Annotated in this window: 52 protein-coding genes (1 of these 52 only partly in view); 28 read left to right on the forward strand and 24 right to left on the reverse strand. The window is 56.8% G+C overall.

Annotated elements, in window-relative coordinates; all coding sequences use genetic code 11:
- Window positions 1-407: 407 nt before the first annotated feature.
- From AC2TEM_RS19805 to AC2TEM_RS19815, 3 genes are read right to left on the reverse strand one after another with little or no spacing between them, the layout of a single operon-like run.
- A complete protein-coding gene (locus AC2TEM_RS19805) occupies window positions 408-1955 on the reverse strand; it encodes a S8 family serine peptidase (RefSeq protein WP_170425980.1) in 1548 nt (515 codons plus the stop codon).
- Window positions 1956-1976: 21 nt separating this feature from the next.
- Window positions 1977-3128: a phosphatase PAP2 family protein gene (locus AC2TEM_RS19810; protein WP_170395034.1), complete on the reverse strand. Its 1152-nt coding sequence runs from the start codon at window positions 3126-3128 to the stop codon at window positions 1977-1979.
- A 26-nt stretch (window positions 3129-3154) separates the two neighbouring features.
- Window positions 3155-5341 carry an adenylate/guanylate cyclase domain-containing protein gene (locus AC2TEM_RS19815; protein ID WP_170425982.1) on the reverse strand — a complete coding sequence of 729 codons (2187 nt, stop codon included), beginning with the start codon at window positions 5339-5341 and terminating at the stop codon, window positions 3155-3157.
- A gap of 1328 nt (window positions 5342-6669) precedes the next feature.
- Here AC2TEM_RS19815 and AC2TEM_RS19820 point away from each other — a divergent pair.
- A complete protein-coding gene (locus AC2TEM_RS19820; RefSeq protein WP_480856376.1) occupies window positions 6670-7017 on the forward strand; it encodes a hypothetical protein in 348 nt (115 codons plus the stop codon).
- A 527-nt stretch (window positions 7018-7544) separates the two neighbouring features.
- Here AC2TEM_RS19820 and iolG read toward each other — a convergent pair.
- Genes iolG through iolD form a run of 6 tightly spaced genes read right to left on the reverse strand, consistent with a single transcriptional unit; the run spans window position 7545 to window position 13914 of the window.
- A complete protein-coding gene (gene iolG / locus AC2TEM_RS19825; protein ID WP_170425984.1) occupies window positions 7545-8534 on the reverse strand; it encodes an inositol 2-dehydrogenase in 990 nt (329 codons plus the stop codon).
- 1 nt (window position 8535) lies between these two features.
- Entirely contained in the window at window positions 8536-9366 is an 831-nt protein-coding gene (locus AC2TEM_RS19830; protein WP_170425986.1) for a class II fructose-bisphosphate aldolase, read from the reverse strand.
- A complete protein-coding gene (locus AC2TEM_RS19835) occupies window positions 9363-10220 on the reverse strand; it encodes a 5-deoxy-glucuronate isomerase (protein ID WP_170395026.1) in 858 nt (285 codons plus the stop codon). The genes AC2TEM_RS19830 and AC2TEM_RS19835 overlap by 4 nt, the downstream gene beginning before the upstream one ends.
- 12 nt (window positions 10221-10232) lie before the next feature.
- Complete coding sequence (gene iolC / locus AC2TEM_RS19840) at window positions 10233-11210, reverse strand: 5-dehydro-2-deoxygluconokinase (RefSeq protein ID WP_170425988.1); 978 nt, start codon at window positions 11208-11210, stop codon at window positions 10233-10235.
- Window positions 11207-12046 carry a phytanoyl-CoA dioxygenase family protein gene (locus AC2TEM_RS19845; RefSeq protein ID WP_170395022.1) on the reverse strand — a complete coding sequence of 280 codons (840 nt, stop codon included), beginning with the start codon at window positions 12044-12046 and terminating at the stop codon, window positions 11207-11209. Before AC2TEM_RS19845 ends, iolC begins: the two co-directional genes overlap by 4 nt.
- The gene (gene iolD / locus AC2TEM_RS19850; protein ID WP_170425990.1) at window positions 12046-13914 is read right to left on the reverse strand and encodes a 3D-(3,5/4)-trihydroxycyclohexane-1,2-dione acylhydrolase (decyclizing); all 1869 of its coding nucleotides are present in this window, start codon (window positions 13912-13914) and stop codon (window positions 12046-12048) included. Before iolD ends, AC2TEM_RS19845 begins: the two co-directional genes overlap by 1 nt.
- Window positions 13915-14043: 129 nt before the next feature.
- Here iolD and AC2TEM_RS19855 point away from each other — a divergent pair, with 129 nt between their 5' ends.
- The 3 genes from AC2TEM_RS19855 to AC2TEM_RS19865 are packed head-to-tail and all read left to right on the forward strand — an operon-like array spanning window position 14044 to window position 17207.
- Window positions 14044-15147, forward strand: a complete 1104-nt coding sequence (locus tag AC2TEM_RS19855; protein ID WP_170395018.1) for a Gfo/Idh/MocA family protein — start codon at window positions 14044-14046, stop codon at window positions 15145-15147.
- Between the two features lie 19 nt (window positions 15148-15166).
- Window positions 15167-16060, forward strand: coding sequence for a sugar phosphate isomerase/epimerase family protein (locus AC2TEM_RS19860; RefSeq protein ID WP_170425992.1), 894 nt, complete (start codon window positions 15167-15169; stop codon window positions 16058-16060).
- A 13-nt stretch (window positions 16061-16073) separates the two neighbouring features.
- Window positions 16074-17207 carry a Gfo/Idh/MocA family protein gene (locus tag AC2TEM_RS19865; RefSeq protein WP_170425994.1) on the forward strand — a complete coding sequence of 378 codons (1134 nt, stop codon included), beginning with the start codon at window positions 16074-16076 and terminating at the stop codon, window positions 17205-17207.
- Here AC2TEM_RS19865 and AC2TEM_RS19870 read toward each other — a convergent pair.
- Complete coding sequence (locus AC2TEM_RS19870; protein WP_170425996.1) at window positions 17204-18208, reverse strand: LacI family DNA-binding transcriptional regulator; 1005 nt, start codon at window positions 18206-18208, stop codon at window positions 17204-17206. The two genes, AC2TEM_RS19865 and AC2TEM_RS19870, sit on opposite strands and share 4 nt — an antisense overlap.
- Window positions 18209-18395: 187 nt before the next feature.
- Between AC2TEM_RS19870 and AC2TEM_RS19875 the strand changes: the two genes are divergently transcribed.
- From AC2TEM_RS19875 to AC2TEM_RS19885, 3 genes are all read left to right on the forward strand, one after another.
- Window positions 18396-19346, forward strand: a complete 951-nt coding sequence (locus tag AC2TEM_RS19875) for a sugar ABC transporter substrate-binding protein (protein ID WP_170395010.1) — start codon at window positions 18396-18398, stop codon at window positions 19344-19346.
- Between the two features lie 87 nt (window positions 19347-19433).
- Window positions 19434-20558 (forward strand): ABC transporter permease, encoded by a 1125-nt coding sequence (locus AC2TEM_RS19880; protein ID WP_170408588.1) that lies wholly within the window; start codon window positions 19434-19436, stop codon window positions 20556-20558.
- Between the two features lies 1 nt (window position 20559).
- Window positions 20560-21348, forward strand: coding sequence for an ATP-binding cassette domain-containing protein (locus AC2TEM_RS19885; protein ID WP_170395006.1), 789 nt, complete (start codon window positions 20560-20562; stop codon window positions 21346-21348).
- A gap of 36 nt (window positions 21349-21384) precedes the next feature.
- Here the strand turns inward: AC2TEM_RS19885 and AC2TEM_RS19890 are convergent, their stop codons facing one another.
- From AC2TEM_RS19890 to AC2TEM_RS19910, 5 genes are read right to left on the reverse strand one after another with little or no spacing between them, the layout of a single operon-like run.
- Window positions 21385-21927 carry a DUF3833 domain-containing protein gene (locus AC2TEM_RS19890; protein WP_170425998.1) on the reverse strand — a complete coding sequence of 181 codons (543 nt, stop codon included), beginning with the start codon at window positions 21925-21927 and terminating at the stop codon, window positions 21385-21387.
- Window positions 21924-22541, reverse strand: a complete 618-nt coding sequence (locus tag AC2TEM_RS19895) for a DUF3833 domain-containing protein (RefSeq protein WP_170426000.1) — start codon at window positions 22539-22541, stop codon at window positions 21924-21926. Before AC2TEM_RS19895 ends, AC2TEM_RS19890 begins: the two co-directional genes overlap by 4 nt.
- A complete protein-coding gene (locus tag AC2TEM_RS19900; protein ID WP_170426002.1) occupies window positions 22538-23761 on the reverse strand; it encodes an MFS transporter in 1224 nt (407 codons plus the stop codon). Before AC2TEM_RS19900 ends, AC2TEM_RS19895 begins: the two co-directional genes overlap by 4 nt.
- On the reverse strand, window positions 23761-24300 hold the full coding sequence (locus tag AC2TEM_RS19905) for a hypothetical protein (RefSeq protein ID WP_170426004.1): 540 nt from the start codon (window positions 24298-24300) through the stop codon (window positions 23761-23763). The genes AC2TEM_RS19900 and AC2TEM_RS19905 overlap by 1 nt, the downstream gene beginning before the upstream one ends.
- Window positions 24257-25585, reverse strand: a complete 1329-nt coding sequence (locus AC2TEM_RS19910) for an FAD-dependent oxidoreductase (protein ID WP_170426006.1) — start codon at window positions 25583-25585, stop codon at window positions 24257-24259. The genes AC2TEM_RS19905 and AC2TEM_RS19910 overlap by 44 nt, the downstream gene beginning before the upstream one ends.
- A 186-nt stretch (window positions 25586-25771) precedes the next feature.
- Here AC2TEM_RS19910 and AC2TEM_RS19915 point away from each other — a divergent pair, with 186 nt between their 5' ends.
- Window positions 25772-26497 (forward strand): SDR family NAD(P)-dependent oxidoreductase, encoded by a 726-nt coding sequence (locus AC2TEM_RS19915; protein ID WP_170426008.1) that lies wholly within the window; start codon window positions 25772-25774, stop codon window positions 26495-26497.
- 2 nt (window positions 26498-26499) lie between these two features.
- Here AC2TEM_RS19915 and AC2TEM_RS19920 read toward each other — a convergent pair whose 3' ends face one another.
- The gene (locus tag AC2TEM_RS19920) at window positions 26500-26787 is read right to left on the reverse strand and encodes an I78 family peptidase inhibitor (protein WP_170394986.1); all 288 of its coding nucleotides are present in this window, start codon (window positions 26785-26787) and stop codon (window positions 26500-26502) included.
- A 129-nt stretch (window positions 26788-26916) separates the two neighbouring features.
- Between AC2TEM_RS19920 and AC2TEM_RS19925 the strand changes: the two genes are divergently transcribed.
- The gene (locus AC2TEM_RS19925) at window positions 26917-28029 is read left to right on the forward strand and encodes an S-(hydroxymethyl)glutathione dehydrogenase/class III alcohol dehydrogenase (protein ID WP_170394983.1); all 1113 of its coding nucleotides are present in this window, start codon (window positions 26917-26919) and stop codon (window positions 28027-28029) included.
- Between the two features lie 54 nt (window positions 28030-28083).
- Here AC2TEM_RS19925 and AC2TEM_RS19930 read toward each other — a convergent pair whose 3' ends face one another.
- Window positions 28084-29022 (reverse strand): DMT family transporter, encoded by a 939-nt coding sequence (locus AC2TEM_RS19930; protein ID WP_170426010.1) that lies wholly within the window; start codon window positions 29020-29022, stop codon window positions 28084-28086.
- A 196-nt stretch (window positions 29023-29218) separates the two neighbouring features.
- On the opposite strand from AC2TEM_RS19930, the gene AC2TEM_RS19935 reads away from it, so the two are divergent.
- Window positions 29219-29686, forward strand: a complete 468-nt coding sequence (locus AC2TEM_RS19935; protein ID WP_480856377.1) for a DUF1203 domain-containing protein — start codon at window positions 29219-29221, stop codon at window positions 29684-29686.
- Here the strand turns inward: AC2TEM_RS19935 and AC2TEM_RS19940 are convergent.
- Entirely contained in the window at window positions 29683-30675 is a 993-nt protein-coding gene (locus AC2TEM_RS19940) for an ABC transporter ATP-binding protein (protein ID WP_170426214.1), read from the reverse strand. The two genes, AC2TEM_RS19935 and AC2TEM_RS19940, sit on opposite strands and share 4 nt — an antisense overlap.
- 87 nt (window positions 30676-30762) lie before the next feature.
- On the opposite strand from AC2TEM_RS19940, the gene AC2TEM_RS19945 reads away from it, so the two are divergent.
- From AC2TEM_RS19945 to polA, 3 genes are all read left to right on the forward strand, one after another.
- Window positions 30763-30948 carry a zinc-finger domain-containing protein gene (locus AC2TEM_RS19945; protein ID WP_170426216.1) on the forward strand — a complete coding sequence of 62 codons (186 nt, stop codon included), beginning with the start codon at window positions 30763-30765 and terminating at the stop codon, window positions 30946-30948.
- Window positions 30949-30992: 44 nt separating this feature from the next.
- Window positions 30993-31655 (forward strand): YrbL family protein, encoded by a 663-nt coding sequence (locus tag AC2TEM_RS19950; RefSeq protein WP_170426014.1) that lies wholly within the window; start codon window positions 30993-30995, stop codon window positions 31653-31655.
- Window positions 31656-31759: 104 nt separating this feature from the next.
- Window positions 31760-34561 (forward strand): DNA polymerase I, encoded by a 2802-nt coding sequence (polA, locus tag AC2TEM_RS19955; RefSeq protein WP_170426016.1) that lies wholly within the window; start codon window positions 31760-31762, stop codon window positions 34559-34561.
- A 45-nt stretch (window positions 34562-34606) separates the two neighbouring features.
- Here polA and AC2TEM_RS19960 read toward each other — a convergent pair whose 3' ends face one another.
- Window positions 34607-34837: a DUF2798 domain-containing protein gene (locus AC2TEM_RS19960; RefSeq protein ID WP_170426018.1), complete on the reverse strand. Its 231-nt coding sequence runs from the start codon at window positions 34835-34837 to the stop codon at window positions 34607-34609.
- A gap of 73 nt (window positions 34838-34910) precedes the next feature.
- Window positions 34911-35666, reverse strand: a complete 756-nt coding sequence (locus AC2TEM_RS19965) for a hydroxypyruvate isomerase family protein (RefSeq protein ID WP_480856378.1) — start codon at window positions 35664-35666, stop codon at window positions 34911-34913.
- A gap of 179 nt (window positions 35667-35845) precedes the next feature.
- Between AC2TEM_RS19965 and AC2TEM_RS19970 the strand changes: the two genes are divergently transcribed.
- Window positions 35846-36853, forward strand: coding sequence for a DMT family transporter (locus tag AC2TEM_RS19970; RefSeq protein ID WP_480856379.1), 1008 nt, complete (start codon window positions 35846-35848; stop codon window positions 36851-36853).
- On the opposite strand, the gene AC2TEM_RS19975 is transcribed toward AC2TEM_RS19970, so the two are convergent.
- Window positions 36778-37356 carry a DUF1285 domain-containing protein gene (locus AC2TEM_RS19975; RefSeq protein ID WP_480814852.1) on the reverse strand — a complete coding sequence of 193 codons (579 nt, stop codon included), beginning with the start codon at window positions 37354-37356 and terminating at the stop codon, window positions 36778-36780. The two genes, AC2TEM_RS19970 and AC2TEM_RS19975, sit on opposite strands and share 76 nt — an antisense overlap.
- A gap of 64 nt (window positions 37357-37420) precedes the next feature.
- On the opposite strand from AC2TEM_RS19975, the gene AC2TEM_RS19980 reads away from it, so the two are divergent.
- The 6 genes from AC2TEM_RS19980 (at window position 37421) to AC2TEM_RS20005 (ending at window position 46850) form a co-directional block, all read left to right on the forward strand.
- Complete coding sequence (locus AC2TEM_RS19980) at window positions 37421-38428, forward strand: AAA family ATPase (protein WP_170394959.1); 1008 nt, start codon at window positions 37421-37423, stop codon at window positions 38426-38428.
- The gene (locus AC2TEM_RS19985; protein ID WP_170408573.1) at window positions 38425-39300 is read left to right on the forward strand and encodes a DUF58 domain-containing protein; all 876 of its coding nucleotides are present in this window, start codon (window positions 38425-38427) and stop codon (window positions 39298-39300) included. The genes AC2TEM_RS19980 and AC2TEM_RS19985 overlap by 4 nt, the downstream gene beginning before the upstream one ends.
- Window positions 39297-42059 carry a DUF4159 domain-containing protein gene (locus tag AC2TEM_RS19990; RefSeq protein ID WP_170426024.1) on the forward strand — a complete coding sequence of 921 codons (2763 nt, stop codon included), beginning with the start codon at window positions 39297-39299 and terminating at the stop codon, window positions 42057-42059. The genes AC2TEM_RS19985 and AC2TEM_RS19990 overlap by 4 nt, the downstream gene beginning before the upstream one ends.
- Complete coding sequence (locus tag AC2TEM_RS19995) at window positions 42056-44098, forward strand: hypothetical protein (protein ID WP_480856380.1); 2043 nt, start codon at window positions 42056-42058, stop codon at window positions 44096-44098. Before AC2TEM_RS19990 ends, AC2TEM_RS19995 begins: the two co-directional genes overlap by 4 nt.
- A 67-nt stretch (window positions 44099-44165) precedes the next feature.
- Window positions 44166-46379, forward strand: coding sequence for a response regulator (locus tag AC2TEM_RS20000; protein ID WP_480856381.1), 2214 nt, complete (start codon window positions 44166-44168; stop codon window positions 46377-46379).
- A 9-nt stretch (window positions 46380-46388) separates the two neighbouring features.
- Complete coding sequence (locus tag AC2TEM_RS20005) at window positions 46389-46850, forward strand: VOC family protein (RefSeq protein ID WP_170426031.1); 462 nt, start codon at window positions 46389-46391, stop codon at window positions 46848-46850.
- Here the strand turns inward: AC2TEM_RS20005 and yaaA are convergent.
- The 3 genes from yaaA to AC2TEM_RS20020 form a co-directional block, all read right to left on the reverse strand.
- Complete coding sequence (yaaA, locus tag AC2TEM_RS20010; protein WP_480856382.1) at window positions 46841-47611, reverse strand: peroxide stress protein YaaA; 771 nt, start codon at window positions 47609-47611, stop codon at window positions 46841-46843. The two genes, AC2TEM_RS20005 and yaaA, sit on opposite strands and share 10 nt — an antisense overlap.
- Window positions 47612-47644: 33 nt before the next feature.
- Window positions 47645-49684, reverse strand: a complete 2040-nt coding sequence (gene recQ / locus AC2TEM_RS20015; protein WP_480856383.1) for a DNA helicase RecQ — start codon at window positions 49682-49684, stop codon at window positions 47645-47647.
- Between the two features lie 78 nt (window positions 49685-49762).
- Window positions 49763-50050, reverse strand: coding sequence for a YggT family protein (locus AC2TEM_RS20020; protein ID WP_170394943.1), 288 nt, complete (start codon window positions 50048-50050; stop codon window positions 49763-49765).
- Between the two features lie 133 nt (window positions 50051-50183).
- Here AC2TEM_RS20020 and AC2TEM_RS20025 point away from each other — a divergent pair, with 133 nt between their 5' ends.
- The 8 genes from AC2TEM_RS20025 to AC2TEM_RS20060 form a co-directional block, all read left to right on the forward strand.
- Window positions 50184-51551, forward strand: a complete 1368-nt coding sequence (locus AC2TEM_RS20025) for an MFS transporter (protein ID WP_170426037.1) — start codon at window positions 50184-50186, stop codon at window positions 51549-51551.
- Window positions 51548-52411 (forward strand): penicillin-insensitive murein endopeptidase, encoded by an 864-nt coding sequence (mepA, locus tag AC2TEM_RS20030; protein WP_170426039.1) that lies wholly within the window; start codon window positions 51548-51550, stop codon window positions 52409-52411. The genes AC2TEM_RS20025 and mepA overlap by 4 nt, the downstream gene beginning before the upstream one ends.
- Entirely contained in the window at window positions 52384-53268 is an 885-nt protein-coding gene (locus AC2TEM_RS20035; RefSeq protein WP_170426041.1) for an esterase-like activity of phytase family protein, read from the forward strand. The genes mepA and AC2TEM_RS20035 overlap by 28 nt, the downstream gene beginning before the upstream one ends.
- 91 nt (window positions 53269-53359) lie before the next feature.
- On the forward strand, window positions 53360-54007 hold the full coding sequence (locus tag AC2TEM_RS20040; RefSeq protein WP_170394930.1) for a queuosine precursor transporter: 648 nt from the start codon (window positions 53360-53362) through the stop codon (window positions 54005-54007).
- 263 nt (window positions 54008-54270) lie between these two features.
- On the forward strand, window positions 54271-54690 hold the full coding sequence (arfB, locus tag AC2TEM_RS20045; protein WP_170426043.1) for an alternative ribosome rescue aminoacyl-tRNA hydrolase ArfB: 420 nt from the start codon (window positions 54271-54273) through the stop codon (window positions 54688-54690).
- Between the two features lie 60 nt (window positions 54691-54750).
- Window positions 54751-55497 (forward strand): SDR family oxidoreductase, encoded by a 747-nt coding sequence (locus AC2TEM_RS20050; RefSeq protein WP_170608920.1) that lies wholly within the window; start codon window positions 54751-54753, stop codon window positions 55495-55497.
- An 82-nt stretch (window positions 55498-55579) separates the two neighbouring features.
- Window positions 55580-56593 (forward strand): P1 family peptidase, encoded by a 1014-nt coding sequence (locus tag AC2TEM_RS20055; protein WP_170426047.1) that lies wholly within the window; start codon window positions 55580-55582, stop codon window positions 56591-56593.
- A gap of 112 nt (window positions 56594-56705) precedes the next feature.
- Window positions 56706-57099, forward strand: the 5' portion of a protein-coding gene (locus AC2TEM_RS20060; RefSeq protein ID WP_170394920.1) for a c-type cytochrome. Its footprint extends 20 nt past the window's final position; 394 of the gene's 414 nt are visible here — the first part of the coding sequence; the start codon lies at window positions 56706-56708; the stop codon falls past the right edge of the window.

Below are 57099 nucleotides of genomic sequence, written 5' to 3' on the forward strand. Positions count from 1 at the left end.
TCCTGCTCCCGCAACCAACTTTAGAAAATCCCAGAGCAGCCCGTGCAGACTACAATTGATCACCCCGATCAATTGCTTAACGATCAGACACTTTATCGCGCCACGCCCTTAAATCGACGCGTGATGAAGAATGGGAGAATAGGGATGACCCTGAATCTATCGCTCTACGTGCTTCTGATCTCAACCCATTAATGGCGCGATATTGGTATTCTGCACCAAGCGTTCCGATCGCTTAATGCCAATGCCGCGTTCAAACGCAGTCTGTTGGCGTGAAAGCCCAATGATCAGCTTGATCCGTATCGCAGCAGAGACGAATCAATCCGTGCGCTTCATTCCCATATTCAATCTCCTTTGCGGCAAAATGCCTTGAAAGGAGCGGCATCAACCCATCACACGTCCTAGTTTGTTCAAACCTGTAAAAGCAGTTTTGCGACGTCCAATAGTCCTGCCTGCCCAAAAAGCTCATCAGTGCTCGGTGTAGTATATGAGTTCATGGCATCTGGCTGCAAAGATGTCCCTGCATCTAACCAATACCAGTGGTCTAGATTTAGTTTATTGGTATCAGCCGAAAAACCTTCGAAAATGTTCTTGACGTCAACACCTGACACCTTTGAAGTCGACTTGCGCTGCATCATCGCGATTGCACCGGCGACCAAGGCAGCAGCACCCGATGTGCCCCCAAATTCAGCATATAATCCCGAAGGATCGTCGCGCGCACTTTCTCGTTTCTTCACGGGGCCAGCGAATGTTCCTTCCACGTAGCCCCGCGGTCCTGGAACATCCAAGGAAAGCAACCGTTGTGAGGCAAATAAAATTTCAGGGATATCATCATAAGGTGGTTCGCGCTTTTTGTGCACGTTCTCTACCCAGAAGTCGCCTGCTGAAGCAGCGCGACGGTCCAATCGGATTTGGTATCGGTTATATACTTCTCCGTCATCTGAAGGTGCGACTACGGTCAGATCACCCGAGTAGTTGGAATAACCCGATCGGTAGCCGTTGTAATTGACGGCGCCTACTGAAATGACACCGTTTGCGGAATTGGATGACAAACTGGCCGGGTAAATCAGTTCACTCCTGCCCTCATTACCTGCGGCGCATACAACAGGCGTCTGCTTGCTTACCCATTCTATGACTTTCTCAAGTAGAGCCCAGGATTTTTGGATATCCAAAATATCTTCATGAACTTCTCCCGCCTTGCTTTTGTGAAGGCGGGTCTCTTCATCATCGTCAAAAGAGGTTGGATAGCCGGGCCAATACGAAGGGTCAGCGGCATCGCGCGGAAATAGAATGACATCCACACCTTTCGCTTCTGCATAAAGAAAGGCCGCTATCAGTTCTTCAGGGCTAGGAGATATTGAAGTTGTGATAGGAACTATTTTGCTTAGCGGGTCTACGCCAAAGTAAGGGGCAACATTACCCGCATTGCCGAACTGATCCAATTCATAACTGGTACCGCTCGTCAGGCCGGCACATCCAGTCCCGTGAGCGGCATACCGATCATCATAGGCATCGACGTAACGCTTGACGCCAAAACCGTTACTAATTCTGTTAATTATCTCGGTTTCTTCGGGGTCGAGACCAGGTATGACCAAAGCGCTGATTCCGGTCAAATGTTGTTCTGGTAGCTCGCGGTGTCTGTTTGCTGCAGGATATGCCGATAACTCCTCGTACTTTGCTCCATACGGGTGGCTCGCTAGATCAATTGCGTCATTCCAAATAACTTGATCTGGAGGGGGAAGGGGGGCCTCTGGCGCTTCTAAGTTTGGATGATGCCGGGCCACCCCCATATCAATGAGGCCAATTTTTACATCCCGTCCTGCAAAATCCCATTCGACACCAGTTATCGTCGGGCAAACCTCACCAGATGAGGTGCCAGTTGGTACGGAAATCGCATTGATCGCCACCAGATGCCAAAGATAGTAGTAACGTTTATATAACTCATCGCCAACAGGCATTGGCTCACCTCCCCTTTGTAGCTATCCCAGCCATTCGTCTTGGGCTTCATCCATCAATTCATCGAGAGCTTCTGTTAGATAAACCACTGTTTTCTTTGCGAGACTTCGTCCTGCAGCTGTATCACTTGGGTAGTGTAGACCTGCCCATTCTCGGTTCTCGGCAATACGCTGGGCGCGATGGAAAAGCGCTATCGTTCCCGGATGCTCGGGAACCAGCCGAGAGAACAGCTCTGCAATCGCGAATGATTGATAAGAATGGTTGGATGGATATGCAGCGTGATAGGGTACGGGGATGTAAGGACGGATAAGCGGCTGCACGATGTTTGGTCGAGGTCGGCTGAACCTATTCTTGTAAGTAAGGCCGATCTCGTTGGTGATTTCCAGCAGGATGACCATCAAGGCCTTCGTCGCATCAAATCCGCCCTGCTCGTCAATCCCTAAAGGGGTCAGGTAATCGTCAATTCCGAACTGCGCTTGTGCAACAATTTCGTCGCGACGGCGCACTTGATCTGGCTGTTTCAGTTGCTCCTGAAGCTCCAGCAGATGAGTGGTTTCGTTCAGGCTTTCATCGGGTCCTGGAGGTGGTAGAAGATCAATATTCTCCCAGATTTTCCCGAGAATACTTGTATCAATAGGAATGCCAATTTTACAGAGATCACGCATTTCGCGCCACCCAAATGAGGCATCGCTCCCACCGAAATCGAACTCAGTGCGGTTTCTGTTTCTATTTCGATTCCTATTTCTGTTTCTATTTCGATTCCTGTTTCTATTGCGGTTTCTATTTCTGTTGCGGTTCAGGGCAAAGGATGAAGACTGACCCATCGCGATTACAGCGGCTCCGAGTGCAGACCGGCTTCCAATTTCTGTGGCAACCGAATTAGCTACTTGTTCGTTCCGCTGAAGACGATCTACCAGAGTCATCTCATCAAAAAACAAATTCAATTTTTCAAGTGTTGGATCATCAATTATGTCGTCCTTGATCTCACGAATCGCATTGATGTACGCCCAGAATGTTTGCTGCTGTTCGTCATAGATTAGCGATACAAGTTCATCCCTATTTCGCTCAGGATTGTCCTCTGCGCCCAAGTTCGCCAGCTTTAAAACTTTACACGAAATCAATTCCCCACGCCGAACGAGCATACCGAAGTTGTTGAGAAAACTAACGTAATTCAATGAATCCCCCTCCCTTGATCGAAATACTAAATTTGTTTTGGCAGCCCGATACGGCTCAGACCATCCTCCATAAGTTTTGCGCTAAAGCGGGTTGGAACCGGAAACCAGTCTTCTCGAATACTTGTGAGAGACATGTCTGGCTCCAATTCGACAAGTCGATGTAACGCTTTCTCACCTTTGGTGTGATCGCCCAAGTGACCGTAAGATGCCGCCAGATAGCGCATAACTGCTTTAAACTGTGGTTGTACCGCCATTACGTTTTCGCCAAATTTGACGGCTTGTTCGAAGTCGCCATTTACCAACGAGGCTACGCAGCTTGCGCCGTCGAATAGATGACGATAAGGGCTGTGCCGTCCGATAACCCTAGCTTTGTTCGCGGCCTCCACTGCAAGCCTCGGACGATCGGTATAGCAATAGAGCATCGCAGCAGAATCCCAACACATTGCACGATATGGGCTCAGCTCCAGGGCTCTGTCAGAAAGGTCCTGAGCAATCGAAAACTCGCGGAACACGTAGGAATAGACGTGAGCGACAAGCCCTAAAACGGTCCCGTTATCTGCGTCAGCTTCGACTGCTCGCCTCGCAAGCTCTCGTGCTCTTTCTTCAAGCTCAATGTCCCACGTTCCGTAACGTTCGCCGATTTGGAACGTCGTAAAATATGCTAGCCAGGCCAAGTAAACAGGCTTGGGGTCGATTTCGTAGGCTGCCAATATGTCTGCCTGCAAATGGTCCAAACCGGGTCCGGACATTGTTAGCAAGTGATGGACTGCGGAGATCGCCGTCTTTGCAGCATGATGGGCAGCGGGGTCGCGCATATGACGCCCGTTCACCAATGCCGTGAGGAGCGCATCGGTAGCGTAGCTTACAAAAGCTGCAACGCTGGAGGTTGAGAGCCCAAGAAAGTCGCCCTGATCAGCCACCACATTCTGATTCCAAATAACTTTCCGGTCCTCGGGGCGCATTGCAGTGACAGAAACTTGAAGCATGCTTTCGCAGGCTGACGCTCTGCACTGAAGAAACAAGTCGGGACCAACACCGTGACTGGGGCTAGAGTTGTATGGCCCGGGCACGTTCGGGGTGCGATAGTCCTGAACAATCAGGGCCTCGGTTTCCGAAAGAGATTTTGATAGCTGCTCTGCGACGATATTTGCTACGAAAGAGGCTTTTTCCGATCCCGCTCCCACATCTGAGGCTAGAAGGCCAATTACGAAATTTGTTCTCGTAGTTTCTACCCATGATGCATTAGGCGTTGGCTGAGTTGTGAGATCGGTTTTACTTACTAGACTAGCACCATCTTGGTTGATGCATCGAACCGCAGACCGTTGATGCTGGAGCCAATCCATGAAAGCAGCACTGCGGCATTTGAAACCCTCCAACAGCCTATTGTTTGATGGTTCTGCTGTTGGCTCTGTTACGTCTATTTCCAACTCTTGTTGATTGAGGTAAATGAGATCTTTGTCGCGAACTAGACTGATTAGGGTTGCCAAACCAGTGTGTTCATTGGTGGCGTCGACGAGCCGCTCCAATAAAGCAGACCTTTCAGAAGTAGACTGGTCCTCCCAAATAATTTCGCCAGCCCGATGCGCTGAAAAAACACCTTGAGAGCAAGCTAAGAGCGAGAGAAGCATTGTCTGCTCGTTGCTTAGGTCCAGCAAAGTGTTTTGGGAGCCCCAATACTTCGGATACCCAATCAATTCGAGACGGGCCTTTGTCAGCGACCCTTGGTCCGAAACTCTGATCACCTTGAATAACTCGAGAGAGTTTCCCAGATTTTTTAGTGTTGGGTAGCCGATGGAGACAAACCGAAAGTCGTTTCCACCCCGAAGCGAATTTCGGACCGCACTGGAGACCAGGACGTCACCGGCCGATCCAGCACTTTCGATACGGGCCGCAGTGTTCACGGTGTTCCCTATGATTTGGCGGTCTATTTCAAATGTATCACCAACATGTACACCGATCCTGAACCCGCGATCATAGTTTCCGACTTGTTCAGAAAGAGTTTCCTGTACCCTCAACGAGGCTTCTACCGCGACTGAAACACTTCTGAATGTCGCGCAAAAACCATCACCAGCAATACCCGTGACTTCACCTCCAAGAGCGACCACTACTTCACTGGCTAAATTCAGATCCGCGCGAATAGTGGATAGGGTTCGCATTTCAGTTTCGCGAACCGCTAACGAGTACCCACATGCATCAATGAACACGATGGCCATTAGGCGGGCTTCGGGAGTTTTAGTCTTGGAAAACTTTGTCTGGTCTACCCCATATCTTGACCTCAAAGTAAATAGATTAAACGTTTCTAATGCCTAAAATTCGACACCCTGATCGATTGTAATAAATAGAAATAACCCCACAGTTAGGGTCAGTAGTACACTAATCTCAGTAACTCGTCGACATTAAACGCGCTCGACATTTGCAATTGCGAACGCAGGTATTTGTTAAGTGCCAGATATAAATAAATAAATTTAGTGGTGGGTGATATGAACTGATACTTTCCGGTCATTGGTAGATGTTAAAGAGGGAAAGCTTCCGCATTACTTCATAAGTGCTTGATTCCGGTGAATAAGAATGAAACGCACCGTCGCAGCGCGAGATAAGGATGCACATTAAGAGGTCAAAGAGTGAATGCCACTTGAATATCGACAAAAGGCGTTTCTTGACATCTTGTCATTGGCTTCAATTTTTGCATCAACACGTACCAAGACTTCAAGCGCTGCTAATTCATCTTTCTCTATGACAACACAACGGTAAAACCCAAGGGTCGTGTTACAATTGAATTAGATCTTTGGATTTCTACCAATTGAAGCATTCTACTATATTTCGTCAAAATGGATTCTTATCAGTTGAAGTATATTGAACTAACCTAGAACTCCCCCGTTTTTTGTTTAGAACAAATTTTGCTCCCAAGGTTTGATGACTTGACCCGTTCTCTGGAACGAAGGATGCGCGATGGGCACAGATGGGGAAGCAAGATGCATTCCAGTTTTAAGTGTCAGTTCAGTAGCTCGGGAAGTGCCCATCCAGTGTTGGCTGTGCTATTCGGTTGAAACTTGATGAGGCTATCCCTCATCCAATGAGAGGTATCGTAGTTTCTGCTGAGAAGGACACCAAGCAGCGATAGTCCGCTTATCGAGCCTTCTTCATAGGTGGAGAGAGTGACGTCATAGTGTTATCTTTTGCATTCAAACTTTCATCACTGAGCACCTTCGAAGTGTAGGGTTCTCTGTGACCCCGAGAATCTTTCCGAAACATCTTGTTTCCAATTCGCGAACTAAGAGTTTCGAATTTAGCCGTGGACACATTTTTGCCATAATGCCATCCTGGCACAGTGGGCGGCATGTCTTTATTTTTAGCACTTTCTAGTTTTTCCAACTGGATTTGAGGGGGTTACCTAGTTCGATATGCCGCCCCACGAGCAGTCTTCTGATCGTCCAATGAATGAAGCGCATTTTCGGTGGCGTTGATACAATGCGCGTTCAAACCTTTTGTATCGCGCATCTCGGTGTAGTTATGGCGTACCTCGACAGCGCCATTAGATTCTATGGGCGCAGTTTCAGGTATCTTTCCATTGATCGTTGCGCGCCGAATGATGTGCAATCGGCGATGCAGAGGTGCAACAGGTCAAGATAGAAATGCCATCAGAACGACCCCAACTAACGTCCTGAGAGCGGTATCTGAGCAAGTAAGCGCTGCCTGGATAGCAAGTTTCCGCAACGTAAACATAAGCTCACTTTTCGCCTTTCAAGACTTGCTCTATGCCGGGGGCAGCATTCCGGTGGGGGCCGATATGAAACTCAGTGCGTTGGAAATCCTTTGCGTCATTTTGGCAAGTATTGTGGCAGTGGCTGGTTTTGCCGGAGCTGTGAATGCGCTTGTTTCAGCGATCTAATGTAGCACCGCAAAGTTGTAGGGCCTTTAGGCGCATGTTGTCGCGCTCGTGACAACTGTTCTCTCGCGGTGTCGGTGGCTTTGTAGTAAGACATTGAAACTAAAAAATTAAAGAAACACCATGTACTTCTTTTTCGTTCATCGTTGACGCCGTCGTCACCCAAAGTGAACAGGTCTAGGGCCCGAAAACAAGCCCGCTTCGTCCAAATCTCGCGGTGGCGGTATTAGATTGAAAGCGTCGCCTCACATTCCACCTAGCAGAGGGGTTGGCGAGGGGGTCGAGCCAACCCCTCTGAAGGGGATACACGGAACAGTGAAAGTGGTCCGTTGAGCTCAGGTTATGCGATGCGTGTAGGCCCGTATATTGGGGGTTCCCCGTAGTTGGGAAAATTAATCTTTCAGACACATTCCGGACATCTCGCCCAGATACCAAAACGATACGGCGCGCCTAGAAGATGTCTGATGATTTCTTGAGGGGGTACGAGTTTGGCGCGTCGTACCTTGAACCTCGATGATTTCCCAAAAACCTCAAGCGAGGCTGATAACGATGCCCTGCTTCAAGGACGCATCCGCCGCATCGGCCAGCAACTGAGCCCGCAGCCCATCGATGATACCTGGTGCAAGTTGTCCTGATCCGGACACAGCGGCGATGAAATGGGCCATCTCGGCTTGATAGGCGCCTTCGTAGCGTTCAAGAAAGAAATGCTGGGCGGGGGCTTTGCGGAAACCCGACGGAGTCGCGACCTCAACCACATTCTCCAACATGTTTTCGGCCCGCAACATGCCCTTCTCGCCATGCACCTCGATGCGCTGATCATAGCCATAGCTGGCGCGGCGCGAGTTGGAGATCTGGCAAATCTTGCCACTGGCCGTCGTCAGGGTTACGGCAGCGGTGTCGACGTCTCCGGCTTTGCCGATCTCGGGATCGACGAGCGATGATCCAACAGCGTAAACGCTGATAGGTTCTTCGCCCAGCAAGAAACGTGCCATATCCAAGTCATGGATCATCATATCGCGGAACAACCCACCCGAGCTTTCGATATAGCTGATCGGTGGCGGCGAGGGGTCGCGGGACAGAATGGTGACAATTTCGACCGCGCCGATCTCACCTTCGGCGATGCGGGATTGAATATTGGCAAAGTTCGGATCAAAGCGGCGGTTGAAGGCCGTCATGAAGGGCACGCCGGTGGCTTCGACCACTTTGATGCAATCGCGGATGCGGTCAGCGGACATGTCCACTGGCTTTTCGCAGAAGATCGCTTTGCCGGCATTCGCCGCTTTATGGATCAGATCGTAATGGGTGTCGGTCGGAGTACCGATGACGACAGCATCGACATCTTTGCTTTCGATCAGTTCGTCCGCCGACAGGATCTGTGCGCCAGTTTTGTCGGCCAGCATCTGAGCCGGTTCTGTGAATGCGTCCGCCACTGCGCTCACCCGTGCGCCATCAATCTGCCCGATCGAGCGCGCATGAACCTGACCGATCCGCCCGCACCCCAATAGCCCGATATTCAGCATGTCATGCCCCTTTGAACGCTTTCAGTACTCGGCACGTCGCCTCGACCACCGGTTCATGTGTATCTTTCAGTATTTGAACGCGGTCGAACCTGTCCGGATCGGCATTCACGGCCGTTCGCAGGGCATTCCCAAAGGCCATTCGTAGCTCGGTCCCGATGTTAAATTTGCAGATTTTCGATCCGCGCGCCAGCGCAGCACGTTGCGCAACCGGCACGCCCGAGCCGCCATGGATTACCAGAGGTATATCGGTCACGGCTTCGATGGCGCGGATACGGGCCTCGTCCAGACCGCCCTCTTTGTTCTGCTGCAAATGGACGTTGCCAACCGAGATCGCCATTGCATCCACGCCGGTCTCTCGGGCGAATTGCGCGGCTTCCTCCGGGTCGGTTCCGTCCGAACCTTCACCACCCGAATAGCCGACAAAACCGATTTCCCCCTCGCAGGAGACACCAGCGGCATGGGCCATCTCGGCAATTGCAGCGGTCTCTGCGATATTCTGTTCCAAAGGCTTGCGTGAGCCGTCGAACATGACAGAGGTGAAGCCGCTGTCGATGGCGATGCGGCACTCGTCCCACGTATAGCCATGGTCCAGATGGGCCACGACAGGCACACTGGCCCCTTCGGCCAGATGGCGGAACATCTTGCCCAGAACCGGCAGCGGCGTGTGTTCGCGGCATGATGGGCCGGCTTGCAGGATGATCGGTACGCCTTCGGCTTCTGCTGCGGCCACGTAGGCACGCATGTCCTCCCAGCCCAGCGTCACCAGCCCGGCCACGGCATAGCCGTCGCGAAGCGCGGGTTGCAGCACGTCCGATAATGTCACAAGGCTCATTTGAACTTGGCCACCATGTCCATAATGCCCGGGATCGTATGCAGCTGGGCTGCATGGGTCGGTTGGAAATACTGCTTCAGCGAGCGCTGACTGAGCCCGCCGAGGATGGTGAAATAGTACATTTCATACCCTGGCAAAACTGCGCAGGGGTGATAGCCCTTGTCCAGCAGGATCGTCGAGCCATCCATGATGTGATAGGCATCACCCGGCTTGTTGTCTTCGCGCTGCAGCATCTGGACGCCAGAACCATAGTTGGGCCGGAAGCGGAAATTATAGGTTTCGTCATGGCGGGTTTCGATCATTTCGCCATCGTCGCTTTTGCGGTCGGTGTCATGTTTGTGGCTGGGAAAGCCGGACCAGCCGCCCTGACCCACGGTATAAAGTTCAGACACCAGCAAGCGGCCGACCTTGTCGTGATGGTTCGCGCCCAGAATGTGTTTGATTTTTCGATGGGTTTTGGTGTCGTCCGATCCATACTGCACCAGATCCAGTTCGGGTACGCGGACATCAAAGGGTTCAAGCACACGGTCGAATTTTGCGCCCGCGATGAAGGTTTCGGTTTCATCCGTCATGCAGGTTATTCGAACCTTGGCGCCGACGGGAACGTATACGCCCTCGGGCTCGCCATCCCAGACGTCGATGGTGCGGTTGCCAAGGTTGGTATAGATCGCGCCGTCCACATCGACATCCACGGTACCGGTGGCGGGCACGATGCAGGTCTCATAGCCCGGTACGGCATATTCGAACACCTCGCCCTTTTTCAGTTTGACGATGTTGAAATAGTTTAGCGGCACCAGATCATGGTCGGCATCGACGATAGGTTTGTTCTGGTTGTCATGGGGCGCGATATGCATCTGCGGCTCCTTTCAGGTATCGGTTGGGCCCGGGTGTTGGGCCAGAAATTCGTCAAGTTCGGGCGTCGTCGGCATGGCCCCGGCGCAGCCGGGTTTCGACACGACGATCGACGCGCAGGCCGAACCGCGCAGCACCGCATCGCGCAGGTCATGCCCCGCAGCGATCGAGGCCAGCAGTCCGGCCAGGAAGCTGTCGCCTGCGCCGTTGGGCTTCACGGCGGTAACCGGGTAGATGCCGGTGCGGACCTCTTGCCCGTCTGCCAGCGTAATGGCCCCCTCATGGCCCATCTTGTAGATCACCATCTTGCCGTTGGCCGCCAATTCGCGGGCCTTGTCTAAACCTTTTTCGATGCCGCCCGCCATAAAGCCGAACTCTTCATCATTGCCTACGATCAGATCGCTTTCATTCCCTGCGCGGGTCAGAACCTCTGAGGCGACTTCGGGTGATGGCCAACTATAGGGGCGGTAATCGATGTCGAAAATCACCGGCAGGCCTGAGGCGCGCGCATTTTCAAACGCGCGGAAGGTGGCCGAGCGTGAGGGTTCCGCAGCAAACACCGTGCCCGCCGTGATCAGGGCTGAGAAGGCGCTGTAGTCGACCTCATCCATATCCGCCTCGGTTACCTGGAAATCAGCGGCGCCGTTGCGGTAGATGACATTCTGAAAGTCTTCAATGCAACTTTCGTAGACAGCCAAGGACGTACGCGCCTCGCCACCCACAGCTCGGACATATCTCGTTTCAACGCCATAGTCCCGCAGCCGGTTCACACAGAACCGCCCCACGGCATCATCCGAGACCGAGGTGACCAGCGCCGCTTGCGATCCCAGCTTCACCAGTCCGGCGCAGATATTGGCGCTTGATCCGCCCAGATCGGCGCGAAACACCTGTGCGTCTTCGCTTTTGGTTCCGACCGGATCCGCAAACATGTCCATTCCGGCCCTGCCGAACACGGCAAAGCGGTTACCTTTTATACCCTCGATCAGAGTCACGTGCGCCCCTCGGTATTGCCTGCCCGCGCGGCATCCAGCACCTCGGGGTAGGGATAATTCAGGCCCAGCAACTGCCGCAGATCGGGACTTGCCTGATCAAGGAAATCCTGCGGTAGCGCAGCGGGCATATCTTCCATCGGTTTAACCCATTTGGGCAGATACTGGATCAGGATCGCGCTGCGGTCGTGATCCGCTTTGTTCGGCATCGCGCAATGCCACGTTACGCCATAGAACAGAGCAACATCGCCAGGCTCACCGGTCATCTGCTCGCATTTGTCATAGAACTTGTCTTCGGGCGTGGGATAACGAAGCTCTTTCTGCGATCCGGGTACATAGCCGGTCGCGCCGCTTTCCTTGGTGAACGGGTCCAGCAAAACCGAGACCTGTGCATTCATTGGAAATGATCCATTCAGACCGACGGGATGCGTTTCGGGGCTGTGAAAGTCCCAATAGGGATAGTCGACATGCGGCTCCTGCCCCGGCCCGCCCGGCAGGATGCGATTGGCAGCGATCGAGCCCATGATGAACTCGGTCCCCAGAAACTTGCGGAGGATCTTCATCAGAACCGGATGTGCAGCCATACGTGAAAACACGTCGCCCTTGGCCAACAGGTTCCAGACCCGCCGCTGCAGGTTCAGTTTGCCATCTTCTTCCGCAGCGCCTTGGAAATGGGTCACTTTCTCGGCCGCCGTTTCGGATTCGGCCATGACGATGGCACGTGCCTCGGCGATCTCTTCAGGGGTGAAAAGGCCCGAGATTGCGACGACTCCGTCACCGTTCAGCAATTCATCCACAATGACGTCTGGGTCAGCCGTTTCTGCCTTGAACCGTTTCATCAGATGCCCTTGCGTTGTTTTTCGCGGGTCGATTCCCATTCGACATGGGCATCACGAACCCTCTCGTCAGCCGAAGTGTGGGGTGTTCCAACCTCCCACCATGCATGGCCTTCAGTGGTCCAGCCTTCATAGGCGTCCACGTCCATCACAATCACATAAGTCTTGTCGCTGGCCTTGGCGCGCTTGAACGCTTCGGCCAGTTCTACCGGGTTCGCGACCTTTTCGCTGGTGGCCCCCATCGAGGCTGCGTGGGCCGCGAAATCAACACCAAAGGCTTCGGGGATGGTGGGGCAGTCTTCCAGCAGGTTGTTGAAGCTTTCGTTGCCTGTGTTGTTCTGCAGCTTGTTGATTACTGCAAAACCGCCATTGTCCAGCACCAGAACAATCATCTTCTTACGGCTCAGAACCGAGGAATAGATGTCCGAGTTCAGCATCAGATATGAGCCATCACCGCAGAAGGTAATCGTGTCCTTATCCGGCTCACGCTCAGATTGGGCAATGCGCGCGCCCCAAGCGCCCGCGATCTCATAGCCCATGCAGGAGAATCCGAACTCGACATCAACGGTGCCAATATCCAGCGTGCGCCAATTGGCAGTGACCTCGGCGGGCAAACCTCCGGCAGCGGCGACCACACGGTCACGCGGGTCGCAAAGCTCGTTCACAACGCCGATGGCTTGCGCGTAGGAGCTTGGGCGGTTCCCGTACGCGACGTTCTCGGCCACATAGGCATCCCATTTACGCCGTTCGTCCTGCGCCAGAGATACCCAATCGGGCGGGGCGGTATAGTCAACAGCCTCTGTTAGAGCCTGAATTGAAAGCTTGGCATCCCCAACAACTGGCAAGGACATGTGCTTACCCGCATCATGCCGCGCAGCATTGATCGAGATGAACTGAGCGTCCTTGGCAAAGGCAGTCCACGAGCCGGTCGTGAAATCCTGCAAGCGCGTCCCGACGGCGACAATCACATCGGCTTGCTCTGCAATTGCGTTGGCACTGTCCGATCCAGTGACGCCGATCGGGCCAATGTTCAGCGGATGGGTCGCCAGCATATTGGCGCGGCCCGCGATGGTTTCGACGACCGGAATCTGAAACTTTTCGGCGAATTCGGTCAAATCGGTCACGGCTTTGGAATACTGCACGCCCCCACCCGCGATGATCATCGGGCGTTTCGCGCCGGCCAACGCGGTAGCGGCATCGGCGATTTCATGAGCATCGGGAGATTGGCGGCGAATGCGATGAACTTTTTTCTCAAAGAACTTCACCGGGTAGTCATAGGTCCAACCCTGCACATCCTGTGGCAACCCAAGGAACGCCGGCCCGCAATCGCCCGGGTCCAGCATTGTCGCTATAGCGGCGGGCAGAGATTGAATGACCTGTGCCGGATGCGTGATGCGATCCCAATAGCGGCTGACCGGTTTGAAGGCGTCATTCACACCAAACGTCGGGTCATAGTAGTTTTCCATCTGCTGCAGAACTGGATCCGGCAAGCGGGTGATGAACGTGTCCCCGCACAACATCAGCATTGGCAGCCGGTTCGCATGGGCCAGTCCAGCAGCAGTCAACAGATTCGCAGTACCGGGCCCTGCGCTAGCGGTGCAGAACATGAATCGCTGACGCAGCCATTGCTTGGCATAGCCCGCGGCGGCGAATCCCATGCACTGTTCATTCTGCCCGCGATACAACGGCAGCTCATCCCGGACAGTATTCAGTGCCTCGCCCAGGCAGGTCACATTGCCATGACCAAAAATCCCGAAGCCCCCGCCACATAGGCGATATTCCTGACCATCGATCTCGATGAATTGGTTCGACAGCCAGCGAATGATCGCCTGCGCCGTTGTCAGGTAAACAGTGTCGTGTTGCGCGGACATGTCTGCGGGCTCCTTTAGGAAAATTATGATGCAGTGCCGAATGCAGCTTGCGAGAGTCCTATTCTCACGATACAAGTTTTGCAACCGGTTGCAAATGGTTTTCAAGAAAAAGCGAGGGAGGGCGTCGGAATGGCAGAGATCGGCATTGGCATTCTAGGCGGCGGATATATGGGCAAGGCCCATGCGGTCGCCATGTCCTCGGTTGGGGCGGTGTTCAACACGGCCTTGCGACCACGGTTAGAGATGGTGTGCGCCTCGTCACCGGAAAGCGCTGAGCGGTATCGTCAGGCCTATGGATTCGCGCGCTCGACAGATGACTGGCGTGTGTTGGTGAACGACCCGAAGGTCGAGGCCGTTGTGATCGCCACGCCTCCGGAAACACATCGCGAGATCGCTCAGGCAGCGTTTGCGCTGGGCAAACCTGTGCTGTGTGAAAAGCCTTTGGGCGCGTCGCTGGAGGATGGTGCGGCGATGTCAGCAGCGGCCGAGGCCTCGGGCTTGGCCAACATGGTTGGTTTCAACTATATCCGCACCCCGGCCAGCCAATACGCTCGCGCTCTGATAGCCGAAGGAGAGATCGGCGACATCACATGGTTTCGGGGTGAGCATACCGAAGATTTCTACGCGCACCCTCAAGCCCCGGCAACCTGGCGTACAACAGGAATGTCGAACGGAACGATGGGTGATCTTGCGCCTCATATGATCAATGCCGCACTGGCTTTGATCGGCCCGATTTCACGCGTGATGGCCGAGGTCGAAACCGTGCACAATAGCCGCCCGGGTGGCGAAGTTGACAATGACGACCACGCTCAGATGATGGTGCGGTTCGCGAACGGAGCAATGGGATCGATCTATATCAGTCGAATCGCGACTGGGCGCAAGATGGGCTATGCCTATGAGATCAGTGGCACCAAGGGTGCGATCCGCTTTGATCAGGAAGACCAGAACGTTTTGTGGCTCTACCGTATGGAGGGTCCCGAAGCTGAGCGTGGCTTTCGTAAGATCCTGACCGGCCCTGCGCACCCGGACTATGAGCCGTTCTGTCAAGGGCCGGGCCATGGCACGGGCTATCAGGATCAGATCATCATCGAGGCGCGAGATTTCCTGCGCGCGATCGAGACAGGTAAACCGGTCTGGCCGACCTTCCACGACGGGCATGAGGTCAACCGGGTCGTCGCTGCGGCATTGGCATCGTCAGCGGATGAAAGCTGGAAAAATATCGAAGATTTCTGAGCATCGGAGACAAGACAAGATGAGCATCAGAATTGGCAATGCGCCCTGTTCCTGGGGCGTGGAATTTGCGCAGGACCCGCGCAATCCGCATTGGAAAACCGTTCTCAGCGAATGCGCTGCGGCCGGGTATAAGGGTATCGAATTGGGCCCGGTGGGCTTCATGCCCGAAGACCCTGCGGTGCTGGCCGATGCGCTGGCCGAGCATGATCTTGAACTGATCGGCGGCGTTGTGTTCCGCAACTATCACGACCCCGACGCGTGGGAAGACGTGCTGGACGCCACCCACCGCACCGCTCGCGCATTGAAAGCGCATGGGGCGAAGCACATGGTGCTGATCGATGCGATCTCACCCCGCCGCGCGCCAACCGCTGGTCGCGCCGATGAGGCTGAGCAGATGGACAAGGCCGAGTGGACGGCGTTCCGGGATCGGATTTCTGAAAGCGCGCGGATCGGGTCCGAGGAATACGGGCTGACCGTTGGGATGCACGCTCATGCTGCGGGCTTCATGGACTTTGAACCTGAACTTATCCGTTTGCTGGACGAGGTCGATGAAAGCCTTCTTAAAATTTGCTTCGATACGGGGCATCACTCTTATGCCGGGTTCGATCCGGTCGGCTTCATGAAGCGCTACGTTGATCGGATCTCGTACATGCACTTCAAGGATATCTCTCCGACAGTGAAAGCGGATGTAATTGCCAATCGGACGGGCTTCTATGATGCTTGCGGGCAGGGGATTTTCTGCAATCTGGGTGAAGGCGACGTAGACTTTCCAACCGTTCGCCAGGTGCTGCTGGACGCAGGTTTCACAGGATGGTGCACGGTCGAGCAGGATTGCGACCCAACGCTCGACCCTGATCCTGTAGGGGACGCGCGGAAGAATCGTGAATACCTTGAATCAATTGGTTTCAGTTAAGGAGGTCCAGACCATGACCAAGCTGAAATGGGGCATGATCGGAGGCGGCGAAGGTAGCCAGATCGGACCGGCGCACCGGCTGGGAGCGCTGGCGGACGGGCATTTCCAGTTCACCGCCGGAGCGCTGGATCACAGGCCTGACATTGGTCGCGAATACGCCCAACGATTGGGTATCGCGGCAGACCGAGCCTACGGCGACTGGACCGAGATGCTGGAAGGTGAGCGCGGGCGCGAGGATCGGATTGATCTGGTCACTGTAGCCACTCCAAATGCGACGCATTTCGAGATCACCAAAGCCTACCTTGAGGCCGGGTTCAACGTGCTGTGCGAAAAGCCCATGACCATGACGGTGGAAGAGGGCGAAGAGATTGTCAAAGTCGCCGAGAAATCAGGAAAGATTTGCGCGGTAAACTACTGTTACTCGGCTTATCCGATGGTGCGTCAGGCTCGTGCGATGGTGCGCGCAGGTGAGATCGGCAAAGTCCGTCTGGTCGTTACCAATTTCAGCCACGGCCATCACGGAGACGCCACCGATGCTGACAATCCACGCGTGCGCTGGCGCTATGATCCTGCGATGGCGGGTGTTTCCGGGCAGTTCGCTGATTGCGGTATCCACGCGATGCACATGGCCGGATTCATTGCGGATGATGAGGTTGAGACCCTATCTGCAGATTTTGCTTCAACCATTGGCAGCCGTGAACTTGAAGATGATGCCATGGTCAACTTCCGCACGACAAAAGGCGTTGTTGGCCGGTTGTGGACCTCTTCGGTCGCCATCGGTCGGCAGCACGGGTTCGACATTCAGGTGTTCGGAGAAACCGGCGGTCTTCGATGGGCGTCGGAGCAGCCGAACCAGCTTATCTACACGCCTGTTGGTGGTCGCCTGCAGATCATAGAAAAAGGCGAAGGCGGGCTGCATGAAGACGCGCAACGACTCAGCCGGGTGGCGATTGCGCATCCCGAAGGGTTCCCGTTGGCGGTTGCGAATATCTATTGCGATCTCGCAGATGCAATTGCCGGGGAAACCCGCGACGGCTTGCCCAATGCGGCAGACGGCGTGCGGTCGATGGCGGCTGTGCATACAGCGGTCGAGTCGGCGAAACAGGGCAGCGCGTGGATGGATGCACGGCCACCGATGTTTCGTTAACTCTCAGATACGGGGCGCAATGTGCCCCGTTCCACCACCGAGCATGGGAATATCCGTGCCTCCGGATATCGGTCGGGTTCGTTCAGGGTTGCCACCATCAGCTCAATCGAAGAACTCACGATTTGCCGGATCGGCTGATGGATGGTGGTGAGATCAATATTCTCCCACCGTGCCATTTCCATGTCGTTCAGGCCGATGATGCCGATGTCTTCGGGCACCTTTAGGCCACTATCCAGAATCGCGGACAACACCCCGATGGACAACACGTCATCGCCGCAGAAATATGCATTAGCCCGCTCAGATTGGAGCAAGCGTAGCATTTCCTGACGACCTGCATCGAATGAGTAAGCCTCAGCAAACGAGCAGGTCACATCAATGCTAGGATGCCGGGCCATCTCTGACATGAAGCCCGCATGGCGATCCTGAGTCGAGGTCGCCGCCTCGGGCCCGCCTAGAAAGGCTACTTTCGTATAACCACGCGCGACCAGCTCGCGGGCCGCCATGCGTCCGCATTCCACATTGTCAATCCCGACCACATGAACCTGCGGTGAAGAGGATGACCGGCCAAAGCTGTGCACCACTGGTACGCCGGCATCCCGAAACGCTTTTGCGAAGCCGGGCGGCAAGGTCGACGACGCTACGACAACGCCATCGACCGAATACTGGCGCAGCATTCGTACCGAATTTTCGGGTTCAACCTCGTCGGTCAGATTCACCAGCAACGGGCGCAGGCCTCGGTCCTGCAGCCCCCTGGTAAAGAGGTCGAAAACTTCAAGAAATATCGGGTTGTGGAAGTTGTTCGAGACCAGCCCGATCAGCTTAGTTCGGCCTGTGGTCAGAGATGAAGCCAGTGCATTTGGGCTGTATCCCAGCTCACGCGCGGCCTTCTCGACTTTTCGGCGCATCTTGTCAGAAACCGAGGCCCCATCGGTGAAAGTGCGCGACACCGCCGAGCGTGAAACGCCGGCGCGTTCTGCAACCTCTTTCAATGTGACAGCCATGATCCGTCTGACCTTCCTGCGTTTAGTGGCAGTCCTTTTACCTGTATTCTTTGGCAGATACAGTATGAAACACATTTGACACCGTTTGCAACCGGTTGCAAAATTTTGACAGATATGCTCTAACTCGAGTCGGAGAGGTGCGAAGGACTGCCTCAATCCGCGATAACATGAGTTTTGGGAGGACATCATGACTTCACTGACGAAGAAGTTGGCGCTGGCGGCGGCGGTAGCTGCGACGCCTCTGATCGCAGCCACGGGCGCTGCGGCGGAAGGTGAGAAATACATTCTGGTCAGCCACGCGCCAGACAGCGATAGCTGGTGGAACACGATCAAGAACGGCATCGCGCTGGCAGGCGACCAGATGGGTGTCGAAGTCGAATACCGCAATCCGCCCACTGGCGACCTTGCCGATATGGCGCGGATTATCGATCAGGCGGCTGCTTCGGGTCCGAACGGGATCATTACCACGTTGGCGGATTATGATGTGCTGAGCGGACCGATCAAATCGGCGGTCGATGCGGGCGTTGATGTCATCATCATGAACACTGGTACGCCGGATCAGGCCCGTGAAGTTGGTGCCCTGATGTATGTGGGGCAGCCCGAATATGATGCCGGATTTGCTGCAGGCCAGCGCGCCAAGGGTGACGGCATCGGCTCGTTCCTTTGTGTGAACCACTATATCGTTCAGCCCTCAAGCCAGGAACGTTGTCAGGGCTTTGCAGACGGCTTGGGCATTGAACTGGGGGATCAGATGATCGACGCCGGCCAGGACCCAGCCGAGATCAAGAACCGCGTGCTGGCCTATCTGTCGGCGAACCCGGATACTGATGCGGTTCTGACACTGGGTCCAACCTCGGCTGATCCGACAATTCTGGCGCTGGAAGAAAATGGTATGGCCGGTGACATCTATTTCGGCACCTTCGATCTGGGTGGTGAGATTGTCAAAGGCATCAAGTCTGGCGTGATCCAGTGGGGAATTGATCAGCAGCCCTTCCTGCAGGCTTACCTGCCGGTTGTTGTGATGACCAACTATCACCGCTATGGCGTTTTGCCGGGCAACAATATCAATTCGGGTCCCGGCTTCGTAACTGCTGATGGTCTGACCAAGATCGAAGAATTTGCTGGCGAGTACCGCTGATTCTTACAGCGCGGGCGCCCCGCCAAAGCGGCGCCCGCCAACAACTATCTGACGCAAAATCACTGCTTAACTCGGAGGGGCGTTCTAATGAGCGAGTCTGCTCAAAACACGGCTGTAACCGACGAACGGATTAAAGAAATATCGCCGCTGCGCAAGGCCTTGATCCGGCCTGAACTTGGCGGGATGGTTGGCACCGTTGCCGTCTTCACCTTCTTTCTTTTGTTCGCTTTTGACAGCGGCATGTTCAACGCACAGGGCATGATGAACTGGTCGGTTGTCTCGGCGCAGTTCATGATCATCGCCGTAGGTGCGTGCCTTCTGATGATTGCCGGTGAGTTTGACCTGTCAGTCGGGTCGATGATTGGCTTTTCGGGCATGATGATCGCAATTTTTTCGGTCACGCTGGCGTGGCCGGTCTGGATGGCAATTCTCGTCACGTTTGCAATGGCGGTGGCAATCGGCGCGCTGAACGGTTGGATCGTGATCCGGACTGGTTTGCCCAGCTTTATCGTAACGCTGGCCTTTCTGTTCATTTTGCGCGGCTTTACAATCTTCCTGCCGCAGGTGATTGAGCGCAAAACTATTATCGGCGGTGTGAAAGACGCAGCCGAAGGCGATTGGCTGGCGCCGATCTTTGGTGGTAAAATTTTGCAGGGATTGTTCCAATGGCTCGGGGATGCCGGGATCATCGCCGTATTCGAGCGTGGCACCCGCGCCGGTCAGCCAGTTGTGGATGGTATTCCAATGCTGATCGTTTGGGCGATCGCACTGATCATCTTTGGTCACGTGCTGCTGACCAAAACGCGGTTCGGCAACTGGATCTTCGCCTCGGGCGGGGATGCTGAGGCGGCGCGCAACTCGGGTGTGCCTGTGAACCGGGTCAAGATTCTGATGTTTATGTTCACGGCCTTCTGCGCCACTGTCTTCGCTGTCTGCCAGGTGATGGAGTTCGGATCGGCTGGTGCTGACCGGGGTCTGCTAAAAGAGTTCGAGGCGATCATCGCCGTGGTCATCGGCGGCGCGCTTCTGACCGGAGGATACGGCTCGGTACTGGGCGCGGCGCTGGGCGCGTTGATCTTTGGCGTGGTGCAACAGGGGTTGTTCTTTGCCGGTGTCGAAAGCTCGCTGTTCCGGGTCTTCCTTGGGGTGATCCTGCTTGGGGCTGTGATCCTCAACACCTATATTCGCCGCATCATCACGGGAGAGCGTTGATATGAATCCCGAACATGAACCCATCATCCAGATGAAAAACATCGAAAAGCACTTCGGCAGCGTGATCGCGCTGGCGGGTGTCTCGGTGGACGTGTTCCCCGGTGAATGCCACTGCCTTCTCGGCGACAACGGCGCGGGAAAGTCGACCTTCATCAAGACCATGTCGGGCGTGCACCAGCCCACCCACGGAGAAATTCTGTTCGAAGGCCACCCCATGCATTTCGCCGACCCGCGTGATGCCATCGAGGCCGGGATCGCAACCGTACACCAGCATCTGGCCATGATCCCGCTGATGTCGGTCTCGCGCAATTTCTTCATGGGCAATGAGCCGGTAAAGAAGGTCGGACCTCTTCACTTTTTTGATCATGACTATGCCAACAAGGTCACGATGGAAGAGATGAAGAAAATGGGGATCAACTTGCGCGGCCCTGATCAGGCGGTGGGCACGCTGTCAGGTGGTGAACGCCAGACCGTCGCCATCGCGCGGGCGGTGCATTTCGGGGCGAAGGTTCTGATTTTGGATGAACCGACCTCGGCCCTTGGGGTGCGCCAAACAGCCAACGTTCTGGCGACCATCGACAAGGTGCGCAAGCAGGGTATTGCAGTGGTCTTTATTACTCATAACGTCCGCCATGCGTTGGCAGTGGGGGACCGGTTCACGGTACTCAACCGCGGTCAAACGCTGGGTACGGCGCAGCGTGGCCAGATCACCCCGGAAGAGCTGCAGGACCTGATGGCCGGTGGTCAGGAGATGGTCGAGCTTGAAGGCAGTCTGGGCGGAACCGTCTGATACTTTTTTGCCCCGCTGGCTGTGCTGGCGGGGTGACTACTTCTTCTCGAAGTACAATATGACTTCACCCAGCCTTACGCCAAAACGCGAAACATAGGCTCGGTTCAATAACCGGTCATCCGACAACAACCACATCCAGTCATCAAAATTGACACGCATGGTGCCGTCTTTGACGGGCAGGTCGATTTTGTACTTCCAGTTAAACGTATCGCCCCTTTCGACCCCACTGGCTGTGCCCAGCACACCGGGAGCGGTGCCGGTCCAGGTGTCATCGCCGGTCTTGGTCAGGGTCCAAATCCGTTGTTCGGTCGCACCATCGTCATAGACGAAATCTTCGACAAGCGTCAGAGTCTCTCCGTCCCATGTGCCGTCAATATCGACCTGGAAGCGACGCGGGACATTACCTAGTACATCTTGAAACTGACCATAAGCGACAGTCTTACCTTCGAAGAACTCTTCAAGGTTCAGCTGACGATCTGACAGAAACGATTTTGGTATACGCGGTTTGGCCGAGCAGGCGGCGAGGATGGCCAACCCCGTGATCGCGACACCTGCAATAAGGGTACGGCGGGCGATCATTGCAAAACCCTCAGCTCAGAGTCTGCATCGTGGCCGTTTGCGCCATGCAGATGGGTGGATTTCACTTCAGGCGCAGGGCGCATCGTGGCGACCAGCTCGGCCACCTTGATCCCGAATTTTCGCATCTCGGACCGGTTCATGATTACACCGTTCTCCGTCAGATACATCCAGTCGGTCACATCCAGTGTATGCCCGCCCGCGTCCTCGGGCAGGATGATGCGATAGGTCAGCTTGACGGTTGAGCCCGAAATCACGCCTTTGCCCTCGCCGACAATATCGTCCGCTGTTGCGGTGAAAGTGTTGCCCGTGCCCAACGTCAGATGCCATTTGCGGGTCATCTGTTTGCCGTTGGAATAGGTGAAATACTCGGACAGCGTACCGGTGTTGCCGTCCCATTCGCCCACCATACGCGCGACAAAGCTGTTCGACATCTTGCCATTCGGGCCATAGATCAATCCTTCGGACAGGATTTCGCCATTCAGGTTCTTTTTGAGTGAAAACTCAGGTCCGGTTCCGCTGTAGTCGGAGGGTGATTGCGAGCGGAAACTGAGGAACCGGTTCTTCACAGCAAACAGCGCAAAAATCGCAAGCAGACAGATCAGGAGCGTTTTCATTTGGCAGAGACCTCTGTCGGGAGGGTCAGGACCATGCCAAACGCTCCGAGTTTCAAGATGCAGGGCAGCACCGCATAGGCGAGGGTGAGTGTATTCAAAGCCTCGGCAGAATTGGCCTGTCCAGGTGTAAAGCCGCTGCGTTCCAGTAGCGGCAGTGTGAAAAAGGCGGCCAGAGCTAGACCCAGCTTGCCTGCGAAGGACCAGATGCCGAACGCAGCAGATGCGTTCAGCCCGGCCCGGGTCAGAACGACCGAGAACATTGCTGGCAGGACAACCATGTCCGCCCCAAGCGCCGCGCCGGATGCGAGGCATATGATGGCGAAACCGACGAGATTCCCAGGGGCTAGAAGAGCGGCCCCGACAAAGCCGAGAATGGCCAGCGGCATGGCGATCATCAGAGTCTGTTTCGGGCCAATCCGATTGCTGAGCCTGGCCCAGAACGGAACGCTGAGCCCGGCGCTGAGGAAGAACAGGATCAGCAATGGCCCCGCTTTGCCTGGCAGTTGCAGCCGATCTTCAACAAAGAACAGAAACAGGGTCGAGGTGATGGCGACGGGCAGGCTGTTGACCAACGCAAGGGCAAGCAGACGTAAAGCCCCAGCCTGTCCTAGGCCTGCAAAGGACAGCCCTTGACCGGTGATCGGCGTGCGTCGCCACATTGGCAGAGTAACAGCCAGAGTCACAACGCTCAGAAGCCCGAGAAACATTCCAAAGGCCGGATACCCTTGCGCGGCTGCGCCAAGCGCCACGAACACAGCGGGCGCTGCGGCTGCTATGATAACTCCGGTCAGTTGTCCGCCTTCGCGGAAGGCGGCTAGTGTCATCAGTTCCTTCGCGCTAGCCTGTTTCGCCAGCGTGGCGCTGCGGCCATAAAGCAAGATGGTCCCGAGGCTGTAGGCCGAGAATAACAGGATCAGAATAGACACTAATGCGGCGATACTTGCCCCTTCTGGCAAACCAAACAGCAATGGGAATCCAATCGCCAGACCCAGCGCAGAGGCGGCGGCAAACAACATTTGCCCACCGGGCCAGCGATCAATGGCCCAGCCAATCAGTGGATCTTGCACCAGATCGACCAGCCGAATGACCAGCAGAATGGTGCCAATGACCCCCAGCCCGATACCGAGATTCACGGCTGCAAAGCGCGGCAGGTGGATGTAGAGCGGGATACCTGCTGCAGCAAGCATCAGCGCATAGAGGCTGACACGCGGGTACAGCATCACTGCCCCTTCAACTGCTGTGTGAACGAGGCGGATCGTGTATTGTTACCCAGAAAAATTGACATGAAGCTGCGTGTGATACCCGGATTTGTCAGGGTGCAGGTTTTGCTTCCGTTGCGCCAGAAGCTGACGCTGTTGGGGCCTTGCGCGATGGCCAGATAGCTATCGCCTTTGCTGACCGCCTGAAAACAGCCCTGCAATTGGGCTTCCGTCGGCGCAGAATTGCCTTGTCGGGCCATCTCTTCCAGTGTCGACTCGACCAGCGCTTTTTGTTTCAGGTTTTTTCGATAGGTCAATTGTAGGCCGAAATTCTCGTTCCAGCTGAATGCGGCACCGCCGGGCGTGTAAAGCTTGGCGTCATAGAGCGGCAGCCCCAGAAAACGGAATGTCCCGGTGCCGCGCAGCTTAGGGTCTTTGATTGCATCCGACAAAGGCGAAGCCGCCAGTCCGCCGGGGACCATCAGCGCCAGTGACAGCAGCGCAGCGCAACAGGTTCTATACGCTTGCCGAAACAGCGAGGTCCGTTTCAGGGATACCATTGTCAGCTCCGATGCTCTGCGGGATGGCGGTGAGGCGCTCGACAACATGCATTGCGCTAGCAATCCCGTCTTCGTGGAAACCATGCCGGTTATACGCCCCGGCAAACCAGGTTCGGTTCTGTCCCTGCATCTCGCGGATTTGCCCTTGCGCGCGCAGGGCGGCTTTGTCGAACACCGGATGGGCGAACTCGACCTCGTCATAGATTTTGTCCGCTGGAATGTCTGATGCGGCGTTCAGGGTCACAAACAGCGGGTCACTGTCGGGGATATTCTGAAGCCGATTCATCCAATATGTGACCCCAACATTGCCCTTTTGCGATCGATAGGTCCAACTGGACCAGCAAGCACGCCGCCTGGGCATTTGGCGGGGATCACAGTGCAGGATAGCTTTGTTCGGTTGATATCTAATCGCGCCGAGCGCCGCTTTTTCCGCTTCGGTCGCTGCATCACCCAAGATGGCGAGAGACTGATCGGAATGGGTTGCCAGTATGATTTCGTCAAACAGAGCGGCCTCACCTCCTGCATGGACGGTGACGCCCAGATCATGCCGCTCGATCCGCTGCACGGGTGCGGACAGTCTGATGTCAGCACCGCGCGCACGTAGCGCAGTTTCGATCCGGCGGACATATTCGATGCTGCCGCCTTTCACGGTGTACCACTGGTGCTGATTGGCACGGCCCGAGGCCAGCAGCGCGTGATTGCGGAAGAACTGCACCAGCGAGCGGGCTGGGAACTGATCGACGAACTCGACCGGAGTTGACCAGATCGCGCCGCACATCGGCATCAGATAATTGTGCCGGAACCAGTGGCCGAGACGCAGTTGATCCACAAGCTCACCGATCGTGGTGTCGTCGTCCTGCGCGGCTTCGGGGGCCTCTTTGCCAAACCGCAGGATATCGGCGATCATCTTGTAATAGGCTGGACGCGCGAGGTTGCGTTTCTGCGCGGTCAAAGTGCGCAGATTGTTCAACCCATATTCGATGCGGCCATTGTCGATAGTTGCGCCAAAGCTCATCTCACTTTTGGTAACTGGCACGTTCAGCTCATCAAACAGCCGGGTCAAATAGGGGTATGTGACATAGTTGAAGACGATGAAACCGGTATCTACCGGCTGATCTCCGTTCTTTCCGGCGATCACCGTGCGGGCGTGGCCGCCCAGTCGGGGCTCAGCCTCGAACACGGTTATATCGTTGTCTTCGGAAAGGTAATAAGCTGCGGAGAGACCTGAAATGCCTGCGCCTATGACTGCGATTTTCTTGCGTACGCCCCGGGTTTCGTCGAACATTCCATCCTCGTTATTCGGTATTTACAACAAGATACGCAGGGAATGAGCCTTTGGATCAACCGCGTTAGAAGTTTTTTTCCGACGCGCTATGTTGTGTTATCTGGCCGAATGCTACGAGCGCTGGGCGTGATCCATTGCTGCTGTCAGAACGTATTCGACCTAACTAGTACGAAAAAAGACTTACGCATGAGCAGTTTTGACGGAAAAACCTATTGGATCATTGGCGCCAGCGAAGGGCTGGGCCGTTGCTTGGCCGAAAAGCTGAGCCGCGAAGGCGCGCATCTGATCCTTTCTGCTCGCAATGCCGAGCGATTGGATGAAATCTGTGGCACCTTGCCTAATGCACGTGCTGTACCGATGGATGTGACTGATCTCGACACTGTGCGCCGCGCTGTGGTGGAGGCTGGCTCAATTGACGCGCTTGTCTACAACGCAGGCGCCTATGAGCCGATCAGTACGTCAGATTGGAGCACCGATGCCGCCTTGGCGATCAGCGATGTGAACTATTCCGGTGCGCTTCGGGTGTTGGGTGAAACCGTCCCAGGATTTGTGGGCTCAGGCAGTGGTGATATCACGCTGATCGGGTCGCTTGCCGGGTATCATGGGCTTCCCAATGCGATCTCGTACGGGGCCAGCAAGGCTGCGCTGATCTCGCTGGCCGAGACCATGCGGCACGATCTGGCAGGGTCAGGCGTGACGGTGCGCATTGTCAATCCGGGGTTCATCAAGACCCGTCTGACCGACAAGAACAGTTTCAAAATGCCGATGCTGATGACACCCGAAGATGCGGCCGATCGCGTAGTGCGCGCCATGTCCCGTCGCCGGTTTCGAACCGATTTCCCGGCACCGTTCTCATGGGTTGTGCGCCTGATCGATTATTTGCCCGATATTCTGGTGTACCGGGGAAAGTGACCCTATCCGCAGGTAAGCCTCTGAATTGTGCCTGCGCCGTTCACATAAACGTTCAGCCGGTCGATGCGATAATCCTGCGTGGCAATATCATCCGGGCCCAGAACGCGCGACCGTTCAGGCAGTTGGGCTTGTATGGTTGAAACCGGCTCACCAATAGTGTTCGCAAACGGTTCTCCCTTGCAAAATGCAAGATCAACCGGTGCCTCCTCTAGTTCAAGCGCCGCGTCCTGCGGTGCAGAGGTCTCAGAACATGCGGTCAGAAGAATTAGGATCGGAAATAAACGGTACATTGGCGCAGGGCTTTCTGGTGATGTCGTTTCTGAAATATCAAAGATTTAGCCAACCTGTCATGAAAGCGCAGTTGAAAAAACCCTGTATTTGACGCAGGGTCGGGCAAAACAGACAGGGAGACAAGCACCATGCGTACCCGTGCCGCCGTCGCCGTTCAGGCAGGCAAACCTTTGGAAGTGATGGACGTAAACCTTGAAGGCCCCAAAGCGGGCGAGGTTCTGGTCGAGATCAAGGCGACAGGCATTTGCCATACCGATGAATTCACCCTGTCGGGCGCCGACCCTGAAGGCTTGTTTCCCGCCATTCTGGGCCATGAAGGCGCAGGTGTCGTGCTTGAGGTCGGCCCGGGTGTAACCAGCCTGAAACCCGGCGATCACGTCATCCCGCTTTATACGCCCGAGTGCCGTGAGTGCGAATACTGCCTGCATCCCAAGACCAACCTGTGCCAGGCAATTCGCGAAACCCAAGGCCAGGGCCTCATGCCGGATGGCACCTCGCGTTTTTCTACGTTGGATGGCGATCCGATCCTGCACTACATGGGCTGCTCGACCTTCTCGAACCATACGGTTCTGCCTGAAATCGCGCTCGCCAAAGTGCGTGAGGACGCGCCCTTTGACAAGATCTGCTATATCGGCTGCGGCGTGACCACCGGAATTGGCGCAGTGATCAACACTGCCAAGGTAGAAATTGGCAGCCGTGCCATCGTGTTCGGTTTGGGCGGTATCGGCCTGAACGTGATTCAGGGCCTGCGCCTGGCTGGCGCGGATCAGATCGTGGGCGTTGATTTGAATCCAGCCAAGGTGGAAATGGCGACCAAGTTCGGCATGACCGATTTCGTGAACCCCTCTGAGGTCGAAGGTGATCTGGTGCCGTATCTGGTCAACCTGACCAAGGGCGGCGCGGATTATACCTTTGACGCCACAGGCAATGTCGGCGTAATGCGCGCGGCGCTGGAATCGGCTCACAAAGGCTGGGGTGAATCGATTATTATCGGTGTGGCTCCTGCGGGTGCCGAAATCTCGACCCGACCGTTCCAACTGGTAACAGGCCGCTCATGGCGTGGCACCGCGTTTGGCGGAGCGCGTGGACGCACCGACGTCCCGAAAATCGTGGATTGGTACATGGACGGGAAGATCGAGATCGACCCCATGATTACCCACACCATGGGCCTGGATGACATCAACCACGGTTTCGACCTGATGCATAAGGGCGAGAGTATCCGATCAGTGGTCGTCTACTAAGGCTCTATAAGGGCTGAAATGGATTACACGGCGCGCTGCAATGCGCGCCGTTTCTTATTCTCCGGGCCTCGTCGCTCCAGTATCTGACCGGGGCGACCTGACGCGCAGCACAGGCGTATTAGCAGAGGTAGTGTTTGATCGGCTCTCACGCCAGACCACAAAGACGCCGGATGCAATGATGACGCTCGCACCAACCGCGACCCAGATATCCGGATGCTCGCCAAAGAAAATCACGCCGAAGATCGTGGCCCAGATGATCTGGCTGTATTGACTGGGCGCAATGACGCCGGCGGGGGCGGCGCGATAAGCAAGGATGATCAGGTGCTGTGCGATTACCGAGAACACCCCGACAAACGCCATCATCGCCAGATGCAGCAATGATGGTGGTTGATAGACTGCCGGTTGGGCGACGCTCATGACGGCGATGGCCAGCAGCATAGGATAAAGGATTAGGACGGCAGAGCGTTCTTCATTCCCGATTTTGCGGACAAGAACCGAAGCAAATGCGCTGCAGAAGGCTGCTGCCAGAGCCGCTAAATGGCCCGAGGTGATTTCGGTTGCGCCAGGGCGCAGGACGATCAGGACGCCGATCAGGCCGACGCCCACGGCCGCCCACCTTTGGGCACGGACCACCTCACCCAGAATCGGAATCGACAGAACAGTTACGATCAGCGGAAAGGAAAATAGCAGCGAATAGACTTCGGCCAGCGGCAGCACCGAAAAAGCGTAGAAGGCACAAGACATGGCCATGATCATCGTCGCTGATCGCAACAGCACCAACCACGGATGCCGCGGCAGGAAATTCCCAGTGGTCCGATCGGCCAGAATTGTTACTGCCATAGGGACAAAGGAAAACAGCGTCGCAAAGAAGATGATCTGCAAAACCGAATAGGTGCCACCCAGCACCTTGATCAGCACGTCATGCGTCGCGAAGACGGCAAAGCCTAAGAACGCAAAGGCAAGCCCACGAAGGGTGGAGTTCTGAGCGCTCATGACAAAAGCCTCAATCATAGATGGATCGTTTGGGGTGTTTGATGTTTGCTTAGACCCAAATTGGTCTGACGGGTAGCCCTTATTTTATCGCTAACATTCTTTTGCAGGCAGGGTTGCAGATTTTGCAATACGCAGGAAACGGGTCGAGTCCAAAACAAGCGTTTGCCATGATCATCTCAAATCAAGGAGAAACATCATGCACGGAATTTCAGCCCTACCAACACAGCAGGTTCAGGCATATCGCGCCGGTGCCCCGGATGGATATGGAAACCCACCAGAGCGTGCGATTTCCAATGGGGCGGGCAACCCATGCCGTCATTGTTTGAAATACATACCGGAAGGCAAAGAGATGCTGGTGTTGGCGCACCGACCCTTCCCGGAAACGCAGCCTTATGCAGAGACTGGACCGATCTTCCTTTGTGCCGGCCCCTGCGCGCGCTATGAAAGTGAGGATGTGCTGCCCGAGGCGTTGACCGACTCGCCCAACTACCTGATCAAAGGGTATGGTCCGGACGACCGAATCGTCTATGGAACCGGGATCATCACCCCACAGGCGCTGTTGCATGAGGCGGCTAAAAAAATATTCTCCCGCGCTGATGTCGCTTACATCCACATCCGATCTGCTCTGAACAACTGTTATCACGCACGGATCGATCGTGTCTAAAGCTTGACGCGGTGCATCCCCCGATGTGGTTGGTTCGGGTCGTTGACAGTTGCGTCGTCGACCCGACTGGAGGTCAACGCAAGGAACACATCCTCAAGATCAGCTTCTTCAGTGCGGACGTCCTGGATGCGAATATTGGCCTGACGTACAGATTCCAGCACCTGCTCGGCTGTAGTTAAGTTGCTGTGGTATTGCAGCACAAGGTCGCCGTTCTCACGTTGCGCTGCAATCACGTTATCCGCTACAGGCAGAGTCTGTATGGGGCTATCCGGCACGATCACCATGGTTCGGCTGTCCATGCGGCCCAGCAGATTGGCCGTGCTGTCTTGTGCGATCTTTTCGCCGTGATTGATAATGGCGATCTCGTCACACATCTCTTGCGCTTCTTCCAGATAGTGCGTGGTCAGGATGATGGTCATGCCCTGTTCGTTCAGCTTGCGCACATTGGCCCAAAGCATCTGTCGCAGTTCGATATCCACACCCGCCGTGGGTTCGTCGAGCACCAGAATCTTGGGATGGTGCACCAGCGCCTTGGCCAGCAGCAGGCGCCGCCGCATTCCGCCCGAAAGCGTGCGCGCATAGGCCTCGGCCTTGTCGGCAAGGCCAACGAGGTCGAGGATCTCATCGCTTCGCCGATCAGACTTGGGAACACCGTACAGCCCGGCCTGAACTTCTAATGCGCCTCGAGGTGTAAAGAACGGATCAAGGTTCAATTCCTGAGGCATCACGCCGATGGCGGCGCGGGATTGGCGCGGGTTTTGATCCTGGTCGAACCCCCAGATCGAGACGCTGCCAGACGTTTTGACCACCAGCCCCGCCAGAATGTTGATCAGGGTCGATTTGCCGGCTCCATTCGGGCCAAGCAGACCGAAAACGGACCCCTGCGGTACCGTCAGGTCGATCCCTTTCAAAGCCTGTTTCTCGGGCTGGCCCTTGCCGCCGCGATAGGTCTTGCGCAGTGATCTGATTGTGATTGCCGCATCGGACATGTGGCCCTTGCCCCCGGTTTGCTCATCGCCCATAAACGCACCTAATACATGCCCGCGAGGCCGACAACCAAAGAAGGATCGCCAGCCGTGACCATCGAAGCGCCGGAAACCAAGATTGTCGAAAATACCCGCGTCGCCTGCGATGGTGGCGAGGGTGCGCTGGGTCATCCGCGCGTCTGGCTGCAGATTCCCGAAGACACTGGTTGGGTCGAGTGCCCCTATTGCGATTGCAAATACGTGCTGCGTGGTGAGGACTCTGGTCAGGACGCGTAAGGGCGACCAGGACGGCAGGCGGTCGTAACTGGCGAGGATGGATAATGCTGTTCACAGCCAAAACGATTGACCTTTCCGACAGCCAGCCAATCGCGAACGGGACTGTGCGCAGTGTCTATGACTTTCCCGGTCATCCTGAATTACTGATCAAAGTTTTTACCCGGTCCCAAGATCGTGTCTCGCACAGGCTTGGCAAGCGACTGGCATGGAAACTGTTCCCCGAGGCGCAGTATCGCAGCACGCTAAAAGAGCTGGAATGCGAACTGCGGGTATCGCTGAAACTCGGGACGGAAATTGAGCGTTCACCCCTGTCCAGGATGTTGGGCGTGGTTCAGACGACGCATGGGGCGGGGGTTGTGGTTGAGCGCATTTCTGGCCTTGATGGCGGGCTTGCACCAAAGCTGTATGAAGTCTGCCGCAGTGGATTGGACGCCCCGGTTTTGGAAGCGTTGAATGCATTCGTTGGGCAGATGTTTGACCTTCACATCGTCGCGCGCGACGTCAAAAGCTCGAACATCGTCTATGGAACGCGGGGGGCGGGCCCAGCCTGTTTCCTGATCGATGGATATGGTGAGCGGAACCTCATCCCACTACGCAGCCTGTCCCAACGTCTGAATGATCGCTCGCTGAACAAACAGTTCGCGTTGATCGCGCAAAAAGCAGGTTTGGCTTGGAATGCGGATAAGCGCACTTTTTCGAATAGCTAAGACCAGACCACGGGCAAATTAGGTCGCAACGAATTGGCCAGGTGGCCTCGTCTTTCGTGCAGCCCTTCTGTACAACTTGGCGCAACCCAGCGCAGGAGCCTAATATGACCACCACCCAATTCGGAAAAGGCTGCCATCTGCATCTGATTGATGGATCAGCCTTTATCTTCCGCGCCTATCACGCTTTACCGCCGTTGACGCGGAAATCGGATGGGCTACCGATTGGGGCGGTATCGGGGTTCTGCAATATGCTGCAGAAATATGTCGAAGGGAACGCCGGGCCGGATGCGCCGACCCATGTTGCGGTGATCTTCGACAAGGGCTCGCATACGTTCCGTAATGATCTGTATGATCTCTACAAGGCCAATCGTGAAGCGATGCCCGAAGATTTGCGCCCGCAAATGCCGCTGACTCGCGAAGCCACCAGGGCGTTCAACATCGCCTGCAAAGAACTTGAAGGCTATGAAGCCGACGACATTATCGCGACCCTCGCCGTTCAGGCGCGTGAGGCTGGTGGGCGGGTGACCATCGTCAGTTCTGACAAAGACCTGATGCAGCTTGTGGGCGGCGGTGTCGAGATGCTGGATGCGATGAAGAACAAGCGGATCGATCGCGATGGGGTGGTTGAGAAGTTCGGCGTCGGGCCCGAGCGGGTTGTCGATGTGCAGGCTTTGGCCGGGGATTCGGTGGATAACGTACCGGGCGCTCCGGGCATTGGTGTGAAGACGGCGGCGCTGTTGATCAATGAATATGGCGATCTGGAAACCCTGCTGGATCGCGCTGAAGAGATCAAACAGCCCAAGCGCCGCCAGACTCTGATCGAAAAGCGCGACCAGATCGAGCTTTCGAAGAAACTTGTGCAATTGGACGAAAACACACCGTTGGATTTCACTCTGGATGACCTTGAGGTGAAGGATCCCGATGCTGAGACTTTGATGAAGTTTCTGGCAGAGATGGAATTTCGTACGCTTACCAAACGCATTGCTGACAAGCTGGGCGTCGAGTCCCCCGTCATCCCCGAGATATCCACGCCTGAGGCGGAGTCACAGGCCGAAGACGTCCCATTTGATGCATCGAAATACGTATGCGTGCGCGATGCTGCGGCATTGCAGAAATGGATCGATCAGGCCTACGAGCGCGGCTGGGTTGCGGTGGATACCGAGACCACCGGCTTGAATGAGATGATCGCCGATTTGGTCGGGATTTCGCTATGTGTCGAGGCGGGTGAGGCTTGTTACATCCCGTTGACTCACCGTGAAAGCGCGACCGATGATCTGTTCGGATCGGATGCGCTGGCCGATGGACAGATGCCGCTGGATGCGGCTCTAAACTTGCTGAAACCGATGTTTGAGGATCCGTCGATCCTGAAGATCGGACAGAACATGAAATACGATGCCAAAATCTTTAAGCGATATGGCGTCGACGTCGCCCCCATCGACGACACGATGCTGATGTCCTACGCCATGCATGGCGGTGAGCATGGGCATGGCATGGATACGCTATCTGAACGCTATCTGAGCCATACGCCGATTCCCATCAAACCTCTGCTTGGCTCGGGCAAGTCTGCAATCACTTTCGACAAGGTGCCGATTGACGAGGCCACGGCCTACGCTGCCGAGGATGCGGACATCACCCTTCGCCTGTGGAAATTGTTCAAGCCGCAGTTGCATCAGGTGCAGGTGACGACGGTGTATGAAACACTTGAACGTCCATTGGTGCCGGTTCTCAAAGAAATGGAGATGCATGGCATCAAGGTCGATCGCGATGTTCTCAGCCGAATGTCAAATGCATTTGCGCAGAAGATGGCCGGATTAGAGGCTGAAATCCACGAATTGGCGGGTGAGAACTTTAACGTCGGTTCGCCAGCGCAACTGGGTGAAATCCTGTTCGACAAAATGGGGCTTGAGGGCGGCAAGAAGGGCAAGACCGGTAAGTACTCGACCGGGGCGGACATTCTTGAGGACCTTGCAACGGAACATGAATTGCCGCGCCGGGTGTTGGACTGGCGGCAGCTTTCAAAGTTGAAATCGACCTACACCGACGCGTTGCAGACCCATATCAATCCTGATACGGGCCGGGTGCATACGTCATATTCGATCACAGGGGCGAATACCGGCCGTTTGTCCTCGACCGATCCGAACCTGCAAAACATTCCAGTGCGGACCGAAGAAGGCCGCCGTATTCGCGAGGCGTTCATAGCCGAGCCCGGTAATGTGCTGGTCAGTCTCGACTATAGCCAGATTGAGCTGCGGATTCTGGCCCATATCGCAGATATTCCGACCCTGAAACAGGCCTTTGCCGATGGTTTGGACATTCACGCGATGACCGCGTCCGAAATGTTTGACGTACCGCTGGACGAGATGACGCCGGATATCAGGCGGCAAGCCAAGGCGATCAACTTTGGTGTGATCTACGGCATTTCGGGCTTTGGGCTGGCGCGCAATCTGCGCATTCCCCGGGCGGATGCGCAGGGTTTCATCGATCGCTATTTCGAACGTTTCCCGGGCATCCGGCGCTATATGGACGACACGATCGCGTTTGCCAAAGAGAATGGCTATGTCCAGACCCTGTTCGGCCGGAAAATCCATACACCTGAGATCAATGCCAAGGGGCCGCATGCGGGGTTCTCGCGTCGTGCTGCGATCAATGCTCCGATCCAAGGGACGGCAGCAGATGTGATCCGGCGCGCGATGGTGAGGATGCCGGATGCGATCAACGGCTTGCCCGCCAAGATGCTGTTGCAGGTGCATGACGAATTGCTGTTCGAAGTGGCCGAAGAGGCCGTGGATCAGACCATCTCGGTCGCGCGCGCGGTGATGGAAGGGGCAGCAGATCCGGCAGTGAAGCTGGATATTAAGCTGGTCGCGGATGCCGGACAAGGCGCGAACTGGGCCGAGGCCCATTAGGGGCGGCGCTGCTCATCAAGCCCTGCGGGCCCTCTTTGCAGCGGGTCAGGCTTCTGGCCTGACCAGGCGGGCGATCAGGCGTTTTACAAAAGGGCCCAGCGTCAGGATGACGGTGAAGGCGATAGGCCAGCAAAAGGCCCAAGAGGCCATCCAGTCTCCGAGTGTTGAAGGGCTGAAGCCGATAGCTTTGAGCGTGGCAATGCCGGTGACGACGCAGGACATCAGGCCGGACATGATCAAGGCGAATAGGGGATTGGCATAGCGGGCAGATATCATGCGGGGCATCCTTGGCGTGTCGATGCCCTCAATTGCGCCATTTCAGTCTGAAAATCCAGCGTTCATGCAGGGTTTAATACTGTATCCAAGCCAGTGAGTCCTCAGTCCGCCGGGTTGAGGGGTTGTATTCGGCGCTGACCCAGCCGCTGTAATCCGACTGGTCCATCGCAGCAAACAACGCGGCAAAGTCCATTGTACCCAGTCCGGGTTCCGAGCGATCCGGCGCAGCCCCGATCTGTGCATGGACAATATGGGGCTGAAAACGGTGCCAAATCGCCAGCGCGTCGCCGTGGATCATCTGCGCATGAAAACTGTCATATTGTAGGCCGACATTTGCGCGGTCGACGCGGTCCAGCACTTCGGCGGCCAGATCATAATTGTTCAGGAAGTAACCGGGTTGCGATACGGGGTTGAGCGGTTCGATTGTAAACCGCTGTGCCGGCGCAAGATCTGCCGCCCATTGCAGGTTCTCGACAAAACAACGCAGGGCCTCGGGGCCGGAAGCGTATCCGGCCATAACGTGAATCATCTCTGGCCGCAGCACATCCGCGTAGCGCAGAACGCGCCGGATATCGGACTTAAACCTGTCAGAGCTGCCAGGCATGGCGGCGTAACCCGGTTCACCGCCGGTATAATTCGGGGGCGGGGCGTTGATCAGCACCAGATCAAGCCGGCTGGACAGCAGCGCGCGGCGGGTCTCTTTGGCCGCGAGGCCGTAGGGGAAGAGAATTTCAACAGCCGTAAACCCGGCCTGCGCGGCGGCTTGAAACCGGTCGAGATAGGGCAGTTCTGCAAACAGCAGTGAAAGATTGGCGGCAAATCTGGGCATCGGGCATCCGGTGTCGAACTTTGCAGAGCCTAGCGATCACGACGGCCACGTGAAAGAGACTGAAAACGACAGATTGTCGAAAATCGGCCAGATAAAGGCTTTCGAATCAGGGACCATCAGGCTCAAGCGGTATCCCGTTGCGAGGGCCGCGCCAACAATAAGGTCTGATCACGATGGCCATGAGCCCTGAACCCGCGCGCGGGACCGCTATAGCTGTATCTGACGGTCGACAGACCGCGTTCACCGGAAATACGCTGGCGGTGGCTTCGATGCTGACGTGGGCGGCGGGGTTCCCGGCGGCTGAGATCCTATTGCAAAGCTGGCCACCTATCGCACTGTTCGCGGCACGGATGTCTCTTGCGGTGTTGGTCATGGTACCAATCTGGCTGATTCTGGACGGACCGGCTCAGGTATTGCGCGCCCGTTGGGGCCATGCCCTCCTGGTCGGCGGTTTGGGGCTAGGGTCGGGGATGTTCCTGATCCTTGTAGCGCAGAAGCTGACCGACCCAGTTACCGTTGCCATTATCGCCTCGTGTGCGCCTTTGATCGCTACGATCATGGAGCTTGTGGCGGGAACGCGGCGATTGCGCTGGAGCTTTGCGCTGGGATTGGTGATTTCAATCATTGGCGGCCTGATTGCCACCAGCGCGGTGGCACCGGCACAATTAGGACTGGGCGCGATGTGCGCAGTGGTGTCTACCGCGCTGTTCTGTTGGGCCAGCATGGCCACTGCGCGCGACTTCCCCGAGCTTAGCCAGTTGGGCCGTAGCACCATAACCTTGGTCGGAGGATTGTCGACCGCAGCCATTCTAGTACCGTTATCCGGATTGCTTGGGCTAGAGGTCATGCCTACACGCCCCGTAGATGTGGCGCAGATGGGTATGTTGGTGTTCTACGCACTGTTCTCACTGGGCCTGAGCCAATTTTTCTTCATAGCATCAGTGGGAAAACTAGGGGTCGCCCTGGCGTCATTCCACATCAATATCGCACCATTTTATGTGATGGTGATCATGATGGCGCTGGGCGAGGACTGGAACTGGACCCGCGCGCTGGGCGCGTCGCTGGTGGCGCTTGCGGTCGTGCTGGCGCAGGACCGCAAACCGCGACCGGTTCAATCCTCTAGCACATCGGATGCGATCAGTGGGAAAAACTGGCCGTCCGACCAGACACCAAACCAACCGTCGTGATGTCTGGCGATCTCGACCAACCGGTAAAAGCTCTTGCGATCAATGCGCGCCTCAAGATTCGCGCGCACCAATATGTAGGGTGAGGGCTCATCAGTTTCCGTATTTAGGACAATGCGTATCGGGTGATCGGGCCCGGCGATGGCTGTATCGCCCACTTGCGTCGTAAAAGTCAGACGTTGGGCTTCGCCTTGTACCTCATGCTCAAAATCAACGGCAACAAACGGCGCATCCTCGACGGTGATTCCCACCTTTTCAGCGGGAGTGACGAGAAAGTACCTACCCTCTTCTTTCTTAAGAATTGAGGAAAATAGCTTAACAAGCTCGACCCTGTTGATCGGTGACCCTAGATAACTCCAAGTACCATCTTTGGCGATCCGAATGTCCAGATCGCCACAAAACGGAGGATTCCATAGGTGAACGGGCGGCAAACCCCGCGTTTTGGCCGCTTTGACCGAAGCCGCCAGACCGTCTGGTGAAGGGGTCACGGGTTTTTGTCCGCTCATTGCTTTTGCCATTTCCTCTCAGCGCGATACACTTCAATCATAACAGTCCACGGAAGGGAACCTCATGTCCGAACCTGCCGACCTCGTGTCCGAGATCGAAGCGCTGGAAAACAAGCTGCAAGAGGCCAAATCCTCGATCACCCGCCGCTTTATCGGGCAGGAGAAGGTCGTGGACCTGACCCTGACCGCGCTTTTGTGCGGCGGTCACGCGCTGCTGATCGGTCTGCCGGGGCTGGGCAAGACGCGGTTGGTCGAGACGCTTTCGACCGTGATGGGCCTGCATGGCAACCGCATCCAGTTCACGCCGGACCTGATGCCTGCTGATATTCTGGGCTCGGAAGTGCTGGATACTGCCGAAGATGGCAGCCGCCATTTCCGGTTCATCTCCGGCCCGATTTTCTGTGAGTTGCTGATGGCGGACGAGATCAACCGTGCCAGTCCCCGGACCCAATCGGCGCTGTTGCAGGCGATGCAAGAGCGTACAGTGACAGTCGCGGGCGAAGACCGCGAATTGGGCGTACCGTTCCATGTGCTGGCAACGCAGAACCCGATTGAGCAGGAAGGGACCTATCCATTGCCCGAAGCTCAACTGGACCGGTTTCTAGTGCAGGTCGACGTGGAATATCCGGATCGCCAGACCGAGCGTGATATTCTGCTGGCTACCACGGGTGTTGAGGAAGCCGAGGCGCATCAGATTTTCACCAAAGAAGAATTGCTGGCCGCACAGGTTCTGTTGCGCCGGATGCCTGTAGGAGAGTCGGTTGTCGAACTGATCCTCGATCTGGTCCGCGCTTTCCGCCCGGATGAGGCAGGTGTGTCAGAGCGGGTGAAGGAAACTGTTGCCTGGGGTCCCGGACCGCGCGCTGCGCAGGCTCTGATGATGACCGTGCGCGCAAATGCGATGCTGGAAGGCCGTTTGGCCCCCAATGCCGAGGATGTTCTGACCATGGCGCGTCCGGTTCTCAGCCACCGTATGGCGTTGAACTTCGCGGCGCGGGCACGTGGTGACAGCCTCTCTGACCTGATTGAGTCCACCGCTACTGGGCTGGTCCGAACTGAGGCCGCGGCGTGAGCGCCGCCCAGACCCTGCGCGAGCGCTCCGAGGCCGAGGCGTCCCGGTTGCCGCCGTTATTGGCGCGTGCCGAGCATCTGGCCGGAACCGTGTTATTGGGCGATCACGGGCGGAGACGCTCGGGTCTGGGGGATGATTTCTGGCAGTACCGCCCTGCGCAGATTGGCGACAGTCGCCGGTTGATCGACCATCGCCGTTCGGCCCGTGGTGATCAGCAGTTTGTACGTGAGCGCGAATGGCAGATTGCACAGTCGATCATGCTTTGGGTCGATCAGGGCGCGTCGATGCGGTTTGCTTCGGACAAGAACTTGCCGACCAAGGCCGATCGTGCGCGCCTGCTGGGGCTGTCGACCGCTATCCTGCTTGTGCGTGGCGGCGAGCGCGTTGGTCTGACTGGCACGACGCTGCCCCCGCGCAGGGGGAATGCTCAGATCATTCGGCTGGCCCAAGCCTGGTCTGAAGACGCGCAAACCGATTACGCGCCACCCGAACACCGCGCCATGATCCCGCATGCGCGTGCGGTGTTTATTTCGGATTTTCTTGGGCCGCTGGACGAGGTCGAGCTGGCCCTTACCAAAGCCGCTGACCGGGGCGTGCGCGGCGTGTTGCTGCAGGTTCTGGACCCCAGCGAGGAGTCCTTTCCCTATTCGGGACGTACCATTTTTGAAAGTGTTGGTGGCACCGCTCGACATGAAACCTTGAAGGCCGCTGATTTGCGCGATCGTTATCTGGATCGCTTAGCGGCGCGCAAGGATGCGCTGACCCACCTGTGCCGCGCGACTGGCTGGCAGATGGGGCTCCATCACACTGATGACAGCGCTCAATCGGCTCTGTTGTGGCTTTATCGCGCCTTGGATGGGGGTGCGCAATGACGGTTCTTGCAGGAATCGGATTTACCGCGCCTTGGGTGCTGCTGGGTCTTCTGACCCTTCCAATTTTGTGGTTGATCCTGCGTGCCGTCCCACCTGCACCGATCCGACGTCTTTTCCCGGCGGTCACCTTGCTGCTGGGATTGAAGGATGATGAAAGCGTTTCGGACCGTACACCATGGTGGTTGCTGCTACTGCGGATGCTGGCAGCCGCAGCGATCATCATCGGGCTGGCAGGGCCGGTGCTGAACCCCTCACGCGATGAGACCGGATCCGGGCCGCTTCTGCTGGTGCTGGATGCAAGCTGGGGGGGCGCGACACGTTGGTCCTCGACACTTGATCAGATTGATGCGCAATTGACGGAAGCCGGGCGGGCGGGTCGTCCTGTGTCGATCTTGCGTCTGACTGAGCCTGAGGCACCTGTGTTTCAGGCCGCCGAGGCGTGGCGTGGTCGTCTGCCGGGCCTTACACCGATGCCGTGGCAGCCAACCGAAGCGCAGATTGACCAAATTCTGATCGCGTTGGGACAGGTCGAAGGTGGCTTCGACACCCATTGGTTCAGCGACCGTCTGTCCTATGTCGGCCATGATCGTTTGACTTCTGCCCTGCAGGCGCGTGGGGACGTGATTGTCTACCAATCCTCTGCACCTGTCACCGCGATCTTGCCCGCCACCTATCAGGACGGCGCAATCCGACTCAGCGTACAGCGCGCTAATCCAGGACCAGAGGAAAGAGTCACCGTTCTTGCGCAAGGGCGCGACCCGGCAGGAGCAATGCGGGTGCTGCAATCGACCAATCTTGAGTTCGAAAACGGCTCTACGCAGGCGGAAATTGATCTTGCGCTTCCATCGGAACTGCGCGCACGCATTACACGGTTCGAGATTCAAGGCCAGCGCTCTGCCGGTGCCATTACACTGACAGATGACAGCCTGCGTCGGCGCGAAGTGGCATTGATCGCAGGTACCCTGAACCGCGAAGGGTTAGAGTTACTGTCGCCGCTTCACTACCTGACACAGGTGCTGATTCCGACCGCTGATTTTGTCGAAGGCGGCCTGGCCGAGGTTCTCCCCGCGAACCCGGATGTGATCGTATTGGCGGATGTGGCCAAGCTGTCCGAGTCGGAACAGGCTGAAGTCGTCGAATGGGTTGAACAGGGCGGCCTACTGCTGCGCTTTGCCGGCCCACGCATGGCCGCCAGCGATCTGGGGCGCGATACTGAGGATGCACTGTTGCCGGTTCGACTTCGTAGCGGTGGCCGCTCGGTCGGCGGCGCCATGAGCTGGGGTGAAGCGAAGGGGCTTGCTCCGTTCACTGAAAACTCGCCGTTCTATGGGTTGGAGATTCCTGCGGACGTCTCTGTGACCACTCAGGTCATGGCACAACCAGATCCTAATTTGGCGGATCGGGTCATTGCGTCACTGTCGGATGGCACACCATTGGTGACCCGAAAACCGCTGGGGCTGGGGCAGGTGGTTCTGTTCCATGTCACGGCTGATGCGGAATGGTCCAGCCTGCCGCTGTCCGGGCTGTTTGTCGAAATGCTCGACCGGCTTGCCGTTGCCTCTGCTGCCAAATCGCGTCAAGAGGCTCAGATGCAGGGCACCGTATGGGAGCCGATTCAAATAATGGATGGCTTCGGTGTTTTGACTGACGCAGGAACGCTGCCCGGTGTCGATGGAGTCGAACTGGTTTCTGGGCAAATCGGGCCGGACCTGCGCCCGGGGCTTTATGAAAACGGCAAGCAGAAACTGGCGCGGAATGTTCTTGCCGAGGATGCTGTACTATCCCCGGTGATCTGGCCGTCTGACGTCCCAATCCGGGGTCAGGAGGTCAGCAATGAGACCCCGTTGGAAGGGCTGTTGCTTGGCGTTGCACTGTTGTTGCTGACAATCGATGTGATTGCGTCTTTGGCGTTGTCGGGGCGTTTGGCCAAGGCAACCCCTGTTGCATTTGCGCTTGCTGCCCTGTTCCTTGCCCCTGAGGTGCGGGCACAGACCCCTGAAGACACCGATTTTGCATTGAACGCGACGCATGAGCTTGTGCTGGCCCATGTACTTACCGGGAATGCTCAGGTCGACGATATCGCGCTGGCCGGGCTGCGCGGGTTGGTGCAGACGCTGCATTTTCGCACTTCGGTCGAACCCGCCGACCCGATTGGCATCGACCTTGAACGTGATGAGCTTGCATTCTTTCCGCTGCTCTATTGGCCTGTTACTCCGGACCAGCCGCAGCCCTCGATTGAAGCTTATGCAAAGTTGAACGCCTATCTGCGTTCGGGCGGGATGATTTTATTTGATACGCGCGACGCCGATATCGCCGGTTTCGGGGCGTCCAGCCCCAATGGGCGGAAGCTGCAACAACTGGCCGCCCCGTTGAATATCCCCTCATTAGAGCCTGTCCCGCGTGATCATGTCCTGACCCGCGCCTTTTATCTGCTGCAGGATTTCCCCGGACGATATTCTGGCACCGAGGTCTGGGTCGAAGCCGCGCCACCCGATGCCGAGCAGATCGAAGGAATGCCCTTCCGAAACCTCAACGATAACGTGACCCCGGTGGTGATCGGCGGTAATGACTGGGCCGGGGCCTGGGCGGTGGATCGCAACGGTCAGTCCCTGTTGCCCGTGGGTCGCGGTTATGCCGGAGAACGACAGCGCGAGTTGGCCAATCGGTTTGGGGTTAATCTGGTAATGCATGTGCTGACCGGGAATTACAAATCCGATCAGGTTCACGTGCCCGCGCTTTTGGACAGGTTGGGACAATGACCGGAACCGTCATCTTTGACCCGCTAATCCCGTGGCCGTTTCTGGCAGCCGTGGCATTGATTGCCATGTCAGGTGTGGTTCTGGCGCTTTGGCGCGGTCTGTCGGGCTGGGCCCTGCGCGGCTTGGCGGCCTTGGTCATCCTCGGGGCGCTTAGCGGTCCTGTCTATCAGGTCGAAGATCGCGCGCCGCTTACCGACATCGTGTTGATGATCGAAGATGAAAGCGCCAGTCAAACCCTATCGGATCGTGCCGAACAGACTGCTCAGGCTGCCAACGACCTCGCGACCGAGATCGAAGCCCGAGACAATACCGAGCTGCGCCGCATCCAAGTTGGTGACGGCGATGGTGACGAGGGCACGCAGGTCATGGCTGCGCTGAACGCGGCACTGGCCGAAGAACCCCGTGCGCGGATTGCGGGCATTATCGTGGTGTCAGACGGCATCGTTCATGATGCAGACTTGGCACCCGACCTGCCTGCTCCAATGCATCTGTTGCAAACCGGGCGCGAAGGCGATTGGGATCGGCGCCTGATCGTGCGTAACGCCCCAGCCTTCGCCATTATCGGTGAACCCGTGACCCTGACCCTGCGCGTCGAAGACACTGGCGCTGCGCCTGCTGGAGTTACTAACGCTCCGCTTGAGATTTCCGTCGACGGAGGTGAACCCGAGCAGTTCACCATTCCAATCGGTCTGGACGTCGAGCTCCCGATCACGCTGCCGCATGGTGGTCGGAACGTCATCCAGTTCACGGTCCCGCAGGCCGAGGGCGAACTGACCGACCGCAACAACACGGCTCTGATCCAGATGAACGGTGTGCGGGATCGCCTGCGTGTTCTGCTGGTATCGGGCGAGCCGCATCCGGGCGGGCGTACTTGGCGCAACCTGCTGAAATCTGACAGCTCGGTTGATTTGGTCCATTTCACCATCCTGCGGCCACCGGAAAAGCAGGATGGCGTACCGGTGGATGAGCTCTCACTGATTGCCTTCCCAACGCGAGAGTTGTTTCTGGAGAAGATCAATGATTTCGACCTGATCATCTTTGACCGCTACAAACGGCGCGGCATCCTGCCTGCGATCTATCTGGATAATGTTGGCGACTATATCGTCAATGGTGGCGCGGTGCTGGTCGCTGCTGGCCCTGATTTTGCCACGGCTGACAGCCTGTACCGATCCCCGCTTGGGCCGGTCCTGCCCGCAAAACCCAGTGCGCGGGTTTACGAGGAACGGTACGTGCCCATGGTCACCGATCTGGGCCAGCGTCATCCGGTTACCGCTGATCTGAGCGATGCTGAGACTTGGGGCGCTTGGCTGCGCCAGATCGATGTCAGCCAGCTGTCCGGCAATATGCTCATGACCGGCGTGGATGATCGTCCGTTGCTGCTGTTGGATCGCGTGGGTGAAGGCCGTGTGGCGCTGATGGCATCAGACCACGCCTGGCTATGGAGCCGCGGCTTTGAGGGCGGTGGCCCGCAGCTGGAACTACTCCGCAGGCTGGCGCATTGGATGATGAAAGAACCCGAGCTTGAGGAAGAGGCGCTGTGGGCCGAAGCGAACGGCCAGTCCATGCGTATTATCCGTCAAACGCTGGAGGATGAGGTTGGCCCGGTCACCGTCACCCTCCCCAACGGCGACACCTTGGAGATTACGCTAAACGAGGTCTCGCCCGGTCGGTTCGAGGCGCAGTACTTCGGCCCTGAAATTGGCCTGTACCGTCTGGAAGAGGGCGCGCATTCTGCCGTGATCGGCCTTGGTCCTGCTGCACCAAAGGAATTCGAGCGCACGATCGCGACCGATGAGATTCTAAGCCCCGTTCTGGCCAGCCTGCGCGGGGGAACGATCCGGTTGGAAGAGGGTCTGCCCTCAATCCGGAATGTCCGTGCGGGCCGACCGGCAGCAGGTCGGGGCTGGATCGGTCTGACCCCGCGCGACGCCTATGAAACCCGCGATGTTACACAGGCCGGGTTGCTTCCACCCTGGCTGGTGCTGTTGCTGGCCGGTGGGTTCCTCTTGGCCGGTTGGTTGCGCGAGGGACGTCGCTAACGCTGCTTAAGCACTTTTTCATGCTCTACCGCGATGCTCTGAGCAGATTATCGCGGGAAAACTTTACATGAGTCTTGCTGAGAAACTGGCGCAGGAACGGCGCGCACGACTGGCGGCCGAGCGGTTGTTGCATCTGAAACAGGCCGAGTTGTCTGCTGCCAACCGCAAATTGGGACGTCATGCTATCGCATTGACACGTCAGATCGATGAGACTCAGGCCGAGGTTGCGACGGTTCGCGATGAAAACGAAAAAGTCAAATCCGATCTGACCGTAGCCAATGCCAAGATCGAAGTGGCTGAACGCCGCCTGTGGCATTCGATCCAGACCATCCCTGACGGGTTTGCCTTTTTCGACGGCAACAACACACTGATCGGTGCCAACGCCGCTTACCTAAGCGTTTTCGATGGGCTGGAAGAGGTCGCGCCGGGGATCAGCTACACGCGTATTCTCGAAATTCTGACCCATGAAGGGATCGTGGACATCGGCGCGGAAAATATCGCGGACTGGCAGGCGCGTATGCTTGCACGCTGGGCGCAACCGCACCCCGAACCCGAGGTGATCCAGTTGTGGAACAGCCAATATATCCGGCTGATTGATCAGCGGGGCCACGGCGGTGACGTGCTGAGCCTGGCGTTGAACATCACAGCCTCGGTCCGGCATGAGGCCGAGCTAAACGCTGCACGTGAACGGGCCGAGGCCGCAAACCGCGCCAAATCCGCCTTTCTGGCCAATATGAGCCATGAGATTCGCACGCCGATGAACGGGATCGTCGGTATGACCGAACTGCTGACCGAAACCCCGATGAACGAAGAACAAAGGCTCTATGTAAGCACAATTCGCAATTCGGGCGAGGCTTTGCTGGTCATCATCAACGATGTTCTCGACTATTCCAAGATCGAGGCCGGCAAGTTGACGCTGCACCCCGAACAGTTCGATTTGGAGCGCTGTATCCTTGAGGTCGCGATGCTGTTGCAACCCAGCGTACGCGACAAGGGCCTGACCTTGCTGGTGGACTATGACCTGTTCCTGCCGACGCTTTTTGTGGGTGATCCGGGGCGGATTCGGCAGATTCTGACCAACCTTGTCGGCAATGCAGTGAAGTTTACCGCGCAGGGCCATGTCCTTATCCGGGTGACCGGTGTTCCTGACGCGACAACTGAAACCTGCGACATCCACGTGGCCATCGAGGATACGGGTATCGGAATCAAAGCCGACAAGGTCCCGCACATCTTTGGTGAATTCAATCAGGTTGAGGATGCTCAGAACCGCCAATTCGAAGGCACGGGTTTGGGGCTGGCAATCACCAAGCGGCTGATCTCGATGATGGGCGGTGCCGTCTGGGTCGAAAGTGACGCGGGCAAAGGATCTTGCTTTGGTTTCCGTATCACACTGCCCACGGCTGAGGGTCCGCAGCCCGTTCCGCCTGATCTGGCGGGGCAGTTGGGCCGTGTTCTGGTGGTCGAGGATTTGGCCGTCAACCGCGCCATTTTGACCAAGCAACTGAGCCGCCTTGGGTCTCAGGCGCTCACCTGTTCAACAGGGGCTGAAGCGCTTTCTGCAATGGACAAAACTATTGATCTGGTGCTGTGCGATCACGATCTGCCGGACATGGACGGTCTGGAACTCGCCACAACACTGCGCGACAAAGGATGGGGTGATCTGCCAATTGTGGTGATGTCGGCCAATCCGGGTGTGATTCATGCCGACCCGGCCCATCGCCTGATTGACGGCGTGTTGCAAAAGCCCATTCCTCGCGCCGAGCTGTATTCACGGCTGATGGCGCTGGGTGCTCCTGTATTCAAGTCGGATCGCAGTGACGACTGCGTCGCTGATCCCGAGACTCATGCGCAAGTTCCGCAGAATCAGAGGCTGATGCGGGTTCTGGCTGCCGAGGACAATCGAACCAATCAACTGATCCTTCAAAAGATGACCAAAGATCTGAATATCGATTTGAAATTCGTCTCCAATGGGTTGGAGGCGGTCGAAACCTTCGCCAGTTTCGACCCGGACCTGATTTTCATGGATATCTCGATGCCCAAGATGGATGGGAAAGAGGCGACGGGTGAAATCCGGCGGCGCGAGATCGGCACGGATCGACATGTTCCCATAGTGGCCCTGACGGCCCATGCCATGACAGGGGATGATCAGGGCATACTGGCAGCCGGGCTTGATCATTACATGACCAAACCGTTGCACAAAAAACTGATCCACAAGATGATACTGGAACATCGTCCGGCCGAAGCCTGTGTGGTCGGTGCAGAAGGTGAAAGTACGGAATAGGATCGATTTATGTCAGATGAGCGCGGTTTTCGCCCCCGGGGATTGGGTGAGATTGCAATTCGCTGCGCCGATATGGCGGCAATGGTGTATTTCTATGAGAAGGTGATCGGGTTGCAGCGATTGCAAGGCGACCATAACAGCGCCATCACCTTTTTTCGGATTGCCGAAGGGTTTGGTGGACATACACAGGTGCTGGCCCTGTTTCACCAATCTGTTGGCTCTGAGCGTGGATCGGGCCAGACTGGCGCGGCAGTGCGAGTAACAGGGGGTGCCTCGGCCCTGCACCATATCGCGCTGTCGCTGCCCTTTGTCGAACAGGATGCTGTCATGCGCTGGTACGACCAGATCGACCAGCCTTATCGGGTCGAGCATTTTGGCTGGATCGGCTGGCGCGGTATCTTCACCCAAGACCCCGAAGGGAACACCGTTGAGCTTGTAGCCTACGACCCTTCACTGCTCGATCAGGCCTGATAGGGGCGAACAAACACAGGTTTGTAGTCGTCAGACAGGTCTGCCCTGTATTCATAACCACCGCTGTCGAAATCCAACAGGCCAATGGGATCGGTCAGGCGGTGCAGGATGATGTAGCGTGCCATCGCACCGCGCGCTTTCTTGGCGAAGAAGCTGACGATCTTGGGGGTGCCGCCCTTGTCCTCCATGAAGACCGGGGTCACAACGGGCAGCTTCAGTGCCTTCAGGTCGACCGCGCCGAAGTATTCCTGACTGGCGCAGTTCACCAGAACCTTGCTGTCAGTTTCGGCGGCCTGCGCGTTCAGCACCTTGCTTAGCTGATCGCGCCAATATTCGTACAGGTTTTTTCCGCGTCTGGTTTTCAGTTTACTACCCATCTCAAGCCGGTAGGCCTGTATGGCATCCAGCGGGCGCAATACGCCATAAAGCCCGGACAGAATGCGCAGGTGATCCTGTGCCCAGGCCATTTCGTCGGCATCCAGCGATGCGGCTTCAAGCCCTTGATAGGTATCGCCGGCAAAAGCCAATGCGGCAGGGCGTGTCGTCTCCGCATCGGGCGCGTCCGAGAACATACGATACCGGTCGCGGTTCAGGCGGGCCAAGTCGTCGCTCAGGTCCATCAGTTTTTTCAGATCGCCCAATGTCAGATTGCGTGCGGTCTTCGACAAGCGGATCGCGTCATCCTGAAAATCGGGTTGGGTTACTTCGACGTTTCGTTCTGCCCAATCCAGCCGCTTGGCCGGGGAAATCACTACCAGCATATCCGCCCTCGTTTCTCGCCTGTTCAGGCGTATCTAGCCCGCCTGTTGCAGCACGTCCAGAAACGCCGCGCCAAACCTTTCGTGACGACGGTCACCCAGAACCTGCTCCATCGCTCGTGGATCATCCGGGTGCAGTTGCGCCACTTTCGCCAGTTGCGAAGCCGTACAGCTTAGCGGTTTGTCGATCCCGTCGGGGCCACGCGACAATTGCGATTGAACCTCAAGCAACTGATCGTAAATGTCGCCCTGATTGCGGCCGGCAAGTTTGCGCCTTGCGGGGTGCAGCTCTTCTACCGCGCCGGTCAGCACCTCAAGGAAAGTGGAACCATAGCGTTCCAGTTTCTTTGACCCGATACCGCTGATCCGCGCCATGTCATCCAGATTTGCAGGTCGGGTTTCTGCCATCTCGATTAGGGTGCGATCAGGAAAAATGACATAAGCCGGGACCCGAGCGGCCTCGGCCAGTGCGCGCCGCTTGGCCTTGAGCGCCGAGAGCAGCGGCGCGTCTTCCTCGGACACCATCGCTTTGACAGCGGGTCGTCGGGTGGCTTTGCGGATGGTATCCTTGCGCAGATCGATCAGCGCCTCACCTTTCAGGATGGGTTTGGCGGCTTCTGTCATACGCAGCGCGCCGTGGCGTTCAGGGTCGGGGCGCACCAAATCATGGCCCATCATCTGCCGGAAGATCGCTTGCCATTGCGGGCGCGACCAGTCCTTGCCGATGCCGTAGGTGGACAGATTGTCGTGTCGCCGTGCGCGAATTTTATCGGTCTCGTTGGCAAGCAGAATGTCGATCAGATGACCTGCCCCGAACCATTCCTCGGTGCGTAAAATCGCGGACAGAGCCATACGGACGGGCGTTGTGCCGTCGAAGATTTCTGGCGGGTTGTCGCAGAGATCGCACTTGCCGCAGGATTCAGCCTGTTCCCCAAAATACCCCAGCAAGGTCTGGCGGCGGCATTTCAGTGCTTCGGCCAATCCCAGCAGCGCGTTAAGACGCGCATGATCCGCCATGCGCCGTTCAGGTGGGGCCAGCCCTTCGTCGATCTGTGAGCGTCGTAGTCGTATATCGTCAGGCCCGAACAAGGTCAGGGTCTCGGCTGGTCCACCATCGCGTCCGGCACGACCGATTTCTTGATAATAGGCCTCGATCGATTTCGGCAAATCCGCATGGGCGACCCAGCGGATGTCCGGCTTGTCGATACCCATGCCAAAGGCGACCGTAGCGACGACAATCAGCCCGTCCTCGCGCGCAAAGCGAGCTTCCACGATGCGGCGATCCTCGGCCTCCATCCCGCCGTGATAGTGGCAGGCCGTGTGACCTTCGGCGCGCAGGGCTTGCGCCAGCACCTCGGTCTTGTTGCGGGTCCCGCAATAGACGATGCCGGATTGGGTTTTGCGCGCGGCAGCGAAATCGAGGATCTGTTTGCGCGGTCCATCCTTGGCGGCAAAAGCCAGATGGATATTGGGCCTGTCGAACCCCCGCAGGAATTTGCGCGGCGCGACACCGTCGAACAGTTTTTCGACGATCTCGTCCTGCGTTTCCGCATCCGCTGTCGCGGTGAACGCGGCGAGGGGAACATTCAAAGCGCGCCGCAGCTCTCCTATCCGCAGATAATCAGGGCGGAAATCGTGGCCCCATTGGCTGACACAATGGGCTTCATCCACCGCGATCAGATTGACGTTAATCCTACGCAGCATCCCCAGCGCCGACCCGGCGGCCAGTCGCTCGGGCGCCATATACAGAAGCTTGAGCCGTCCAACCTCTAATGCGTCCCACACCGCATCAGTTTCTTCGGGGGTGTTGCCCGAGGTGAGCGCGCCCGCCTCGACACCGGCTTCCTGCAGCCCACGCACCTGATCGCGCATCAAGGCGATCAGCGGAGAGATCACAACAGTCACGCCGTCTCGCAGCAACGCAGGTAATTGGAAACATAAGGACTTGCCCCCACCAGTGGGCATGATCGCCAGCACGTTTTCACCTGCGGTCACGGCGTCGACGATCTCTTCCTGACCGGGGCGGAAGTCGTCGAATCCGAAAACGTCTCGCAACAAGGGTGCGGAGTCGAACATGCCACGGAGGGTCCTGTTTTATGGTTTATCTGCTCTTAAGACAGGACCATCACATACTAAGATTCGGTGAACAAGAGGTCAGTAGAAATAGACCGCGTTGTTGATCAGGATGATCCGCAACGCATAGACCCCGATCAGCACCACCAGAGGGGTCAGATCCAGACCGCCCATGGCGGGCAGAATGCGGCGAATGGGGCCGTAGATCGGCTCTAACAAACGGTTCAGTCCGTACCAGATTTGCGCCACCAGTTGCTGGTGCAGGTTCAGCACCTGGAAGTTGATCAGCCAGCTCATGATCACATGGGCAAGGATGATGAACCAGACAATGTCCAGGATCAGCAGAAGGATTTGGATCAGTGACAGCATGGGCACTCCGTTCGTCAATTGCCCTGAGACCTAAGCGTCACAGCCGCAAAGAGCAAGTGCGCCCCAACAGAACGCTTGCGAATTGACCCAAAGCCCCGTCTTATGATCGCAACAATAATAATATGGGGCAGAGATGGCGGAGATTTCCAAGCGTAAGCGCATCTGGGGCTGGTGGTTTTTCGACTGGGCCAGCCAGCCGTTCCATACATTGCTGGTGACCTTTGTCTTTGGCCCCTATTTCGCCGGGGTGGCGGCTCAATACTATGCGAATACCGGATTAGACACCGATGCTGCGGCGGCGCAGGCGCAGACCGTCTGGGCGAATTGCCTGACCATAACTGGGCTGATCATCGCGTTCGGAGCGCCCCTGTTGGGCGCGATGGCGGATGTTTCGGGTCGGCGCATCCCGTGGATTCTCGGGTTTTCGGTGATGTACGCGGTGGGGTCTGCCGCGTTGTGGTTTACGATGCCCGATGGCTCGAACATGTGGTTGATGCTATCGGCTTTTGGTCTGGGCTTTGTGGGCGCAGAATATGCACTGATCTTCATCAACTCTCAGCTGCCCGATCTGGGTGACGATAGAGAAGTGGGCGAGATTTCAGGTTCGGGCTTCGCCTTCGGCTATTTCGGAGGCCTGCTGTCGCTGGCCATCATGCTGGCGCTGTTTGTTGAACAGCCCAACGGCAAGACCTTGATTGGTATGGATCCGTTGTTCGGGCTGGATGCGGCAACGCGTGAAGGGACGCGGTTTGTCGGCCCCTTAACTGCGGGATGGTTCGTGTTGTTCATGGTGCCGTATTTCCTGTGGGTTCGGGATGATCCTGAGACCAACAAACAGGGTAGCGTGGGTGAGGCGCTGCGCTTGCTGGGCAAGTCCGTGGCGGCTTTGCGTCACCGGGTCAGTCTGGCGACCTATCTGGGGTCTTCTATGTTCTATCGCGACGCGCTGAACGGGCTATACAGTTTCGGAGGCGTCTATGCGCGGCTGGTGCTTGAATGGGACCTGATAAAAATCGGCGTATTTGGGATCGTCAGCGTTCTGGCCTCGGCCATCTTTGCGTGGATCGGGGGCAAGATGGATCGCAAGTACGGCCCTAAACCGGTGATATTGGTTGCGATTTGGGTTCTGATCTTTGTCTGCGTAACGGTTGTGTCGATGGATCGAACACAGATCTACGGAATTTCATTACCCGTAGGCTCGGGCCTGCCGGACATAGCGTTCTTCGGGTGCGGAGTTCTGATCGGCGGCATGGGAGGTATTCTGCAATCCGCCAGCCGTTCAATGATGGTACGCCATACTGATCCCGCCACCCCGGTCGAGAGTTTTGGGCTTTACGGGCTTTCGGGTCGGGCGACCGCCTTTGCAGCGCCGCTATTGATCGGAATAGCAACAGCAGCAACCGGTAGTGCAAGACTGGGGGTGTCACCGATCATTCTGTTGTTTATTCTGGGCCTAGTCCTGATGCGCTGGGTGAAACCGGAAGGGGATCAGAGCAGATGATTTTACTACGTTTTTTGGCCGTTCTGGCCGCAATAGCACTGGCAGGCGTGGCCACGGCACAGCCCTTGGCCAAACAGTTATTCGGAGCCCAGAAGGTTGGGTCGCAGCAAAAATCTGCCGCATTCGGCAGTTATTCGCGCGGGTGCGCCGCCGGGTCGGTGCAACTCCCTGAAACCGGGCCAACTTGGCAAGCCATGCGCCTGTCGCGCAATCGCAATTGGGGGCATCCTCTGGCGATCGACTATGTGCAGGATCTCAGCCGGTTTGCCGCGAAACAACCGGGGTGGAATGGTCTCTATATCGGGGATATCAGCCAACCGCGGGGGGGGCCGATGACCTCGGGCCATCGTTCGCATCAGTTGGGTTTGGATATCGATATCTGGATGCTGCCGGGCGATAACATGCGCCTAAGCCGCAAAGCACGCGAGAATATCTCGTCTATATCCTTGCGCCGCGCGAACGGCGCGTATGTAAACGGCAACTGGACCAAGCAGCACCATGCGGTATTGCGCAAAGCCGCTAAGGACAAGCGCGTTGCCCGGATCTTCGTATTCCCTGGTGCGAAGGTGCAGATGTGCAATGACGAGAAGGGCAATAAAGCCTACTTGCGCAAGATTCGGCCGTGGTGGGGACATCACTATCATTTCCACGTGCGGCTGAAATGCCCGAAAGGATCGAAAGGTTGTGTAAATCAGGACCCACCACCCAAGGGTGATGGTTGCGCCGAGGCACAGCAATGGGTGCGCAATATTCTGAACCCACCGCCACCTGATCCAAATGCGCCAGCACCGAAAAAGCGTCGTGAGTTTCGTCTGGCTGATCTACCCCAGCAATGTACCGCCGTTCTGCAATCCAACTGATCACGGCGCTTCTGCTGGCAGGGACTGTTCAGGCGATGGAGCTTAAGCAGGCTTCGCTGCTGGACAGCTATGTCTGGCGCGACAACGCCGACTGGTTCGGTGGATTTTCGGCGATTCATATCTCTGAAAACGGGCAGAACATGGTCGCTATCAGTGACCGGTCAACACTGATCACAGCGCGGATTGAACGAGATCAAGATAAGATCATCGATATCCAAGTTCTCGATCGCTGGCCGATCTTGTCGAGCAGAGGCGCTGCCTTGAGCGGACGCGCAGGTGATTCTGAGGGGTTGGCGATAGCTGAAGATGGCAGCTTCTATGTTTCGTTCGAAGGCATACACAGGGTCGTGCATTATACGGCACCTGATGCCAAGGCGCGAATTCTACCTCGACCCGAAGCGTTCTTGAGGTTGGATCAAAATGGTTCTCTGGAAGCGCTGGCGATAAATGATCGCGGTTGGCTATACACTCTGGTCGAAAAGAAGCGAACGGCACAGGGCGCCATTCCCGTCTTTCGCTGGGACGGTAGCCGCTGGTCGGCGCCTTTTGTTCTCCCTGCAAGCGATAAATTTCTGCCAGTTGCGGCGGATATTGGTCCTGATGCACGGCTTTATGTACTGGAACGGGCCGTTTCTTTGACCGGATTTCGTTCTCGCTTGCGGCGCTGGGTTATCGATGATGATGTACCGCAGACCGAAGAGATCCTGTTCGAAACCGGCACCGGAACTCATGATAACCTTGAAGGACTGTCAGTTTGGCGCGACCTGAAAGGCCAGCTGCGTGCCACAATGGTATCGGATGATAACTTCTTCGCGCTGCAACGCACTGAATTGGTCGAATACTTGCTGCCTGATTGACAGGCCGCAAACAAAGGTCTAAACGCACGGCCTGCCTCGGGATGAGCCTGAGGCCAAGTCGCCGCTACCTTGTCAAAACGGGCATCTGAAAATGCAACGCAGCTTTATTCCCGGCATCCTTGCCATGGCCTCGATCGTCGTGGCCTCAAACATCCTGGTCCAGTTCCTGATCCTTGACGGCCTGTTGACCTGGGGTGCCTTCACCTATCCGTTGGCCTTTCTGGTCACCGACATCATGAACCGCGTCTATGGCGTGGGTCCGGCCCGCAAGGTCGTATTCGCCGGTTTTGTCACCGGTATCATCTGCTCGCTGATCGGCAGCCAGATCATGCTGCAGGGTGACGGGTTTACCTATGCAGCCGTACCGCTGCGCATTGCTGTGGCTTCGGGCACCGCCTTCCTGATTGCGCAATTGACCGACGTCACTGTGTTCAACTCACTGCGAGGTGGCCGCTGGTGGCGCGCGCCGCTGGTGTCGACACTGGTTGGCTCGGCGCTGGATACAGCGATCTTCTTTACCCTGGCGTTCTCGGCCTCGGTTACCGTCTTTGGTGCCAATGCAGATGCAGCGATCAACTGGGCGTGGGAGCCTGTGCCCTTCATGCTGTCCGGCCCGATGGCCCCACTCTGGGTAACGCTGGCCTTCGCCGACTGGCTGGTGAAACTGTCGCTGGCGCTAATCGCCCTGATTCCGTTCAAGGTGATTGTTGCCCGTTTGACCGCCGCGCAGCCTGCATAAAAAAGTGCTTTGAGATTGGCGCATCTTGTGTCAGGCTCAGAGTTAACCGCAACAGATAGAAAAGGAGGTGATCCAGTGTCGAGAAAGAGATTGGAGAGAGGTGTTGGAACAACCGGGGGGATCGCCTGTTAAGGCAGCCCTTGGCGGAGCGCTCGCTCCGGCTGGTCGATTGATCTAACCGACCCAACCTCCTGAACTTTCGAAGGGCCGTCCCGCCGGGGCGGCCCTTTTTGTTTTCAACTGCACCCTGTAAGGTCCGATCCATGTTGCGCATCACCGACGATATCGCCCTGCAAGACTGGGAAATGACCGAAAGCTTCGTGCGGTCCTCTGGTCCGGGTGGGCAGAACGTCAACAAGGTCTCCACCGCCGTTGAGCTGCGGTTCGAGGCCGCGCGCTCACCTTCCTTGCCTGATCCGGTCAAGACACGTCTGAAACGGCTGGCCGGACGTCGCTGGTCCAAGGACGGCGCGATCATCATTCAATGTGAAGAAACACGTTCTCAGGCCCGCAACCGCGAGATTGCGCGTGACCGGTTGGCCGAGTTGATCACGCGCGCACTGGTCAAACCCAAGCGTAGGATCGCGACCAAACCTACGTACGGTTCGGTCAAAAGGCGGTTGGCGGCAAAGAAAGCCCGCGCGGATGTCAAAGCCCTGCGAGGCAAAGTGTCCGAAGATTGATCTGGCAGTTTCGCTGCACGTTGCTACTCTGCCGATGCAAGGCGCAGGGGAGGTAAAGCCATGAGGCTTGAGGGAAAAACCGCCATCGTAACTGGCGGCGCATCCGGGTTCGGCGCTGGGATTGCGCAAAAGTTCCTGACCGAAGGCGCCCGCGTGATGATCGCAGATATCAATGGCGAAGCGGCTTCCGACATGGCGTCTGCGGTCGGCACGAATGCCATCGCACAGCACGTTGACGTCTCGGATGCGGCATCGGTTCAGGCCATGGCACATGCGGTGTCGGAAGAATTTGGACGACTGGATATTCTGGTGAATAATGCGGGCGTAACGCACCTGCCGACCCCATTGGAGGACGTCAGCGAAGATGATTTCGACCGCGTTTTCGCCGTGAACATGAAATCCGTCTACCTGACCGCGCGCGCCTTTGTTCCGCAGATGAAGACACACGGCGCGGGGGCGATCCTGAACGTGGCCTCGACCGCGGGTCTGTCACCGCGCCCCAATCTGAACTGGTACAACGCCTCCAAAGGCTGGATGATCACCGCGACCAAGACGATGGCCGTTGAACTCGCCCCCTCGGGCGTGCGCGTGAACGCGATCTGCCCGGTGGCGGGCGAAACACCGCTGCTGAAATCCTTCATGGGCGAAGACACTCCGGAAATCCGCGCCAAGTTTCTGTCGACCATCCCGCTTGGCCGTTTCTCAACCCCCGAAGATATGGCCAACGCCGCCTGTTTCCTGTGCTCGGACGAGGCCAGCATGATCACCGGCACAGCCCTCGAAGTGGACGGAGGCCGATGCATCTGATCCGCCCTTCATCTGGTCATAAATATCTCCGCCGGAGGCAGCGCGCGCCAGCGCACTTTCCGGCTCAACATTCGAGACGAAGATGAACCCTGGACCCAGAAACCTGATCACTGATGTCCCTGGCCTGAAAGTCGGTCACGCGCAGGATGAGACGCTTAAATCAGGCGCAACCATTCTGACGGCGGACAACCCGTTCACAGCTTCGGTGCATGTGATGGGCGGTGCCCCCGGCACGCGTGAGACCGACCTTCTGGCGGTCGACAAAACTGTTGATCGGGTCGATGCGATAGCCCTGTCTGGTGGTTCAGCCTTTGGGCTGGATGCCTGCTCGGGCGTGTCAGACGCATTGCGTGCCCAGGGTCGCGGGTTTCAGGTCGGCCCGGCCGTCGTGCCAATCGTGCCGGGCGCGATTCTGTTCGATCTACTCAATGGCGGAGATAAGAACTGGGCCGAAAACCCCTATCGCGCCCTGGGGAAGTCCGCGTATCTGGCCGCCTCACCAGAATTTGAACTGGGCTCGGTGGGGGCTGGCACGGGCGCATTGGCCGCGATGCACAAAGGTGGCTTGGGCTCAGCTTCGCTGGTGCTTGAGGATGGCGTTACTGTTGGCGCGCTGGTTGCGGCTAATCCGCTTGGCAGCGTGACCACACCGGGTGACCGGCATTTCTGGGCTGCGCCGTTTGAGATCGATGACGAGTTCGGCGGATTGGGGCCAGACCCGGCCTCAGGCTTTGGCTCCGTCCCTGTCAGCCGCAAGGCGCAGATGATGCATTCTGCCCCTCCAGATCGCGCAAACACCACGATTGCTATAGTTGCAACTGATGCAGCGCTGACCAAACCGCAATGCCAGCGTCTGGCGGTAGCCGCCCATGACGGCATCGCCCGCGCCATTGTTCCTGCACACTCGCCTGGCGACGGAGATCTCGTGTTCGGTCTCAGCACCGGGGCCCGCACCGTTCACGCCGAGGCGATGGCGATGATCGGCCACGCGGCTTCGATCTGTCTTGCACGCGCAATCGCCCGAGCGATCTATCTGGCCACGCCCAGCCCGGGCGACCTGCTGCCGTGTTGGTCTCAGTTACATGACTTCGGTTAAGGACGGCCCCGATTACCTGTGACACAGTGCCATCGCGCGGCAATCTGCGCGTTGACTCTCTGCTGCACCAGCGGTCCATTCTGTGCAGCCAATTCGTATCGGAGCAAAAGCTATGAATCGTATCCTTGCCACCGCAATTGCCGGTCTGCTGGCCCTTCCTGTCTATGCAGAAGGTGATGCCGAAGCGGGTAAGAAGACCTTCAACAAATGCAAATCCTGTCACATGATTGCTGACCCTGCAGGTGAAGTTATCGTTAAGGGCGGTAAGACGGGTCCGAACCTGTACGGAATCGCAGGCCGCACCGCCGGCACTGAAGAAGGCTTCAGATACGGCGATAGCATCGTGGCCGCGGGCGAAAATGGTCTGGTCTGGGATGAAGAGACTTTCGTGGCCTACGCCCAAGACCCCAAAGCATTCTTGAAAGACTATTTGGGGGAAACCTCGGCCAAGTCGAAAATGACCTTCAAGCTGAAGAAGGGCGCCGAAGACGTTTACGCCTATATCG

It is taken from the genome of Ruegeria sp. HKCCD3925 (genome assembly GCF_057221175.1).

Bases quoted from the DNA above. Each gene is read 5' to 3' on its own strand.
- AC2TEM_RS19805 (WP_170425980.1), bottom strand. From the start codon at position 1,955: ATGCCTGTTGGCGATGAGTTATATAAACGTTACTACTATCTTTGGCAT.
- AC2TEM_RS19815 (WP_170425982.1), bottom strand. From the start codon at position 5,341: ATGGCCATCGTGTTCATTGATGCATGTGGGTACTCGTTAGCGGTTCGC.
- AC2TEM_RS19820 (WP_480856376.1), top strand. From the start codon at position 6,670: ATGGGCGCAGTTTCAGGTATCTTTCCATTGATCGTTGCGCGCCGAATG.
- iolG (WP_170425984.1), bottom strand. From the start codon at position 8,534: ATGCTGAATATCGGGCTATTGGGGTGCGGGCGGATCGGTCAGGTTCAT.
- AC2TEM_RS19830 (WP_170425986.1), bottom strand. From the start codon at position 9,366: ATGAGCCTTGTGACATTATCGGACGTGCTGCAACCCGCGCTTCGCGAC.
- AC2TEM_RS19835 (WP_170395026.1), bottom strand. From the start codon at position 10,220: ATGCATATCGCGCCCCATGACAACCAGAACAAACCTATCGTCGATGCC.
- AC2TEM_RS19845 (WP_170395022.1), bottom strand. From the start codon at position 12,046: ATGAAACGGTTCAAGGCAGAAACGGCTGACCCAGACGTCATTGTGGAT.
- iolD (WP_170425990.1), bottom strand. From the start codon at position 13,914: ATGTCCGCGCAACACGACACTGTTTACCTGACAACGGCGCAGGCGATC.
- AC2TEM_RS19855 (WP_170395018.1), top strand. From the start codon at position 14,044: ATGGCAGAGATCGGCATTGGCATTCTAGGCGGCGGATATATGGGCAAG.
- AC2TEM_RS19860 (WP_170425992.1), top strand. From the start codon at position 15,167: ATGAGCATCAGAATTGGCAATGCGCCCTGTTCCTGGGGCGTGGAATTT.
- AC2TEM_RS19865 (WP_170425994.1), top strand. From the start codon at position 16,074: ATGACCAAGCTGAAATGGGGCATGATCGGAGGCGGCGAAGGTAGCCAG.
- AC2TEM_RS19870 (WP_170425996.1), bottom strand. From the start codon at position 18,208: ATGGCTGTCACATTGAAAGAGGTTGCAGAACGCGCCGGCGTTTCACGC.
- AC2TEM_RS19875 (WP_170395010.1), top strand. From the start codon at position 18,396: ATGACTTCACTGACGAAGAAGTTGGCGCTGGCGGCGGCGGTAGCTGCG.
- AC2TEM_RS19880 (WP_170408588.1), top strand. From the start codon at position 19,434: ATGAGCGAGTCTGCTCAAAACACGGCTGTAACCGACGAACGGATTAAA.
- AC2TEM_RS19885 (WP_170395006.1), top strand. From the start codon at position 20,560: ATGAATCCCGAACATGAACCCATCATCCAGATGAAAAACATCGAAAAG.
- AC2TEM_RS19890 (WP_170425998.1), bottom strand. From the start codon at position 21,927: ATGATCGCCCGCCGTACCCTTATTGCAGGTGTCGCGATCACGGGGTTG.
- AC2TEM_RS19895 (WP_170426000.1), bottom strand. From the start codon at position 22,541: ATGAAAACGCTCCTGATCTGTCTGCTTGCGATTTTTGCGCTGTTTGCT.
- AC2TEM_RS19900 (WP_170426002.1), bottom strand. From the start codon at position 23,761: ATGCTGTACCCGCGTGTCAGCCTCTATGCGCTGATGCTTGCTGCAGCA.
- AC2TEM_RS19905 (WP_170426004.1), bottom strand. From the start codon at position 24,300: ATGGTATCCCTGAAACGGACCTCGCTGTTTCGGCAAGCGTATAGAACC.
- AC2TEM_RS19910 (WP_170426006.1), bottom strand. From the start codon at position 25,585: ATGTTCGACGAAACCCGGGGCGTACGCAAGAAAATCGCAGTCATAGGC.
- AC2TEM_RS19915 (WP_170426008.1), top strand. From the start codon at position 25,772: ATGAGCAGTTTTGACGGAAAAACCTATTGGATCATTGGCGCCAGCGAA.
- AC2TEM_RS19920 (WP_170394986.1), bottom strand. From the start codon at position 26,787: ATGTACCGTTTATTTCCGATCCTAATTCTTCTGACCGCATGTTCTGAG.
- AC2TEM_RS19925 (WP_170394983.1), top strand. From the start codon at position 26,917: ATGCGTACCCGTGCCGCCGTCGCCGTTCAGGCAGGCAAACCTTTGGAA.
- AC2TEM_RS19930 (WP_170426010.1), bottom strand. From the start codon at position 29,022: ATGAGCGCTCAGAACTCCACCCTTCGTGGGCTTGCCTTTGCGTTCTTA.
- AC2TEM_RS19935 (WP_480856377.1), top strand. From the start codon at position 29,219: ATGCACGGAATTTCAGCCCTACCAACACAGCAGGTTCAGGCATATCGC.
- AC2TEM_RS19940 (WP_170426214.1), bottom strand. From the start codon at position 30,675: ATGTCCGATGCGGCAATCACAATCAGATCACTGCGCAAGACCTATCGC.
- AC2TEM_RS19950 (WP_170426014.1), top strand. From the start codon at position 30,993: ATGCTGTTCACAGCCAAAACGATTGACCTTTCCGACAGCCAGCCAATC.
- polA (WP_170426016.1), top strand. From the start codon at position 31,760: ATGACCACCACCCAATTCGGAAAAGGCTGCCATCTGCATCTGATTGAT.
- AC2TEM_RS19960 (WP_170426018.1), bottom strand. From the start codon at position 34,837: ATGATATCTGCCCGCTATGCCAATCCCCTATTCGCCTTGATCATGTCC.
- AC2TEM_RS19965 (WP_480856378.1), bottom strand. From the start codon at position 35,666: ATGCCCAGATTTGCCGCCAATCTTTCACTGCTGTTTGCAGAACTGCCC.
- AC2TEM_RS19970 (WP_480856379.1), top strand. From the start codon at position 35,846: ATGAGCCCTGAACCCGCGCGCGGGACCGCTATAGCTGTATCTGACGGT.
- AC2TEM_RS19975 (WP_480814852.1), bottom strand. From the start codon at position 37,356: ATGAGCGGACAAAAACCCGTGACCCCTTCACCAGACGGTCTGGCGGCT.
- AC2TEM_RS19980 (WP_170394959.1), top strand. From the start codon at position 37,421: ATGTCCGAACCTGCCGACCTCGTGTCCGAGATCGAAGCGCTGGAAAAC.
- AC2TEM_RS19990 (WP_170426024.1), top strand. From the start codon at position 39,297: ATGACGGTTCTTGCAGGAATCGGATTTACCGCGCCTTGGGTGCTGCTG.
- AC2TEM_RS19995 (WP_480856380.1), top strand. From the start codon at position 42,056: ATGACCGGAACCGTCATCTTTGACCCGCTAATCCCGTGGCCGTTTCTG.
- AC2TEM_RS20000 (WP_480856381.1), top strand. From the start codon at position 44,166: ATGAGTCTTGCTGAGAAACTGGCGCAGGAACGGCGCGCACGACTGGCG.
- AC2TEM_RS20005 (WP_170426031.1), top strand. From the start codon at position 46,389: ATGTCAGATGAGCGCGGTTTTCGCCCCCGGGGATTGGGTGAGATTGCA.
- yaaA (WP_480856382.1), bottom strand. From the start codon at position 47,611: ATGCTGGTAGTGATTTCCCCGGCCAAGCGGCTGGATTGGGCAGAACGA.
- recQ (WP_480856383.1), bottom strand. From the start codon at position 49,684: ATGTTCGACTCCGCACCCTTGTTGCGAGACGTTTTCGGATTCGACGAC.
- AC2TEM_RS20020 (WP_170394943.1), bottom strand. From the start codon at position 50,050: ATGCTGTCACTGATCCAAATCCTTCTGCTGATCCTGGACATTGTCTGG.
- AC2TEM_RS20025 (WP_170426037.1), top strand. From the start codon at position 50,184: ATGGCGGAGATTTCCAAGCGTAAGCGCATCTGGGGCTGGTGGTTTTTC.
- mepA (WP_170426039.1), top strand. From the start codon at position 51,548: ATGATTTTACTACGTTTTTTGGCCGTTCTGGCCGCAATAGCACTGGCA.
- AC2TEM_RS20035 (WP_170426041.1), top strand. From the start codon at position 52,384: ATGTACCGCCGTTCTGCAATCCAACTGATCACGGCGCTTCTGCTGGCA.
- AC2TEM_RS20040 (WP_170394930.1), top strand. From the start codon at position 53,360: ATGCAACGCAGCTTTATTCCCGGCATCCTTGCCATGGCCTCGATCGTC.
- arfB (WP_170426043.1), top strand. From the start codon at position 54,271: ATGTTGCGCATCACCGACGATATCGCCCTGCAAGACTGGGAAATGACC.
- AC2TEM_RS20050 (WP_170608920.1), top strand. From the start codon at position 54,751: ATGAGGCTTGAGGGAAAAACCGCCATCGTAACTGGCGGCGCATCCGGG.
- AC2TEM_RS20055 (WP_170426047.1), top strand. From the start codon at position 55,580: ATGAACCCTGGACCCAGAAACCTGATCACTGATGTCCCTGGCCTGAAA.